The organism is Pelobacter seleniigenes DSM 18267, assembly GCF_000711225.1.
Classification (GTDB): Bacteria; Desulfobacterota; Desulfuromonadia; order Desulfuromonadales; family Geopsychrobacteraceae; genus Seleniibacterium; species Seleniibacterium seleniigenes.
In genome coordinates this window covers 1222155-1278637 of sequence record NZ_JOMG01000002.1, presented here as the reverse complement: position 1 = coordinate 1278637, position 56483 = coordinate 1222155, and the positions used below count along the sequence as shown (strand labels likewise).

Annotated in this window: 56 protein-coding genes (2 of these 56 cut by a window edge); 32 read left to right on the top strand and 24 right to left on the bottom strand. The window is 56.0% G+C overall.

Annotated elements, in window-relative coordinates; all coding sequences use genetic code 11:
* Window positions 1-234, top strand: the final stretch of a protein-coding gene (locus N909_RS0108535; protein ID WP_051689619.1) for a carbonic anhydrase. 459 nt of this gene lie to the left of the window's left edge; only the last 234 of its 693 coding nucleotides appear in the window; the start codon falls outside the window, past its left edge; its stop codon occupies window positions 232-234.
* A 68-nt stretch (window positions 235-302) separates the two neighbouring features.
* Here N909_RS0108535 and N909_RS0108530 read toward each other — a convergent pair whose 3' ends face one another.
* From N909_RS0108530 to N909_RS0108455, 17 genes are all read right to left on the bottom strand, one after another.
* Window positions 303-2168 carry a penicillin-binding protein activator gene (locus tag N909_RS0108530; RefSeq protein ID WP_029914067.1) on the bottom strand — a complete coding sequence of 622 codons (1866 nt, stop codon included), beginning with the start codon at window positions 2166-2168 and terminating at the stop codon, window positions 303-305.
* A 37-nt stretch (window positions 2169-2205) separates the two neighbouring features.
* Window positions 2206-3327 (bottom strand): molecular chaperone DnaJ, encoded by a 1122-nt coding sequence (gene dnaJ, locus N909_RS0108525; RefSeq protein WP_211253980.1) that lies wholly within the window; start codon window positions 3325-3327, stop codon window positions 2206-2208.
* Window positions 3328-3394: 67 nt separating this feature from the next.
* Entirely contained in the window at window positions 3395-5299 is a 1905-nt protein-coding gene (gene dnaK, locus N909_RS0108520) for a molecular chaperone DnaK (RefSeq protein WP_029914063.1), read from the bottom strand.
* A 38-nt stretch (window positions 5300-5337) separates the two neighbouring features.
* Window positions 5338-5952, bottom strand: coding sequence for a nucleotide exchange factor GrpE (gene grpE, locus N909_RS0108515; RefSeq protein ID WP_063336389.1), 615 nt, complete (start codon window positions 5950-5952; stop codon window positions 5338-5340).
* 24 nt (window positions 5953-5976) lie between these two features.
* Complete coding sequence (gene hrcA, locus N909_RS0108510; protein WP_029914060.1) at window positions 5977-7017, bottom strand: heat-inducible transcriptional repressor HrcA; 1041 nt, start codon at window positions 7015-7017, stop codon at window positions 5977-5979.
* Between the two features lie 288 nt (window positions 7018-7305).
* Entirely contained in the window at window positions 7306-8439 is a 1134-nt protein-coding gene (hemW, locus tag N909_RS0108505; protein WP_029914058.1) for a radical SAM family heme chaperone HemW, read from the bottom strand.
* 40 nt (window positions 8440-8479) lie between these two features.
* Entirely contained in the window at window positions 8480-10249 is a 1770-nt protein-coding gene (locus N909_RS0108500; RefSeq protein WP_036683016.1) for a Na(+)/H(+) antiporter subunit D, read from the bottom strand.
* Window positions 10239-10505 (bottom strand): hypothetical protein, encoded by a 267-nt coding sequence (locus tag N909_RS0108495; protein WP_029914054.1) that lies wholly within the window; start codon window positions 10503-10505, stop codon window positions 10239-10241. The genes N909_RS0108500 and N909_RS0108495 overlap by 11 nt, the downstream gene beginning before the upstream one ends.
* A 13-nt stretch (window positions 10506-10518) precedes the next feature.
* A complete protein-coding gene (locus N909_RS0108490) occupies window positions 10519-11991 on the bottom strand; it encodes a monovalent cation/H+ antiporter subunit D family protein (protein WP_029914052.1) in 1473 nt (490 codons plus the stop codon).
* Window positions 11992-12064: 73 nt separating this feature from the next.
* The gene (locus N909_RS0108485) at window positions 12065-13549 is read right to left on the bottom strand and encodes a proton-conducting transporter transmembrane domain-containing protein (RefSeq protein WP_029914050.1); all 1485 of its coding nucleotides are present in this window, start codon (window positions 13547-13549) and stop codon (window positions 12065-12067) included.
* Window positions 13546-13935, bottom strand: a complete 390-nt coding sequence (locus tag N909_RS0108480; RefSeq protein ID WP_029914048.1) for a cation:proton antiporter subunit C — start codon at window positions 13933-13935, stop codon at window positions 13546-13548. Before N909_RS0108480 ends, N909_RS0108485 begins: the two co-directional genes overlap by 4 nt.
* 3 nt (window positions 13936-13938) lie before the next feature.
* Entirely contained in the window at window positions 13939-14418 is a 480-nt protein-coding gene (locus N909_RS26040; protein ID WP_211253938.1) for an MnhB domain-containing protein, read from the bottom strand.
* 15 nt (window positions 14419-14433) lie between these two features.
* Complete coding sequence (gene mbhE, locus N909_RS26035) at window positions 14434-14712, bottom strand: hydrogen gas-evolving membrane-bound hydrogenase subunit E (protein WP_211253937.1); 279 nt, start codon at window positions 14710-14712, stop codon at window positions 14434-14436.
* On the bottom strand, window positions 14709-14954 hold the full coding sequence (locus N909_RS0108470) for a Na(+)/H(+) antiporter subunit B (protein ID WP_029914047.1): 246 nt from the start codon (window positions 14952-14954) through the stop codon (window positions 14709-14711). The genes mbhE and N909_RS0108470 overlap by 4 nt, the downstream gene beginning before the upstream one ends.
* 3 nt (window positions 14955-14957) lie before the next feature.
* Window positions 14958-15275, bottom strand: coding sequence for a monovalent cation/H(+) antiporter subunit G (mnhG, locus tag N909_RS0108465; protein WP_029914044.1), 318 nt, complete (start codon window positions 15273-15275; stop codon window positions 14958-14960).
* Window positions 15272-15622 carry an MrpF/PhaF family protein gene (locus N909_RS0108460; RefSeq protein ID WP_063336388.1) on the bottom strand — a complete coding sequence of 117 codons (351 nt, stop codon included), beginning with the start codon at window positions 15620-15622 and terminating at the stop codon, window positions 15272-15274. The genes mnhG and N909_RS0108460 overlap by 4 nt, the downstream gene beginning before the upstream one ends.
* A complete protein-coding gene (locus tag N909_RS0108455; RefSeq protein ID WP_029914040.1) occupies window positions 15623-16144 on the bottom strand; it encodes a Na+/H+ antiporter subunit E in 522 nt (173 codons plus the stop codon). It lies immediately after the preceding gene.
* Window positions 16145-16866: 722 nt separating this feature from the next.
* Here N909_RS0108455 and N909_RS0108450 point away from each other — a divergent pair.
* Window positions 16867-17652 (top strand): carbon-nitrogen family hydrolase, encoded by a 786-nt coding sequence (locus tag N909_RS0108450; protein WP_029914038.1) that lies wholly within the window; start codon window positions 16867-16869, stop codon window positions 17650-17652.
* A gap of 178 nt (window positions 17653-17830) precedes the next feature.
* Here the strand turns inward: N909_RS0108450 and N909_RS0108445 are convergent, their stop codons facing one another.
* A complete protein-coding gene (locus N909_RS0108445) occupies window positions 17831-18178 on the bottom strand; it encodes a hypothetical protein (RefSeq protein ID WP_029914037.1) in 348 nt (115 codons plus the stop codon).
* A gap of 285 nt (window positions 18179-18463) precedes the next feature.
* Between N909_RS0108445 and trxB the strand changes: the two genes are divergently transcribed.
* Together trxB and N909_RS0108435 are read left to right on the top strand one after the other, a co-directional pair.
* Window positions 18464-19417 carry a thioredoxin-disulfide reductase gene (trxB, locus tag N909_RS0108440; protein WP_029914035.1) on the top strand — a complete coding sequence of 318 codons (954 nt, stop codon included), beginning with the start codon at window positions 18464-18466 and terminating at the stop codon, window positions 19415-19417.
* Window positions 19418-19499: 82 nt separating this feature from the next.
* Entirely contained in the window at window positions 19500-21029 is a 1530-nt protein-coding gene (locus N909_RS0108435; RefSeq protein WP_029914033.1) for a YifB family Mg chelatase-like AAA ATPase, read from the top strand.
* 81 nt (window positions 21030-21110) lie between these two features.
* On the opposite strand, the gene N909_RS0108430 is transcribed toward N909_RS0108435, so the two are convergent.
* The gene (locus tag N909_RS0108430; RefSeq protein ID WP_029914031.1) at window positions 21111-21338 is read right to left on the bottom strand and encodes a NifU family protein; all 228 of its coding nucleotides are present in this window, start codon (window positions 21336-21338) and stop codon (window positions 21111-21113) included.
* Window positions 21339-21526: 188 nt separating this feature from the next.
* Between N909_RS0108430 and moaC the strand changes: the two genes are divergently transcribed.
* From moaC to N909_RS0108400, 6 genes are all read left to right on the top strand, one after another.
* Entirely contained in the window at window positions 21527-22009 is a 483-nt protein-coding gene (gene moaC, locus N909_RS0108425) for a cyclic pyranopterin monophosphate synthase MoaC (RefSeq protein ID WP_029914029.1), read from the top strand.
* Entirely contained in the window at window positions 22006-22512 is a 507-nt protein-coding gene (locus tag N909_RS0108420) for a MogA/MoaB family molybdenum cofactor biosynthesis protein (protein WP_029914027.1), read from the top strand. The genes moaC and N909_RS0108420 overlap by 4 nt, the downstream gene beginning before the upstream one ends.
* Before the next feature lie 296 nt (window positions 22513-22808).
* Window positions 22809-23984, top strand: coding sequence for a (Fe-S)-binding protein (locus tag N909_RS23760; RefSeq protein WP_084167607.1), 1176 nt, complete (start codon window positions 22809-22811; stop codon window positions 23982-23984).
* A 54-nt stretch (window positions 23985-24038) separates the two neighbouring features.
* The gene (locus N909_RS0108410; RefSeq protein WP_051689617.1) at window positions 24039-26294 is read left to right on the top strand and encodes a molybdopterin-dependent oxidoreductase; all 2256 of its coding nucleotides are present in this window, start codon (window positions 24039-24041) and stop codon (window positions 26292-26294) included.
* A 13-nt stretch (window positions 26295-26307) separates the two neighbouring features.
* A complete protein-coding gene (locus N909_RS0108405; RefSeq protein WP_029914023.1) occupies window positions 26308-27147 on the top strand; it encodes a TIGR04282 family arsenosugar biosynthesis glycosyltransferase in 840 nt (279 codons plus the stop codon).
* Window positions 27140-28126, top strand: coding sequence for a DUF169 domain-containing protein (locus N909_RS0108400; RefSeq protein WP_051689616.1), 987 nt, complete (start codon window positions 27140-27142; stop codon window positions 28124-28126). The genes N909_RS0108405 and N909_RS0108400 overlap by 8 nt, the downstream gene beginning before the upstream one ends.
* 155 nt (window positions 28127-28281) lie before the next feature.
* On the opposite strand, the gene N909_RS0108395 is transcribed toward N909_RS0108400, so the two are convergent.
* Together N909_RS0108395 and N909_RS24525 are read right to left on the bottom strand one after the other, a co-directional pair.
* Window positions 28282-29028 carry a Rossmann-like domain-containing protein gene (locus N909_RS0108395; protein WP_029914019.1) on the bottom strand — a complete coding sequence of 249 codons (747 nt, stop codon included), beginning with the start codon at window positions 29026-29028 and terminating at the stop codon, window positions 28282-28284.
* A gap of 406 nt (window positions 29029-29434) precedes the next feature.
* On the bottom strand, window positions 29435-31006 hold the full coding sequence (locus tag N909_RS24525; protein WP_051689615.1) for a sensor domain-containing diguanylate cyclase: 1572 nt from the start codon (window positions 31004-31006) through the stop codon (window positions 29435-29437).
* Window positions 31007-31598: 592 nt separating this feature from the next.
* Here N909_RS24525 and N909_RS0108380 point away from each other — a divergent pair.
* From N909_RS0108380 to N909_RS0108320, 12 genes are all read left to right on the top strand, one after another.
* Window positions 31599-32834, top strand: a complete 1236-nt coding sequence (locus N909_RS0108380) for an aminotransferase-like domain-containing protein (RefSeq protein ID WP_029914013.1) — start codon at window positions 31599-31601, stop codon at window positions 32832-32834.
* Window positions 32835-32930: 96 nt separating this feature from the next.
* Window positions 32931-33860 (top strand): ModD protein, encoded by a 930-nt coding sequence (gene modD / locus N909_RS0108375; RefSeq protein ID WP_063336387.1) that lies wholly within the window; start codon window positions 32931-32933, stop codon window positions 33858-33860.
* 209 nt (window positions 33861-34069) lie between these two features.
* A complete protein-coding gene (locus N909_RS0108365) occupies window positions 34070-34786 on the top strand; it encodes a molybdate ABC transporter substrate-binding protein (RefSeq protein ID WP_051689614.1) in 717 nt (238 codons plus the stop codon).
* Window positions 34783-35487, top strand: a complete 705-nt coding sequence (locus N909_RS0108360; protein WP_029914006.1) for a molybdate ABC transporter permease subunit — start codon at window positions 34783-34785, stop codon at window positions 35485-35487. Before N909_RS0108365 ends, N909_RS0108360 begins: the two co-directional genes overlap by 4 nt.
* Before the next feature lie 6 nt (window positions 35488-35493).
* A complete protein-coding gene (locus tag N909_RS0108355) occupies window positions 35494-36426 on the top strand; it encodes a DUF364 domain-containing protein (RefSeq protein ID WP_051689613.1) in 933 nt (310 codons plus the stop codon).
* 80 nt (window positions 36427-36506) lie between these two features.
* Entirely contained in the window at window positions 36507-37091 is a 585-nt protein-coding gene (locus N909_RS0108350) for an FmdE family protein (RefSeq protein ID WP_036683010.1), read from the top strand.
* Window positions 37092-37117: 26 nt separating this feature from the next.
* On the top strand, window positions 37118-37756 hold the full coding sequence (locus tag N909_RS0108345) for a class I SAM-dependent methyltransferase (RefSeq protein ID WP_029913999.1): 639 nt from the start codon (window positions 37118-37120) through the stop codon (window positions 37754-37756).
* A gap of 13 nt (window positions 37757-37769) precedes the next feature.
* The gene (locus N909_RS0108340; RefSeq protein WP_029913996.1) at window positions 37770-38762 is read left to right on the top strand and encodes a radical SAM protein; all 993 of its coding nucleotides are present in this window, start codon (window positions 37770-37772) and stop codon (window positions 38760-38762) included.
* Entirely contained in the window at window positions 38746-39912 is a 1167-nt protein-coding gene (locus N909_RS0108335) for a hypothetical protein (protein ID WP_029913994.1), read from the top strand. The genes N909_RS0108340 and N909_RS0108335 overlap by 17 nt, the downstream gene beginning before the upstream one ends.
* A 28-nt stretch (window positions 39913-39940) precedes the next feature.
* Complete coding sequence (locus tag N909_RS0108330) at window positions 39941-40612, top strand: class I SAM-dependent methyltransferase (RefSeq protein ID WP_029913993.1); 672 nt, start codon at window positions 39941-39943, stop codon at window positions 40610-40612.
* 113 nt (window positions 40613-40725) lie between these two features.
* Entirely contained in the window at window positions 40726-41544 is an 819-nt protein-coding gene (locus tag N909_RS0108325) for a class I SAM-dependent methyltransferase (RefSeq protein WP_036683007.1), read from the top strand.
* A gap of 406 nt (window positions 41545-41950) precedes the next feature.
* Window positions 41951-42775: a radical SAM protein gene (locus tag N909_RS0108320; protein ID WP_029913989.1), complete on the top strand. Its 825-nt coding sequence runs from the start codon at window positions 41951-41953 to the stop codon at window positions 42773-42775.
* Here the strand turns inward: N909_RS0108320 and N909_RS0108315 are convergent.
* The 3 genes from N909_RS0108315 to N909_RS0108305 form a co-directional block, all read right to left on the bottom strand.
* Window positions 42728-43351: a LysE family translocator gene (locus tag N909_RS0108315; protein ID WP_029913987.1), complete on the bottom strand. Its 624-nt coding sequence runs from the start codon at window positions 43349-43351 to the stop codon at window positions 42728-42730. The genes N909_RS0108320 and N909_RS0108315 overlap by 48 nt on opposite strands.
* Window positions 43352-43417: 66 nt before the next feature.
* Window positions 43418-44221, bottom strand: a complete 804-nt coding sequence (locus tag N909_RS0108310) for an AraC family transcriptional regulator (protein ID WP_063336416.1) — start codon at window positions 44219-44221, stop codon at window positions 43418-43420.
* 79 nt (window positions 44222-44300) lie between these two features.
* The gene (locus tag N909_RS0108305; RefSeq protein ID WP_029913983.1) at window positions 44301-46325 is read right to left on the bottom strand and encodes a TonB-dependent receptor plug domain-containing protein; all 2025 of its coding nucleotides are present in this window, start codon (window positions 46323-46325) and stop codon (window positions 44301-44303) included.
* A gap of 413 nt (window positions 46326-46738) precedes the next feature.
* Here N909_RS0108305 and N909_RS0108300 point away from each other — a divergent pair, with 413 nt between their 5' ends.
* The 10 genes from N909_RS0108300 to N909_RS0108255 form a co-directional block, all read left to right on the top strand.
* Window positions 46739-47764, top strand: a complete 1026-nt coding sequence (locus N909_RS0108300) for an ABC transporter substrate-binding protein (protein WP_029913980.1) — start codon at window positions 46739-46741, stop codon at window positions 47762-47764.
* On the top strand, window positions 47761-48780 hold the full coding sequence (locus N909_RS0108295; RefSeq protein WP_029913977.1) for a FecCD family ABC transporter permease: 1020 nt from the start codon (window positions 47761-47763) through the stop codon (window positions 48778-48780). Before N909_RS0108300 ends, N909_RS0108295 begins: the two co-directional genes overlap by 4 nt.
* Before the next feature lie 4 nt (window positions 48781-48784).
* Window positions 48785-50659 (top strand): TonB-dependent receptor plug domain-containing protein, encoded by a 1875-nt coding sequence (locus N909_RS0108290; protein ID WP_029913975.1) that lies wholly within the window; start codon window positions 48785-48787, stop codon window positions 50657-50659.
* Window positions 50660-50699: 40 nt separating this feature from the next.
* Window positions 50700-51548: an ABC transporter ATP-binding protein gene (locus N909_RS0108285; RefSeq protein WP_063336386.1), complete on the top strand. Its 849-nt coding sequence runs from the start codon at window positions 50700-50702 to the stop codon at window positions 51546-51548.
* A 55-nt stretch (window positions 51549-51603) separates the two neighbouring features.
* A complete protein-coding gene (locus N909_RS0108280; protein ID WP_162179116.1) occupies window positions 51604-52380 on the top strand; it encodes a DUF3450 domain-containing protein in 777 nt (258 codons plus the stop codon).
* Window positions 52377-53807, top strand: a complete 1431-nt coding sequence (locus N909_RS0108275) for a MotA/TolQ/ExbB proton channel family protein (protein WP_029913969.1) — start codon at window positions 52377-52379, stop codon at window positions 53805-53807. Before N909_RS0108280 ends, N909_RS0108275 begins: the two co-directional genes overlap by 4 nt.
* A gap of 5 nt (window positions 53808-53812) precedes the next feature.
* The gene (locus tag N909_RS0108270; protein ID WP_029913967.1) at window positions 53813-54424 is read left to right on the top strand and encodes a MotA/TolQ/ExbB proton channel family protein; all 612 of its coding nucleotides are present in this window, start codon (window positions 53813-53815) and stop codon (window positions 54422-54424) included.
* 13 nt (window positions 54425-54437) lie between these two features.
* A complete protein-coding gene (locus N909_RS0108265) occupies window positions 54438-54851 on the top strand; it encodes an ExbD/TolR family protein (protein ID WP_029913965.1) in 414 nt (137 codons plus the stop codon).
* A gap of 21 nt (window positions 54852-54872) precedes the next feature.
* Window positions 54873-55592 (top strand): energy transducer TonB, encoded by a 720-nt coding sequence (locus N909_RS0108260; RefSeq protein ID WP_029913963.1) that lies wholly within the window; start codon window positions 54873-54875, stop codon window positions 55590-55592.
* A 68-nt stretch (window positions 55593-55660) separates the two neighbouring features.
* A protein-coding gene (locus N909_RS0108255; protein WP_029913961.1) for a tetratricopeptide repeat protein crosses the window boundary here: on the top strand, window positions 55661-56483 show its 5' portion. 500 nt of this gene lie beyond the right edge of the window; only the first 823 of its 1323 coding nucleotides appear in the window; it begins with the start codon at window positions 55661-55663; its stop codon lies off the right edge, out of view.

The window sequence follows — 56483 nt, the reverse complement described above, 5'->3', positions numbered from 1 at the left end:
GCCTGTGAGCAGGAGGCCATTCTGGTTTCGCTGAAGAATCTGATGACCTTTCCCTGGGTCAGGGATCGAGTGGCGCAGGGGCGGTTGAGTCTGCACGGCTGGTATTTCGATATCGGCAACGGGCGGCTGAAATACTACAATCAGGTAACTGGAGAGTACGATGTCCTGGTTGACCGTTATGCTCCGCCTGATCTGCTCGCCAGCGAAAAAGCTGACGGGGAAGGCCCCAATTAATCAAATTCAGCCGTCCCCCGAATCTTCCGGATAGAAGCAGTCAGGGGACGGTCATGCCTACTGACGGGTCAATCGTTCTTTTCGACAATCCGCCCGTTCCTGAATTTAAGCAGATAGAGGTTCTTGAGGGATTCGCCAAAGGAGTCGAACCCGTAGGTGCCGGTCACCCCCTGGAAATTCTGCAGGCCGAGCACTTTCTTGCGCAGGTCGTCACGATTGTTGAGGGTTGGATCGTCCATGGCCTGGAGCAGGATGGTGGCCACATCAAATGCCTGGGCTTCCAGAATGGAGGGATCGTCCCCGTAGGCCTGCCGGTAAAGTTCTTCAAAGCGCTTGACCTCGGGGCGTTTGCTGTCGGCAAAGAAGGCGTCAACAAACACCGCGTCTTTGAGGAAGCGGCTGGCTCGCTTGGCCAGGTCCGCTGAATTCCAGCCGTTGATGCCGAGCAGGGTGACATCCTTGATGCCGTAAAAAACCAGCTGCGGCGCAATCAGGCTGATCCGGTCAGCGTAATCCGGAATGAACAGAGCGTGAAAGGGGGGCAGCGGATATTCCAATTCCGGCGGCTCTTCCCCTTCCTGCAGAGGAATCGGGACTTGCCGGTCGAGCCAGAGCAGTTGCTCGATGGGTTTTTTGAAGTCCGTGCTGTCGTCTGGGTAGCCGATGACATCGACGATCTCGCCCCCGGCCCGCTGTACCTCATCGACAAACAGTTTGGTCATCTGTTCGCCGAGGCGGTTTTGCGGATGGAGAACGGAAAAGGAGATGTGCCCGGTTGCCATGGCATAGGCAACCAGCTTTTTCACCTGATGATCGGCGGTCAGCGTGTCGCGAAAGATAAAATCACCGATTTCCGGCAGCCCCTCCCCCTGGGACAAGGACAGGAGCGGCACCATTTCCTGTTGGGCTCGGCGCGCTGCCTCGTTGGCGGTGGTCGCCAACAATGGCCCGATGATAGCCATGACCCGGTCGTCGTCGGTCAGTCCGCTGACCAGTTGTGCCGGGGTCACCCCTTGAGTGGCGGTATCCCGATAGATAAAGCGGACCGGCAGGCTGGTCTTGTTATGCTCCTGCAAGGCCAGCTCAAGGCCTTTTTTGACCAGTTCGCCGTAAGATGCGTAGCGGCCGCTCAATGGCAGCATGACCCCGATACTGTCGCGGCTGAGCCAATTGTCGTCACTGGTTCTTTTCAGCAGGGCTTCGGCTTCCTGCCAGTAGGGAAAAGTCACCGAAGAAGCAAAAATCCGCTGCAATTGCTGCCGAGCCTGTTCCGGTTGTTGTTTGACCAGGGCGCGACGGGCAAGTTGCAGGCGTGCATCCTGGCCGATGGCCGTCCCCTGCCACATGAAAGCGGCTTCGCTGAGATCTGTTTCGCTGAGCTTGTTTTGCAGCAGCTGGTGAGCCTGGGCCAGAACTGTGGCCGGCTGTTCCGTAAAAGGCAACTGCTGGTGGAGGAAAAACAGGGCCTGGAGGCTGTCGCCGCGAGCGGCGGAAGCCGTGGCCAGGGTGCTGAACAGGGTCTTTCGGTCGGCAGTACTGAGCGGTTCGCTGATCAGCGGGCGCAGGCGTTGCAGCCCGGCATCGAACTTATCCGTTTCAACCAGACATTGGCCCATGAGCAGTTCGATTTCAGGGCTGTGGAGGATGTCCGGGATGCGCTGCAGATAAAGCAGGGCATCGACATAATTGTTGCGGGCGATGAAGATCCTGGCGATCAGCGCATAACCCCGGGCGGTTTCCGGGGTGAAGGGTTCTTGCTGGATAAAATTGCGCAGAACGGCTAGGGCCTGGTTATAGCTGCCGGCTTGATAGAGCTGCCGCCCCTGTTCCAGCTGCTCCAGCCGTGGTGCGGCTGCGACAGAGGCAGGAACAGACCAGCTAAGCAGTGGAATGATAAGTATCCAGAACAGAATCAGGGCGATGACGTGCTTCATGCCGGCTCCATTTCGAAATCAAGTGCGGGAATTCGGATCAGTCAAACAGTTCCTTGACTTTATCAAAAAATCCCTTGCCCTGGGGATGAATATCTTCACCGCTTTCGCGGGCAAATTCTTCCAGCAGTTCCCGCTGGCGGCTGTTCAGTTTGGTTGGAACCTCAACTTTAAGGACCACCAGCTGGTCGCCACGGCCGTAGCCCTGCAGTGAAACGATCCCCTTGCCGGAGAGTTTGAGCACTTTTCCGCTCTGGGTTCCGGCCGGAACCTTCATGTTGACTTTGCCTTCCAGGGTGGGCACCTCAAGGTCGCAGCCCAGAGTAGCCTGAACAAATGAAATGGGAATTTCACAGATGACGTTTTGGCCGTCGCGCTGAAAGATCGGGTGTTCTTCCACGCTGATGACGACATAAAGGTCCCCGGGAGGACCGCCCTGCGACCCGGCTTCGCCCTCTCCGTTCAATTTGAGACGTGTCCCGTTTTCCACTCCGGCTGGAACCCGGAGGGAGAGGGAGCGCTTTTTCCTGACCTGGCCGGTCCCGCGGCAGTCCGGGCAGGGATCTTTGATGATCTTGCCTTCACCGCGACAGTCCGGACAGGGGCGGGTCATGGTAAAGAAGCCCTGCTGGTAGCGAACCTGGCCGGCTCCGCGGCAGGTTGAACAGGTTTGAGCGTCTGTTCCCGGCCGGGCTCCTGAACCATGGCAGGTTTCACAGTTCTGTTTGCGGGGCAGCTGAAGTTTCTTTTCTGTCCCGAAGGCCGCTTCCTCAAAACTGATGGTCAGGTTGTAACGAAGATCGTCGCCCCGTTGCCCGCGACTGCCGCGTCTTGACCCTCCGCCGAAAATATCACCGAAAATATCGCCGAAAATATCTTCGAAAGGAGCGCCGCCAAAATCGAAACCACCACCGGAAAAACCGCCGCCGCCGTTAACCCCGGCATGGCCGAATTGATCGTAAGTGGCGCGTTTTTGGGAATCGGACAGAACGGCGTAAGCTTCAGAAAGCTCTTTGAATTTATCTTCGGCAGTTTTATCGCCGGGGTTTTTATCCGGATGGTATTGAATCGCCAGCCGACGATAGGCCTTTTTGATTTCGGTTTCGCTGGCGTTCCGGTTGACTCCCAGAATTTCGTAGTAATCGCGTTTAGACAAAATAATCTATCCTGATCAGAAAACAGACGGACGTCGGCCCGCAATTGTCAGGCCGACGTCCGTTCTTATGAGGTTATTTCTTTTCGTCGACGTCTTCGAATTCTGCGTCGACAACGTCGTCGCTGCCGGCTTGGTCGGCAGCACCGGCGGCGTCAGCAGCCGCACCGTCGTTCTGAGCCTGAGCGTACATCATCTCCGCAAGTTTGTGGGAGGCCTGGGCCAGGGTTTCGCTCTTCTTCTTGATCTCTTCGGGATTGTCGCCGGCAATCGCTTTCTTCAAATCGTCCAGTGCGTCCTGGATCTGTTTTTTGGTGGCGCTGTCGAGTTTTTCACCATGTTCGCTGAGCGATTTTTCAGTGGTGTAGGCAAGTCCGTCGGCCTGGTTTCGGGCTTCGATCAGTTCCCGTTTCTTCTTGTCTTCGCCGGCATGGGATTCAGCGTCTTTGACCATCCGGTTGATCTCTTCCTCGGAGAGACCGCTGGATGCGGTGATCTGGATCGACTGCTCTTTGCCGGTGCCGAGGTCTTTAGCGGAAACATGAAGAATTCCGTTGGCATCGATGTCGAAGGTGACTTCGATCTGCGGGACTCCGCGCGGGGCAGCGGGGATGCCGACCAGCTCAAAGTTACCAATGGTTTTATTGTCATTGGCCATTTCCCGCTCACCCTGCAGGACATGAACCGAAACTGCCGGCTGGTTGTCTGCCGCGGTCGAGAAGACCTGGCTTTTTTTACAGGGAACGGTGGTGTTTTTCTCGATCAGCTTGGTCATGACGCCGCCGAGGGTCTCAATGCCGAGAGACAGCGGGGTAACGTCCAGCAGCAGCACGTCCTTGACGTCCCCGGTCAGCACGCCACCCTGAATGGCAGCGCCGATGGCGACAACCTCATCCGGGTTAACCCCTTTGCTGGGGGTTTTGCCGAAGATTTCCTTAACCCGGTCCTGCACTGCCGGCATCCGGGTCATCCCGCCGACCAGAATAACCTCATTGATTTCGCTGGCGGAAAGGCCGGCATCTTTCAACGCGGTCTGGCAGGGAGCGACCAGTTTGGCCAGCAGTTCGCTGCAGATGCTTTCCAGTTTGGAACGGGACAGCTTGATGTTCAAGTGTTTCGGGCCGGACTGGTCGGCCGTAATGAACGGCAGATTGATGTCGGTTTCCATGGAGGAAGAGAGTTCGCATTTGGCTTTTTCGGCAGCTTCCTTCAGCCGTTGCAGCGCCATTTTGTCGCCGCGCAGGTCGATGCCCTGATCCTTTTTGAACTCATCGGCCACATAGTCGATGATGCGCTGGTCAAAGTCTTCGCCACCGAGGAAGGTGTCCCCGTTGGTCGATTTAACTTCAAACACCCCGTCGCCAAGATCCAGAATGGAGACGTCGAAGGTTCCGCCGCCCAGGTCGAAGACCGCAATGGTCATCTCTTCTTTTTTATCGAGGCCGTAAGCCAGTGAAGCAGCGGTTGGCTCGTTGATGATCCGCATGACGTTGAGACCGGCGATTTTGCCGGCATCCTTGGTGGCCTGGCGCTGGGAATCATTGAAGTAGGCCGGGACGGTAATAACCGCGTCGGTGACTTTTTCACCAAGGTAGTCTTCCGCGGTCTGCTTCATTTTCTGCAGCACCATTGCGGAAATTTCCGGTGCGCTGTACTGTTTGCCGCGACATTCGACCCAGGCATCGCCGTTGTCGGCTTCGACAATTTTGAAGGGGCTGATTTTAACGTCTTTTTGAACGGCTTCGGCAGTGAATTTGCGGCCGATCAGCCGTTTAATGGCGAACAGCGTGTTTTCCGGGTTGGTCACGGCCTGGCGTTTGGCCTGCTGGCCGACCAGGCGCTCGCCGCTTTCCGTGAATGCAACCATTGACGGAGTGGTCCGCGACCCTTCAGAGTTGGCAATGACAACCGGCTCTCCGCCTTCCATAACGGCCACGCAGGAGTTGGTTGTCCCAAGATCGATACCGATAACTTTACCCATGATTTATGTCCTCCCTTAAGTATTCTTAAACGTACGATCTACTCGTCGTTGTCTGATTCTTCCTGTTGTTTGGTTTCAGCTTCTGCCGGTGCGGTCGGCGCTTTTGCCACCATGACAAAAGCCGGCCGTAACAGACGGTCGTTGAGTTGATAACCCTTCTGCATCTGCTGGACAACGGTATTGACCGGCTGATCAGCGGATTCGAGCTGCCCCATGGCTTGGTGCAGGGCCGGATCAAACGGCTGCCCCATGGCTTCGATGGGAGCGACTCCGAACCTGCTGAGGACCTGACTGAACTGATTCAAGGTCATCTGGACCCCTTCCAACAGGCCGTCGCTGGTGTTGCCCTGATCGGCGTGTTCCACCGCTCTTTCAAGATTATCAATAACAGGTAGAATTTCGCGTAAGATGTTTTCGTTGGCAAATTTAGCCAGGTCCTCTTTTTCCCGCTGAGTCCTTTTGCGCAGGTTTTCCATATCAGCGAGGGTCCGTAAATATTGTTCCTGGTGCGCCTTGGTTTCTTCCAGCGCCTGCGAGAGTTCGTTGCGCAACTGTTCTTCCAGCGACAGTTCCTCAGCGGCTCCAGGGGTTTCTTCTTGCTCCGGAGCTTCCTGAATGTTCTCCGGCTCCTGCTGTTCGGTATTCTTGCCCACCTTTGTTACTCCTTTATATTTAATTTATTCAATTTCCCGTTCCAACATGCGACTGACCAGCTGAGCGGTGAAATCGACAATTGGAATCACTTGTGAATAATCCATGCGCACCGGTCCGATGACACCCAGGGTACCGATCGCGCCTTTCTGACTGGAAAAGTTCGATGAAATCAAGCTATAGCCGTCCAGGTTGATATTGGTGTTTTCACTGCCGATAAAAATCTGTACCCCCTGGGCGGACTGGCTGCGATCAAGGAGTTCGATAAGCAGCTTTTTACTCTCCAGGGTCTGGATCAGCCGTTTCATCTGTTGCGGTGATGCAAATTCCGGCTGCTCCAGCATCAGCGAAGCTCCGGAAACAAAAATCTGATTCTCGACTTCATCCTGCAGTGCCGCACAGGACAGGCTCAGGGCTTGCTTCTTCAGCTGATCATAGAGAATCCGGTCTTCTTTGAGCTCCTGACTCAACTTGGCGCGGACCTCCTGGATGGAGAGGCCGTTCAGTTCCCGGTTCAGGTAATTGCCGATCTGTTCGAGATGCCGGTCGGTCAGGGTCGGATCCGCATCGATGACCTTGTTCTGCACCAGGCCCGACTCGGAAACATAAATCACCAGCAGCCGGCCCTTGGAGAGCCGGACGAATTCGATCTGCCGAAAAACCGTCGAGGAAAACTTGGGCGCCATGACCAGCCCGGTATATTTGGAAAGGCCGGACAGAACCCTGCCGACCTCCTGCATGATATCTTCCAGCTTCATGCCGCTGAAGCGATAGCTTTTGCGAAGTTTGGATTTCTCCTGCTGGGAGAGGTCACGAACCTGGAGCAGAGTATCGATATAGTATTGGAATCCTTTGGCTGTGGGGATTCGGCCCGCCGAGGTATGGGGAGAGCAGAGCAGGCCCATCTCTTCGAGATCGGCCATGACATTACGCACAGATGCCGGCGACAGGTTAAAACTGTGGCGGCGGGTTATCGCCCGGCTGCCAACCGGCTCAGCCGAGGCAATGTAATCCTCAACAATTGCTTCCAGGATATTCTGGCTGCGTTCATTCAGCTCATCAGCCATTGCAAACTCCATACACTCTTCCGGTTTTCACCATGCACGCCCCTGACTTCGATCCGCTGTGTCGGGCGTCTTTTTTGGACTCCGGGTGAAAACTGCAGCATGTCCATCCGGCAGCTTCGGTGGACGCTCTGCAAATAAGGGATCAACCTGTTTCTACGGTGTTAGCACTCTATTGGGTCGAGTGCTAACACCGCAGCCTATCAATGACTTCGGGATTTGTCAAGGTTTATGGCGGCGGAAAAACGCTGCTTTTGGCCTGCTGGAAATGGTTGAAAGGAAAAGGTTCACCTAAAGAAAATGGCTGATCAGATGGTCGTAGATCAGCCACCCGGCAAGGTCAAAGCGCCAGGCCCCGTCCTGGTTGAGCAAGTAGGGTTGGCAGCTGTTGAGTGCGGCGGAAAATACCTCTTCCGGCAGGCAGGAGAAGCGCTGGGCAAAATCATCCCGCGCCAGGCCGTCAGCGGTGCGCAGAGCCAGGTAGGCATACTCCTTCATGGCTGTCTGGCGATCGAAATCTTCCAGCAATCGGGCCGGATTGTGGCCAGTGGCAAGTTGAGACCGATAACTGGCCAGGTCGCTCGGGATCAGCCAGCGTTCCCCCCAGCCGGTCTCATAAAAGCTATGGCCGCCGCAGCCGACAGCCAGGCAGGAGCGTCGCTTCCAGTAAGCCAGATTGTGGGCACAACGGCGACCGGGACGGGCAAAGTTGGAAATTTCGTAATGCTCGAAACCGGCTGCAGTTAAACGTTGGTGGATCAGGCGATACTGATCGCTGTAGGTATCTTCGTCACAGGGGGTGAACTCTCCGGCCGCCAGCCGTGCAGCCAACGGAGTCTCCTCTTCGATGGTCAGGCCGTACAGGGAGATGTGCTCTGAATGCAGTTCCAGCAAGGCGCTCAGATCACGTTCGAGGTCGGGCAGGCCTTGGCCGGGCAGAGCGAACATCAGATCGACGCTGATATTGTCAAAGCCGGCCTGGCGGGCTGCAGCAAAGGCTTGCCTGGCTTCCGTGCCGGAATGAATCCGGCCGAGAAAGGCCAGTTGCCGATCGTCGAAAGACTGGATGCCCAAAGAAAGGCGATTAACCCCGGCCTGACGATAGCCCTGTAACCGGGCCAGATCCAGGGTCCCCGGATTGGCCTCTATGCTGATCTCCGCCGTTGCAGCAACCCCGAAAGTCTGCCGCAGCGTGGCAAGGAGTGCGTTGAGCTGTTGCGGGCTCAGCAACGAGGGGGTACCACCGCCGAAAAAGATCGTGGTCAACGGGGACTGCTGGGGAAGTTCTTTTTTCAGCAGGGTGATGTTCTGCTGCAACAGCTCGACATATTCGGCGATCTCCGCTGCGGAGCCAACGCCGGAATAGAAATCACAATACTGGCATTTGCTGGAGCAGAAGGGAATATGGAGATAAAGGGAACTCATCGGCTATCGGCCTCCCCGATTTGCCGGGGAGGCCTGCTGCTCAGGTGAAATAAATGATCGACATGACCGCAAGAAAGAATACGGCCAAAAAAACGCCGCCGCCAACCGGGTAGGCGCTGAAACGGGTCCGGTAGTCAACCTTGTCTTTGTTGCGTTCGAGATTACTGTTGTCGCCGCTCGCTTCAGCTCCCAATTGAATCAGGTGACGCTGGACGTTGCGGGCCGGATCGCTGAAAAAACGCGCGAAGATAGCAGGAATCTGCTGCATGAAGATCCGGTCGCCAAAGCTATTGAGACCGTTGAAGGTCTTATCGCAGCCGGCTACAAACAGGCGTGCTCCCTTGCGGTAGAACCAGTCAGTATCCAGGGAAATGGTCCGGGTCCTTTTCAATAGGGGTAACAGCAAGAAGAAGGCCAGTGCCGAGAACATCAGCAACTGAAACTGGTGCAGGGTATGGTCGAAGGTGTAGGCATGGAACTCGACCGGATAGGGCAAAATGTTATAGAGCGGCTGCGGGTAGACGCCCAGGAAAATACACAGGAATGATAAAAAGGCCATAGCCAGCAGCATGTGTTTGGGTGGCTCGCCCGGACGCAGGCCATTGTCTTTGGCAAAGAAAACAAAATAGGGAAATTTGATCCCCGCATGGAGAAAAACCCCGGCCGAGGCGATTTCGAGGATCAGCCAGACCCAGAAAAAGCCCTGGTGAACGCCGGCCTCGATGATCATCGGCTTACTGGTATAGCCGGACAAAAACGGGAAACTGGAGATGGCCAGGGCGCCGATGGTGCCGAAAATCAGGGTCAGTGGCATGGTTTTGTAGAGTCCGCCCAGATCGGTACACTTGCTTTTGCCGGTCATGTACAGAACCGATCCGGCGCTCATCCACAGCAAGGCTTTGTAGATGATATGGCAGAAGGCGTGGGCGACGGCTCCGCTGATGGCCAGGGACGTGCCAATGCCAACACCGCAGATCATGAAGCCGACCTGATTCATAATCGAATAGGCCAGAATCCGCCGCATGTCGTTTTCCAGGATGGCCCAGATAATCCCGTAGATCGCCATAACGCAGCCGACCACCAGCAGGATTTCCCAGCCAGCGAAGCCGCGAATCAGGGTGTAGACCGCAGTTTTGGTGGTGTAGGCGGTCATGATGACGCCACCGGTTACGGTTGCTTCAGGATAGGCGTCTGACAACCAGGCGTTAAGCGGTGGCGCCGCTGCGTTGGCCAGAAAGCCGATCAGGATCAGGTAAGTCGGCAGCCCGTGGACGGAAAACCCGGTAAAGGCGACGGAACCGCTCGCATTGATTTGCAGCAGGATTCCCGCCAGCAGACAGAGGCCACCGAAAATATGCACCATGACGTAGCGAAATGCCGCTCCGTAGGCGCGCTCGGTTTTTCTGGCCAGGACCAGAAAGGTGGAGGTGACCGCCATGATTTCCCAGAACAGGTAGAGGGAGACCAGATCCGCGGCAAAAACCGCCCCCAGGGCGGCGCCGATATAGGCCAGTGCTGCGGTATGCTCGTAGCGCGATTTCAGGTGCAGGGCGAACAGGAAGCAGGCGAAGGCATTGATGGTAAAGACGTAACCGAACGCTTTGCTGAGTTTATCGACTCGCAACAGGCTGAGGTCGAAACCGAACAGGTGGTAATTAAAGTAGGTTCCCGGAGCAAGTTGGGTAATGACCAGAAAGGCGGCCGCGGGCACCAGCAGAATCAGGATTCGGCGGCCGAGCAACGGCAACAGCCACAGGAGCAGGGCTCCGACAAAAAACAGCAGTGACGGATGCAGCAGACTAGCGGTCATAGTAATCCTCTTTTTTCTTCAAGGCGAAACCGAGCAATTTCGACACCAGAATAATGACCACGCAGGAGACGAAACCGAAGAACGCATAAAAGCCAGGCCAGGTTTCAGCCGAGAAAAACAGGGCATGTTTGTGCATGAAAAAATCCGGAACCACCAGCAGAACCAAGACGATATAGAAAACCGTCTTCAGGCGTTTGATATTCTGCGGCTGGTCGAACCAGGTACAAACTTCCGGCTTGTTATTTTCAGAATCCATAAGTGACCTCAACTCAGGGGAATAGTGCCAAATGGGCGAGGCGAAGGAAAATATCCGGGTAAAAAAACAGTGCCACCGATGCGCAAGCGGTCAGGGACAGGGGGACCAGACACAACATGGGCGCTTCCTTGACCCCGTCGTCGAAGACCGGATCCGCCGCTTTAGCAAAGTAGCCGCGATAAACGATAGGGAGAAAATACGCGGCATTAAGCAGGGAACTGGTCAGCAGCACAACCAGCAACAACATCTGATGGCTGTTGACTGCGCCGATGACAAGATTCCATTTACTGATGAAGCCACCCAGCGGTGGCATGCCGATGATGCTCAGTGAGCCCAGGAAAAAGGCCAGGTAGGTGATCGGCATTCGCCGCCCCAGACCGTCCATCTGACTGATATATTTTTTTCCGGCCGCAACGTAAATCGCTCCGGCGCAGAAGAACAGCGTGATCTTGCCAAAGGCGTGCATGGCAATATGCAGCAATCCGCCGGTCATCCCCGCTGCGGAGAGCATCCCTGCGCCCAAGACCATATAGGAGAGTTGGCCGATGGTGGAATAGGCCAGCCGCCGTTTCAGGTTGTCCTGGGTCAGGGCCACCAGGGACGCGACCAGGATGGTGACTGAGGCGATGGAGGTGATGATCCAGCCGAAATGAAGGGAGAGCAGTTCCTCCGGCCCGAAGATGAAGAAAATAACACGCAGAATCGAAAAGACCCCGACCTTGACCACCGCAACGCCGTGCAAAAAAGAGCTGACCGGGGTCGGTGCCACCATTGCTGCCGGCAACCAGCCATGAAACGGCATCAGGGCGGCTTTGGCAAAACCATACAGAAACAGCACCAGGACCAAGGCCAGTAATTGCGGAGAGGTGCCGGTACCGGTCAGGATGCCGCCGGATTTAAAGTCAAGGGTACCGGCCACGGAGTAAACAATGATCATCGCCGGCAGGGCCAGGCCAATGGAGGTCCCGAGGATATAGGTCAGGTATTTGCGCCCCGACTGTTTTGCTTCGGCATTCTGCTCATGGGTGACCAGCGGATAGGTCGACAGGGACAGAATCTCGTAAAACATGTACAGGGTGAGCAGGTTGGCGGAAAAGGCCACCCCCAGGGTCGCTGAAATGGCAACCGCAAAGGAGGCATAATAGCGGGTCTGGGCGTGCTCGTTCAGGGTCCGCATATAGCCGATGGAATACAGGGAAGTGAAAAACCAGAGGATCGACGCCACCAGGGCAAAGAACATCCCCATGGCATCCACTCGCAGCGCCAGCGCGACCCCGGGCAGCACCCGGGCAATGGTGAATTCATAGCCGCCACCGGCCAGCACGGCGGGCAGCAGAGACGCGACAATAATGATTTTGCCAAGGGCAATCAGCAGGGTCCAGCTTTCCCTTAAGTTCGGGCTGCGGCCGGACAGCATGATTGGGATTGATCCAATCAGGGAGATTAATATGGCTGCTAGCGGCCAGATCGAGATGTGATAGCTCATAGTCAAAATTGCCCTGTCCTTAAATCATTCCAGTGGATAAAATCACTGCTCATGTGCAAAAAAACACAAAACATCAAAAAACAAGCGGTGCGGCCCATTGGCGGATGGTGTCGACCAGTGGTCCCGAGTTGAGGCCGATGATAACCAGAAGTGCTGCTGCGACAATGAGCGGAATTTGCATGCTAAGGGGTGCTTCGGCGATTTTTTCCGTCGGATGGTGCTGGCCCGGCCGTAAGAAATAACCGATCTCAATAATGCGGAAAAACAAAACGGCATTGACCAGCGAGCTGAACAGCAGCGCAACCACGTACTGCCATTGGCCTGCTTCGATCCCGCCGAGGATCAGATACCATTTGCTGAAAAAGCCTGCTGTCGGGGGCACCCCGATCATGGAGAATGCGCCAACGGTAAAAGCGGCCATGGTGACCGGCATCTTGCGGTAAACGCCTCTGAGATTGTCGAATTCGAGATCGCCGAGCTTGTAGAGCAGCGCTGCCGCCGCCAGGAACAGGCAGAGCGTCATCATGGCGTCATTGATAATGTGCAGGATCGCTCCGGTCAGCCCGATTTTATTGGCCAGCCAGACCCCGCCAACCATATAGCCGACTTCAGCGACGATAATATAGGTCAGCATTCGTTTCAGATTGCTTTGCGCCAGGGCCATGGCCGAACCGCAGATAATGGCGATGGTCGCCAGCCAGACGACGCCCTGGTGAACCAGTGGATTATGTAAAAACAGGTAATCGATGGAAAACACCGAAAACATGATCCTGATCATCAGGTAGATGGTGACTTTGGTCATCAGCGGCGCAGAGATCATGGCGGTGCCGGTCGGGGCCAGGGAATAGCCGTTGGGCAGCCAGCCGTGGAGTGGAAAAAAGGCCATCTTGACCCAGAGTCCGACCAGAATGAAGGCCACCGCGGTGGCCACCGCAGCGCTGCCGCCGGTGGTGGTCTTGAGGATGTTGGCAATATCGGCCATATTCAGGCTGCCGGTCATCAGGTACAGGTATCCGACGCCGAGCAGATAGAAGCAGGCGCCGATGGAACCCATGATGATGTAGTTGAAACTTGCCAGAGGCGCCCTGCCCGGCCCCATGGCGATCAGTCCATAGGTGGTGATGGAGGTGATCTCCAGCAGGACGTAGAGGTTGAAAGCATCACCGGTCAGGACCAGACCGAACAGCCCGGCAATGAAAATCAGGTACAGGGTAAAGAACATGTATTCTTTGTCCGGCAATTCCTGAAAGACTGATTTCAGGGCCGAAATTGTTGCCAGTAGGGCGACACTGGAGATCACCACCAGCATCAGCGCTGACAGGCGATCGACGACCAGCTCTATGCCGTAGGGTGGTTGCCAGCTGCCGACCGTATAGGTGTAACCCCCGCCAACCATCACCTGCCCCAACACAATAACCGCCAGAATCGTTGAAACGGACAGGCAACCGATGGCCAGCGGCGCAATCCAGGATTTGGACAGGCGGCCGAACAGGTTGACAAGGAATGCCGTCAGCAGCGGCGCGGCGAGGACAAAAAGGGGAAGATTTGACGCACTCATTTGCCGAGTTTCTCCAGGATTTCTCCCTCTTCGAGGGTTCCGTATTCACGATAGATGCGCTGTAAAATCGCCAGCGCAACTCCGGTGACACTGACAGACACGACAATCGCCGTCAGCATGAGGACATGAGGAAGCGGATTGACAATGGTGGCAATGTCGATGCCGTGCTCCAGGACCTCATGTTTGTTGAGAATAGGAATTCTGGCTCCCTGCTTAACCCCGGCAGAGACAAACATCAGGATGATGGCGGTCTGAAAGATGTTCATCCCGATCAGCTTTTTGACTAGGTTACCTTTGCCGATCATGGCATAGAAGCCGATCATCATCAGGATGACATAGATCCAGTAGTTATATTTCGAGACGACCAATTCAAGAAACTGTTCCATGATTTAAAGACCCTCGTCCATTTCGCCTTTTGATCCCAGGACCCAGAAGAGCGCGGTCATGATACTCATGACCGCCAGGCCGACGCCGACCTCGACGATGAAGATTCCCAGGGACCGCCATTCGATGGGGCCGAGGGGGAGCAGCTTGTCCAGGGCGCTGTAGTCAAGGAACATCCCACCCATGATGGCGCACAGGGCCGCGGTTCCGGTATAAATCAGGGCACCGATATTGCCAAAGATGCCGTTGGTTTTTTCAGACATGTAGTGCATGGAAAATTTCTGGTCAAAGGCCAGAGACAGAACGACAAAGGAGGCGCCGAGAATAACCCCGCCCTGAAAACCGCCGCCGGGGCTGTAATGGCCGTGAACAATGACATAAAGACCGAACAGCTGGATGAATGGGACCAGCATGCGGACTGCGGTCTGTATGATGAGACTTTCTCCAAGTTTTTGTCTGGCTGTTCTTTCCTGCAGTAGTTTCATGGTGTCTCCGCCTGATCAGTCCTGTTTTTTCTTTTTGCGCAAGATCCCCATGACCGCAAGGCCGGCGCAATAGATAACCACGGTTTCGAACATGGTATCGTAACCGCGGTAATCACCGAGGACGGCGGTCACGACGTTGGGTACGTGGGTTTCGGGGACAGCGTTTTTAATGAAGTAGGCCGACAAGTGCTGTGCGGCAGGGGAATTGGGGTCACCAAACGCCGGAAAATCCATGGTCCCGTACAGCAGCACGGCACCGGTGACAAGGGTTGTCAGCAGAGCGAGAACTTTCAATCCTTACTCCTTCTTGTCGTATTCAGGATAGCTGCAATAAACAGTACAGTACTGATTCCTGCGCCAACTGTTGCTTCGGTAAAGGCGACATCAACTGCGCCCATTTCCGCCCACAGCAGGCACATGAGAAAACTGTACACACCGAACACAATCGTCGCGCTGAGCAGGTCTTTGACGGTAATGGCTGCAATCGCACAGACCACAACGAGCAGAAGAATCAGTAAATCAAGAGCCCAGATCATTGATTATCTCTTCTTTTTGGCCCAGGGAACCACTCCGATCACCAGGGCCGTTTTGGTGATGGCATGGGTTGCAGTCGGACTGGCAACATAGATGAACACCGCGATCAGCATGATTTTGATCGCCACCAGGATATTGCCCAGGGTGAAATCCTGTAATTGATACAGGGCCACGCCGATAACAATCAGCACCGCGGCCAGGGAGTCGGATTTGCCCGCCGCGTGAAGGCGACTGTAAAAATCCGGAAAGCGCAGGACGCCGATAACGCCGATGGTAAAAAAGAACAGGCCGGTCAGCAGAAAGAAGATAATCAGCGCACTCATTCGGCATCTCCTTTCGCCGTCGCGGTGGATTCATTGACAATGGGCGCTTCGCGATCGAGAAAATCCCCCAGGGTGTCGTCTGAATTCTTTTTGCGCAGAAAATACCTGGTTGCTCCCAAGGTTGCGATAAAATTAAGCAATGCATAGGCAATGGCAATATCGACAAACATGGCCAGGTCGCCGTAAAGAATGCCGATGAGAAGCAACAGAGTGGTCGTTTTGGTCCCGATGATATTTCCGCCGAGAATGCGATCCAGTATGGTAGGCCCACCGATCAGGCGGATCATACTGAGCAGCATCAGCAGAAGCAGCGCAATGGCTGTAAACAGGACAACGTTGTCGATCATTTAGTGACTCTCCAAGGCTTTTGCAACCTGGCGCTCCATCTCTCCGGGCAGGCCGGCGGCTGCTTTTTTGGTCAAAGCGTAGACAGCAATCTGGTTTTCAAAAATATTGACGGTAATGGTACCGGGGGTCAGAGTAATGGATTGCGCCATGGCGACTTTGGAGATCGGCCGCTTCAGGGATGTTTCGAAACGGAACAGGTGCGGGTCGATCTTATCCATCATGCGCGGATGAAGAACAATATAAGTGATTTCCAGGTTCGCCAGGACAATTTGCCAGAGCAGATATGGCAGATAGCGAATCATGCCGAAAAATTCTCTGATCCAGGGCTGGTCCTCTTCCGGAAACAGCAGGCTGCTGCTCAGACAGGAAACAATCAGACAGGAAACAATTCCTAACGAGAAATGAAAGGGGTCAAACATGCCGGACATGATGATCCAGAAAATCAACATGATGAAAAAAGTCGCAATCTTGGCCTTCATGACATAAAACTCCAGCAGCGCAATCAGACGACTGCCGGGCATGCAGAGACATCGTCCGGCAGTCTTGGAAAAGCGGCGGAAAAATTCATCCCGGGGACCGATGAATATAAAGTCCGGGGCAGAATCGTAGCGTGTTTTATCGTTAACAAAAAAGCAAATGGTATTGAACTGGAAGCAACACCCTGTAAAATTTGTTTTTCTGTATTTTAAAAAGTCATGAGGCGGGCCGTAAAATTTGTTTTCGGCAACCGTTAGTCATTTCAGCAAGTTTTAAGCATATCTAACATGAGAAAAAAGCATGGTCAACAAAATCCCATATCTCGTGTTTCAGAACCTCTAGATAGGACGTGCTGGGAAAAAAGATCTATCTGTCGGGATTTTATCTGGCTCCATTCTGTTACGAATAACAATAAAAATTTTCGATATCAACTCCTGTTACATGATTACCAGCATTATTGAGCGAGCACAAAATGTGCCAAGCGCAGAAAAATCCGGCTCTTAAAACCGACCAGGCTCAAGGAGAACCGAGTGGCCTTGCCCCGATCATGACTAAATTCTTATAATCTTTTTGTTTTTCTGGCATCATTGGGCTTGGTTCGGACGGTGGACAGAAAGCGCTTAAGCTTGCTTTGCCGGGATTGCCCGGGACTGTCCGCTGCAAAAATGAATCAGGCTGCTCATTTTTGAATCACTTGCGTATGGAGTGACTTGTGCCACAATGTCAAAAAAGGAAGACTATATTTGTGACAGGGAGATGAGATTCAATGAAACAACTGGTCTGTTCATCAATACAGTTCAATATCGCCCTGGGTGATATTGATGCCAATCTTGATAAAGCCGGAGCGGCTTTGCGCCGGGTCGCCGACCGCGGCGCTCGCCTGGCGGTTTTGCCCGAGATGTGGAGCTGTGGCTATGATTACAGCCGCATCAAACAATTGGCCGGAGAGACACCCAGGGTTCTGGCCGAAATGCAGGAAATCGGCGACAAGCTGGAGCTGGTCACGGTCGGCAGTCTGCCGGAACTGGACGACGGTAAGATCTATAATACGGCTTACGTGATCGACCGCGGCCGGGTGGTCGGTCGTTACCGCAAATTACATCTGTTCTCGGCCATGCGCGAGGATCTGTTCCTGGCTGCCGGAAACGACAGCCTGGTCGTGGATACCTCGGTCGGTCGGCTGGGCATCGCGATCTGCTATGACCTGCGCTTCCCCGAGCTGTTTCGTAAATTGGCCCTGGCCGGAGCTGAAATCATCTGCCTTCCCGCCGAATGGCCGAAACCGCGGCTTGAGCACTGGCAGACCCTGGTCCAGGCCCGGGCCATTGAAAACCAGCTGTTTGTGGTGGCCACCAATTGTCAGGGGGTGCAGGGAAAACTGGACTTTTTCGGCGCCAGCCGGATCGTTTCCCCCCTCGGACACCTGCTCCAGGTTGCCGGGGAAGAGGACACTGAACTGGTGGCAACCTGTGACTTTGCCGAGATGGAAAAATACCGTCAGCAGATCAGGATCCTGGAAGATCGGCGTGCCGACATCTATGGGACCCCCTGATAAGCGGCATTAGCTAGTTTTCATCTGGAAACGGCCCTTTTCCGCCGTGACGGTGTCAATCTGCGGGCTTATTTGTGCGGCGTAAAGAACTACCCCTCCGCATAAGCCCTTGATTCCTTGCCACAACGAAAAATTGCTCGTTTCCAATCTGAAAACTAACTAACTGCAGCAGCCGCGATCATTCGGCCATGGGCTGCGCGGAATCACGATAACGGGCGGGAACCTGTTGCAGGCTGTCGGCAAACTGCAGGTTCCCGTCAGCATCGACATACAGGTAACGCCGACTGGCTTGCTTGGTTTTTGGGGGATGGGTTTTGGCACTGATCACGGTGTTGATGGGATCGGCCGGAGCAGCTATCGAGCCGTTCAACAGGCCGATCAGGCGACTGCGGAAATCGACATAGAACTCCTGGGTCTGCTTTAACCCCGGGGCAGGCAGGGGCAGTTGCACCATCAACTGGTCGAAGCCCAGAGACAGGGCCAGAATGACCACCAGCCACAGGAAATATTTGATCAGTTTCAACATCTGGGGACTCCTGAATAATCGCGCCATATTACCTGCTAATGGGGGGAAAGACAAGCTGCGGCGATTTTTCCGGGATGCTGCTGAAATCTGGTCGACTGAGTTCCTGGTCTGCGATTGAAATTGAATGAATAATTGATTTTGCATGACGGTCGGTATGAGTGGGCTTTTGCTGTGCCGGCAAAGGTTTGCGGCCTGACTTTTCCCGCCCGAGCCTAGGGAGTTCCATTTTCCCCCGGGATATGCAAGAATGCGCATTTGTTTGTTGCCATGCAAGGAGTTCTCACCATGAGTGAAACACAATATGATGTGATTATCATAGGCGGCGGTCCGGCCGGAATGACGGCGGGTCTGTACGCATCTCGTGCCTGCCTGAAAACCCTGATGCTGGAGAAGATGATCCTGGGGGGGCAGATGATGACGACCACCCTGGTTGAAAACTGGCCGGGGTATCCCGGCGGCATCGAAGGACCCGAACTGATGATGCGTTTTCAGGAGCATTGCACCGAATTCGGACTGGAAACCGGTTACGGCAGTGTCGACAAGATCATTGATAACGGAGCGACGAAAACCCTTGTTGTCGATGGCAAGGAAATGACCTGTAAAGCGGTTATCATTGCCACCGGAGTGGTGCCGAAAAAACTTGGGGTCGAGGGGGAAGCGGCTCTGGTCGGCAAAGGGGTCTCCTATTGCGCGACCTGTGACGGTGCTTTCTTTCGGAATGTGCCCATCGCGGTGGTCGGCGGCGGAGATACTGCAGTTGAAGAGGCCCTTTATCTGACCCGCTTTGCCAGCAAGGTGACCCTGATCCATCGTCGTGATCAGCTGCGGGCAACCAAGATTCTGCAGGACCGGGCGTTGGCCAATGAGAAGATCGAGGTGGCCTGGAACTCGGTTGTCGACAGTTTGGAGTCGGATAAAAGTGGATTGACCGGCGCCGTTCTGCGCGATACTCAGAGTGGGGCGACTCGCAGCATCGAGCTGCAGGGGATCTTCGTCGCTGTCGGGGTTACCCCGACGACGGCTTTTGTTGCCGATCTGTTGGAAACCAACAAAGAAGGTTATATTATCGCCGGCGAGGATACCCTGACTTCGGTTCCCGGAATTTTTGCTGCCGGAGATTGCCGGACCACAGTGCTGAAACAGGTTTCCACAGCGGTCGGTGACGGGGCTGTGGCCGCGATTATGGCTGAAAAATATATTGACGAGTTGGAGCATCTGGAAACACATCCGGAAGGTTGATTTAGCCGGGTTCATGCAATAAGACCAGCCGGGCATTGGTTGGTGTGTCAAACCGGATGCCCGGGATCATCAGGGGGGGGGAATGCTAGCCAAGGTCTGTTCAGGGGCCTTGATCGGGATAGATGCCTATCCGGTCGAGGTCGAAGTCGATATTGCCCAGGGATTACCGCAATTTTCCACGGTCGGGCTGCCCGAGGGGGCGGTCAAGGAAAGCAAGGATCGGGTCAAGTCGGCCATTAAAAATTCCGGCTATGATTTTCCAGCCCGCCGGATCACCATCAATCTTGCCCCGGCTGATATCCGTAAGGATGGCGCTGCCTTTGACCTGCCCATTGCCATCGGTTTGCTCTGTGCAACCGGGATTGTCGATAAAGAGAAGCTGGACCGTTTCATTCTGCTCGGCGAACTGTCCCTGGACGGGCGGATCAAACCGGTCCGCGGAGTCCTGCCGATTGCCGTGGCCGCCAGGAAATGGGGCGATTATGCCCTGATCCTGCCGGCGGACAATGCCGAAGAGGGGGCCGTGGTTGCCGGGCCGGATATCTTTGCCGTGCGCGACCTTGGTGAAGCGGTCTCGCTGATCAACGGGACCACGGTCATCGAGCCGTTTCGCTCTTCCGTGGTTCGCCCGGAGCAGGCGGTGCTCGTTGAAGGGGAAGATTTTTCAGAGGTGCGCGGTCAGGAGCATGTCAAGCGGGCGCTGGAAGTTGCTGCGGCCGCAGCGCACAATATTTTGATGAGCGGTCCGCCCGGCAGCGGCAAAACCATGCTGGCCCGGCGTCTGCCGACCATCTTGCCCGATTTCTCCTTTGAAGAAGCCCTTGAGACCACCAAGATCCATTCGGTGGCCGGACTGCTTTCGCACAATCATTCCTTGCTCGAGCAGCGACCGTTCCGTTCCCCTCATCACACCATCTCCGATGCCGGACTGATCGGTGGAGGCAGCTATCCGCGCCCCGGCGAGGTTTCCCTGGCCCATCGCGGAATCCTCTTCCTTGATGAATTTCCCGAGTTCAAAAAAAATGTTCTGGAGATGCTGCGGCAGCCCCTTGAGGACGGCCAGGTTTCCATCAGTCGGGCAGCCCTGAGTCTGACTTATCCGGCCGATTTCATGCTGGTGGCGGCAATGAACCCCTGCCCCTGTGGCTTTTTCGGAGATTTGCAGCATGATTGCAGCTGCACCCCGGCGATGATTCAACGTTACCGCAGTCGGCTGTCCGGGCCGCTGCTCGACCGGATCGACCTGCATGTCGAGGTGCCGCGGGTTCCCCATAAGGATCTGACCGATATCCGGCCGGCGGAAACCAGCGCGACGATCCGCGCGCGGGTCAATCAAGCACGGAGCATTCAGCGCGAACGGCTGGCGCCTTTCGGCCTGCTGACCAACAGCCAGATGCAAGCCCGCCATATCCGGCGTTTCTGCCAGCTCGACAGCGCCGGGGAGCGGCTCCTTGAGCAGGTCACCGATCGGCTCGGGTTGTCGGCGCGCAGCTTTACCCGGATTCTCAAACTGGCCAGAACCATTGCCGATCTCGCCGGAGCCGAGCAGATCGATACCAGTCACTTAAGTGAAGCCATTCAGTATCGGGGGCTGGATCGCAAGACCGTCTAGCCGGCTGCCGAAACCGTCCCGGCGCAGACTTGGCCGCCTCAGCGTTTTGGCCGGGAACAGCCTGAGTGCCGACCAGGGCACTCAGGACACCAGCTGGACTTCGATTTTTGCTTCCGGGAACTCTTTTTTAATAGCCCTTTCAACGCGCAACCGGTGGGTCCAGACCGTCGCCAGGCAGCTGGCGCAGTCTTCCCTCTGTTCCAGGCAGATGGTGCCGTCTGTCTGGACTCCGGTCAGTTCGATTTTTCCGCCCTCCCCCTCAATGCCCGCTTTTAATCCTGCGATGATCTCCTTGATTTCATTCTCCATCGTTTCCTCCTTTAGCTTGCTGACGTAAAAAATTCAGTCCGGGTCGGGTGTCTGTCTGCTGTTGGCCGATCCTTGGCACTTTGTGTGCAAAGTTGTTCCGAAAAGATTCATTAAGTAAACGATTTGCCATAAATGTGCCAAACCGAACAAGGGCGGCGACATCACCACAGAACAGGGGAGGAACTGGTATGAATTTCAATCACTTCGATGAACGGGGAAACGCCGTGATGGTGGATGTAAGTGCCAAAAATAAAACCTTGCGAACGGCTACGGCTGAGGCCGTGGTGGTGATGCCACCGGCGGTGCTTGAAGCAATTCAAGACGGTGGCATCGCAAAAGGGGACGTGCTGGGTACCGCGCGACTAGCCGGGATCATGGCAGCGAAGAAAACCCCGGATTTAATCCCCTTGTCCCATCCGTTGGCGCTTCACTCCGTCAGCGTTGATTTCGCCCAGGAACTTGCTGATGGCGTGGTCAGGGTGAGCTGTACGGTCCGGGCATTCGAGCGAACCGGGGTGGAAATGGAAGCAATGACCGGAGCAGCGCTGGCTGCTTTGACCATTTATGACATGTGTAAGGGGAGCGACAAGTCGATCAGTCTCAAAGAGGTCAAACTGATTTACAAAGAAGGTGGAAAAAGCGGTGTCTATCGAAGGGAGGAGCGGGGATGAAACGATTCAAGGCAGCCATATTGACGTTAAGCGACAAGGGTGCGCGCGGGGAGCGGATCGATGAAAGCGGGCCGGCGCTTGCCGCCTGGCTGGCCGGCAATGGGGTCAAGACGGTCAGAACCCTGATTCTGCCGGATCAGTTTGATCTGATTACCGAAGTTCTGGTCGATTGGTCCAATCGTGCCCTGGCCGAGTTGATCCTGACCACTGGCGGCACTGGGTTATCGCCTAGGGATGTCACCCCGGAAGCGACCGAAAGCGTGGTCGAGCGGCTGGTGCCGGGTCTAGCCGAGCTGATGCGGCTGTGCAGCCTGGACAAAACCCCCATGGCCGCACTGTCGCGAGCCGTAGTCGGAATTCGGCGGAATTCACTAATTGTCAACCTGCCGGGAAGCCCTAAGGCGGCCCTGGAAAATATTGCCGCGATCTGGCCGGCGATAGACCATGGAATTGCCAAGATGTGTGGCGATCCGGAAGATTGCGCACGGCAGTTCAGCTGGTAGTTCGAGGCTTGTCTCAAAATGAGACAGGTGCCTGAGAGCGTCCCAAAATAGATCCTTAGACAATGGGAATGGGCCGAACTCTCACGGCCGATCAAGGAGAGGTCGGGGAAAAGCGAACCGGCTGGCGGCATTTGCCGGGGTAGCATCAGTGGCATGATCTTTGCCTCTTCATCCCAGGCAGAGGTTGTCGGCAGGGGTGGCTCTTGAGCCTCGGTGATAGAAAATTCTTGGATGTTCAACGTTGAGCAAAGCCGCTGCCGAACAAGCATTGTTCAAGTCGGCAAGGATGGTCGCAGATGACAGCAGTAACCGACAGGAGTCGTTCTGTTCTGGAGCGTTTTCGTACTGATTGTACAGGGTGCGGTCTCTGTTCCCGATCCTGTGAAATATTGATGCAATTAGCAGTGCCCCCGGCCGAGTTGGCGGAACAGTTGGTCGCCGGGGCCAGGCTGGCAGAGTCGATGGAAAGCGCCGTTCAGCACTGTGCTCTGTGCGGTCTGTGCAGTCAGAGCTGCCCTTTGGACCTGAATCCGGGCGACCTCTTTCAGGCGGCGCGCGAGGTGTTGATGGAGCAGGAGCGCATCGACCCGCTTGCTTACCGCCCCATGCTGGTCGATCAGCAAGCGCACTTTTTTTCCCTTTATCGGCAATCCTGGGAAATTGATTTCAGTGATCTGGAAAAGTTGACCGGACCGACCCTGTTCTGGCCTGGTTGCAGCCTGGCCAGCTTTGCCCCGGAGTTGACCCGGGCAGCCCATCGGTGGCTGCAGCAGCAAGGGTTTGAGGTCGGTTTCAGTGCGGACTGTTGCGGACTGCCGTTGCACAATATCGGCCTGGGACAGCGGGGCGAACAATACCTTGCCCGGCTGGCGAAACAGTTTGCCGCCAAAGGGGTCAAGCAACTGATTACCGCCTGCCCGAATTGTTACTATCACTTCCAAAATTCTCTGACCGATATCAAGGTCAGTTCCCTGTTTACGCTGATGGTCGAAGCCGACCTGCGGCTTGCCGGCCAGTCAGGTGTGACCGTTCATGATTCCTGCCCTGATCGCGCCAGCGGGCAGATCGGTCAGGCGCTGCGGACCCTGTTGCAGGGCGCGGAGATCGTGGAAATGACCCACCACGGCAGTGAGACTCTCTGCTGCGGGGCCGGCGGAATCGTCTCCATGGTCAATCCGGAGCTGAGTCAGGCCAGGGCCGAACGCCGGGCGGCCGAAATCGCCCAGACCGGGACCGAAACCTGCGTCAGTGCCTGTATGGCCTGTGTCAAGCGTTTGCAGGGGACAGCCAACCTCAGCGCCGTGCAGGCGCAGCAGTGTTCGGAACCGGCTCGGGTTGTGCATATCCTCGAATTGATATTCGGCATCGAGATAGATCACGACCGCTTGCAACAACAGCTGGAACTGATGTGGCAGGGTGAACTGGGGCAACGCAATCTGGCGCTGTTGAACGGCGCAGGTCAAGAAGAGTGACGTGACGTGCGCGGTGCCGCTATGCCGCTGGCATGCTGAGAGAGGACAGGAGAGATGAGTTCTGAACCCGGAAAGAATCGTTTTATCGCTCGCAGACGGCGCAAGGCGAACTGCCGACTCTGCAGTTATCTCTGCGGAATCGAGGTGTTCAGCGAAGGCAATAAAATAGTTAAAATAAAGCCTGACCCTGAAAGATATCCATATAATGAGGGTATTGTTAATGGTTGCCGGCGTTTCCATAGCAATGTGGAATTCTTGTATCATCCGGAACGGATCAATTATCCGCTGAAGCGCAAAGGGGAGCGCGGCAGCGGCCAGTGGCAACAGATCAGCTGGGAAGATGCCCTCGACGAGATCGCTGAACGCCTGCTGGAGTTGAAAGCGCAATTCGGCGGCGAAACCCTGGCCACCTCCATCGGTGGACCGCATACCACCTTCTGGCCCCTGCATCGCTTCCTGAACCTGTTCGGCAGTCCGAATAATATGGGGATCGGTCAGATCTGCTGGAATCCCTCGATCTGGGTCAACAGCCTGACCTTCGGCTGGCCCCTCGAAAACGAAATCGACCCGGAGACCACCGAATGTCTGATTCTCTGGGGCGTCAATCCGGCTGAATCGGACAATTCCCTGTTCTGGCGCACGGTCCTTGCCTACAGCAGAACCGGCAAACCGCTGATCGTCGTCGATCCACGCCGCACCCGAACCGCTGCCTTGGCCACCCAGTGGTTGGCCCCGCGCCCGGGCAGCGACGCGGCCCTGGCCCTCGGTTTACTGCAGGTGATTATTAACGAGCAGTTGATCGACGCGGCTTTTATCGAACAATGGTGTCATGGTTTCAGCCAGCTGCGCGACCGGGTGCGGGCTTATACCCCGACCCATACCGCCGAGCTGACCGGAATTCCCGCCGCACAGATCATTGCCGCTGCCCGCAGTTATGGCCAGGCCCGGCCGGCCTCGATTTTTCACGGTCGAGGCATCGACCAGATCGGCGCCAACAGCATGCAGGTTCACCGCGGCATCGCCTGCCTCAAGGGGGTGACCGGCAATGTCGACCGGCGCGGAGCCTCGCTGGTCTCGGAACGGCCCGATTATATCCCGGAAATCGATCTGGAATTGACCGAACGGCTCAGCGCAGAGCAGCGCAGCAAGCAGCTCGGGCGGGAGCGGATTCTCCTGCAGAGTTATGCCGGTTACGAGCGATTGACGCAGGAAACCATGAAACACGGCAAGCGGTTGCCGGCCCGCTATCTGACCTCGGCCCAGCCGAACCTGGTCTGGCGGGCCATGCTGAACGGTGTGCCGTATCCGATCCGGGCCATGATCGTCAGTGGTAGCAACCCGCTATTGTCCCAGGCGGACAGCCGGCTGATCGAGCGCGCGCTGCGCAACCTTGAGCTGAGTGTCTCCCTTGAGCTGTTTCACAACCCGGTCACCGCCCTCAGCGATTATGTCCTGCCCATGGCCGGCAGCCTGGAAAGACCGGTGTTGCAGACCAATGCCGGTGTTGCCAACCTCGCCTATGGCGGACCGGCAGCAATCGAACCGCTGTTCGAGCGGCGCACCGATTTCGCCTTCTGGCGAGACCTCGGGATTCGCTGCGGTCAGAACCGGGAGTGGCCTTGGCAAACCTTTACCGACAGCCTTGAGGATATCGTCGCCCCTCTGGGTATGGATTGGGCCGGTTTCTGCCAGACCGGACTCTATTGTCCACCGCCCAGCTACGGCAAGCATGAACAGCTGCAGCAAGCAGGACAGCCTGGCTTTGCAACGGTCAGCGGAAAAGTCGAACTGTATTCCGAACTGCTTGCCGAACTCGGTGCCGAACCGCTGCCGCAGCATCAGGCCTGTGCCAAACCAACCGCGGAATTTCCCCTGACCCTGATCAGTGGCGGGCGCAAGCAGCCCTACTGGGCTTCGTCCTTCCGCCAGCTGCAGACGCTGAAAAAGAATAATCAACAGCCGGAAGCTGAAATCAGTCTGGAAACCGCAAGTGATCTGGGTTTTGTCGACGGCCAGGAGGTGTATGTGGAAACCGCTCGCGGCCGGGCAAAATTCACCTTGAAAATCTGTGCCATGAAAGAACAGGTGGTGAACGTGGACTACGGCTGGTGGTTCCCGGACCAGGACCTGACCGAACCACACCTGGGCGGCCTGTTCGAGGCCAATGCCAACCTGCTGACCCAGGCTGATATTGAGGACGCCGATCCCCTCCTCGGCCAGTGGAAATATAATGATATCCCGTGCCGGATCTATCCGGTTGACAGTGAAAAATCGGACCTTTCTGAGAACTGTAGCCTGTCCGAAGCCTAAAGGAGCACTAATTATGAGCAGTCAAAAGCACGCGCTGATTTTTTTCACCAAAGTCCCGACCCCCGGGCTGACCAAAACCCGCCTGACCAAAGAGGCCGGTGGTATTTTTACACCGGAAGAGGCCGCCGATCTTTATCGGGCGGTGATGCTCGACACGGCCGAGGTCGGGTTCCGGGCTCTTGAACTGTTGCAGAGTGAAGTCAGCAACGGGCAGGACAGCTATGATTTCTTTGTCTGTGCCACCCCTGCCGCTGATCATCCCCGCCTTAAAGAGATTTTTGCCGAAATTGAAAGCGATGTACCCCTTCACTTCATTGCCGACCAGGGGAGCAACTTCAACGAACATTTCAACGATTCGTTTCAGCAACTCTGGGCGCGTGGTTATGCCAGTGCTGTGGCCATCGGCGGTGACCAGCCGCAGATGACCACCAACAATATCATGCAGGCTTTTCGCTGGTTGAGACGTTTTGGGGCCGAGGAGTCAGGGCTGGGGCTGGTGCATTGCCCCTGCCAGGCATGTGGTGTCTCTCTGGTCGGGATGACCAGTAAAACGCCGATGGATTTCGAAGGGGTCTTTTACAATACTGACGGCGTCTCCGCCCTGGATGCGATCATCAACATCTGTGAAGCAGGCAATATCCCGGTGGCCGCCCTGGAGACGGTAGCTGATATCGACAATACCGAGGACCTGGCCCATGCGTTGAGCCTGGCCCATTCGCAGCAATATACCAGCCGTTTTCAACCCGAGGTGGTGGTTCCCCAACGGTTCCTGGCCTGGGCTGCAGAAGTCGGGCTGGCGGTTTGTACCCCCCCCAACAGCGACCATGATCCGCGGGAGTTGATCGATGCCTGAAGTCCGGGTTAACCAGCAACGCTGCACCGGCTGTGGGATGTGCGTCAATTTCTGTCCGGTGGATGTTTTCGAATTACAGCAGATCGCGGCTGACCAGCACAAAATTGCCAGCCCGGTGCGGGAGACGGAGTGCTGGGCCTGCGACACCTGTGTCGGCCAATGTCCGGTCAATGCCATTGAGATTATAGAGAATCACGCCGAGGCCGAGCTCCGGAAGCAACAGGTTCAGCCGAGCGCTCCTCCGTTGCCGGATGAAGAACGCGAGCTGTATCGGGAGTGGCACCAAGTCCTCTTCGATACCCTGCGTTTGCGCTGGAACCCAGTGGCGATTTCACTGATTCGTCAGGATCAAGCGCTTCCCGATGTGGCCATTCCAAGGGTCAAGCTTCGCTTTTGTCAATCCCTGATGATGGCTCGGCGCGGCAAATCCCTGCTCATGCCGGCCCAATGTCATGCCTGTCCGGATGGCACCCATATCCTTGGTTTGACGGAAATCCCGCCCAAACTGGCCAGCGGCGAAATGTATATCCATTTCCGCAAGCTGGATTCCATGGAGGCGGCCCGGCAGATGATCAAGGAACGGCCGCGCCTGCCGGAACGCTCCACCAAGGCGACCCTGGTGACACCGCTGCACAACGCGGCGGCCACCCCCGACGTGATCGCCATTATCGCCAATCCGGAACAGATCATGTGGCTCTGCATGAGCGCCGCCTATTACACCGGGCATCGTTTCGATTTCCACGCCAGCGGCTACAATGCCCAGTGTGTGGAGACCACCCTGCTCCCCTATACCAGCCAGAAGTTCAATATTTCCTTCGGCTGTTACGGTTGTCGGGCCAGTTCGGACGTCAGCGATGACCTGATGTTCATGGGCGTCCCGCGGGCACAGATGTCGGAACTGATCAAGGGGTTGCAGAAGCTCGGCCAGAAGGCGATTACGGATTCGCGGAACAAGATCTACTTGCCGCCCAATATCTGAGTTGTGGGGCGGCTATTGCCGACTGCCACCGGGTATCTAACATCCGCGAAATAGAACTCTCAAAATAGCTTGAAAAAAAGACAGTGCCGATTCCGTTAAGGGATCGGCACTGTCCATATCCGGGTCATGATCCGGTCCTGCCAGGCTGTTGAAGCCTAGGCTGCCTGGAGACAGAGTCTGTTCAAGTTGAGCAGTGCCGCGGCTGCAGCGATGGTTGTGCCGAAAAAATAAAGAGGCTTGTGATAGGTTTCCGCATGGCTGAGCAGTTGCGGAAGAGAATTGTTGACGATGGTTGAGCCGGTCGCCAGCAGAACGTCACAGGCCTGGAAAATCTCTTCTCCCCGGCTGGCTCCGTCCCAGATCTGCACGCCGTATTTTTCCTTGCCGATATTATCCTGATCAAGATCCGTCACCCTGACCTTTTCTGGGCCAAGGAGTTGACAGAAATTATCGATGATGGCCGGTTGAAAACCGATAATCCCAACCCTGACACCGCTGCCGTGCTGTTCAAGAACCTTTGCGGCAATTTCCCGGGCACAGAGCTCCGGTTCCTGGTTTTTGCAGTGTACGGTTCTGTCTGCCTTACCCAGATAACGCATCACCGCATTCAGGGTCGCGATAAACAAGGCTCTTTCCCCATTGTGACGGAGTTCCAGGTTGAGAATAGCGCTGATTTTGCCTGTGAAATTCATCGGCATATCCGTAAAAGACTGCCCCAGCGCGCCTTTGAATTCCGCTTGGATCAAACTCTCTTTCCCCTGCAGCAGAGGAAAGTCCCGGCGCTCGGTCTCGCCAATGGCTTCGACGGTACTCAATTTTTTGGCGGTGATGTTGATGTCGCTTTCGAGCAGGCCGTTTTCACGGGCTATTTCGGTAAATGAAGATTTCAGCTGATGAAACATGACAAGTCCCTCTCAGAGTGTTCAGCAAGTGGTTGTGGTGGATGAACAAGGGCGAGAGAAAATAATAGCCCCTGGTGGTAAGAATGCCAAGGGGGGAAGGGAGAAGATAACGATTAAGATGTGTATTATGGCAGGAGCTTATTTTGGCGGATATTTTTACTCCATACAAGGCAGGCCGGTCTTGTCATTGAGTTAGGGTTTGAAATTGACAGAGAGTCCTGAAGTTTTCTGAAATAAGGGAATCGTTTGCAGCCATCGTCCAAAATTGCAGGGGCAGAATCAGGTGCGGCCCCTATGGTTTCTCGTGAACAGGTTTAATAACGACAGCGATGTTAAGGCTTAGTGATTACCTTGCATACGTCCTATAGCTCTCAACACTTTGGTAAAAGCTTTAAAAGGAGGGTGGTTAAAATTTTCTTTTTAGATGTTTGACGTTGTACATTTTCTTGTCAGCTGCACTCAAAAGTTCCTCTTCGGTGTTCCCGTGCTCGGGGTATAGCGCACAACCAACACTGGCGCTGCTCTGCACTTTCAGAGAACCGAACTGAAAGGGGGGTCGCAGTGACTCGTCGATTCGTGACATCAGGATATCAACGCCTGACCGGCCGTTTATCTGGGGAAGCAGAAGAACAAACTCGTCACCGCCCATACGCGCCAGAGTATCTGAATCCCGCATCAGTGTCTGCAACCGGTCTGCAACGCCCTTAAGCAGCATGTCTCCCACATCATGACCGTGGGTGTCATTAACCTGCTTGAAACCGTTCAGATCCATAAAGAGCAGGGCCAGGGGCTGTTTGGTTCGACGGGCCATAGAGAGAGCCCTTTCAAGGCGTTCCTGTAACAGATAGCGGTTGGGCAAACCCGTCAGATTATCGTGAAGAGCCATAAACCGCACCTTCTCTTCTGCAGCCTTGCGTTCGCTGATATCAGAAACGATGTTCAGGGTTGCCGGGCTTCCATTCCAGCTGATCAGCACACCTGTGAGCTCAATCGGATAGATGGTGCCATCACGTTTAAGAAAGAGACTTTCGTATCGATTTGGTGCGGCTTCACCGCCGAGTCGCTTCAGATAATTGGTCATCATAGTCTCTCTTGCTTCGGCAGCGATGAGAGGCAAAAAGGATTCCAGATTCAGGAGTGAGTCCTTATCGTAGCCGGTCATTTCACACATGCGCGGATTTAAGTATACGAGCCGCTTGTTCTGTACGACCGCGATTCCTTCAACTGCGTTATCAGTCAGATTGCGGAAGGATTCTTTGCTCTGCTGCAGTTTCAGGTTGGCCTTCTCCAGATTAAGGGTCGTTACATGAAGTTTATTCCTGCTTTGCTGCCCGGGAAGAGAGATTAATCCGATGGTCAATGAAACATATCCACCGATAAGGATGAACATCATGATGACTGTGACGACGTTTGGGGACAGAAATGACTGGGCTTGGGGAGTTCCGATGTCAAAGAAGGTCAAAACAGTTCTGATAAGGAAGAAAATAGCGAGAAACAAGCTGGCGTATCCGACTGAAATACTCCTCATTTTCAGACCGGTTTCGGACCTATCTAGCAGCAGGTAAAAACAGCGAAAAGATGCAATACACAGCAGGATCGAAAAGATCCATATTCTGATGGCTAGATCAGGATGCGCATAGGTGTAATACAGAAACGAACCGATCAAAACCAGAACAGGGGCTATCTCCCAGGCGAGCCCTTTTTTTAGGAGAAAGAATTTTCGTAATCCTGTGCAGAACAAAGACCAGCCCAAAATGAACAGAGTGTTGGCAAGGACAATTGAAATGAAAGACGGCAAAAAACCTTGAAATGCGAGCAGAAAAGAGCCACATGTTGTTGTCAACATGGCCAGAGCCCACCAGCCAGCACCTTTTTCTTCACGGTTGTAAAACCAAAACATTGACAGATTAAATGTAAGGACAGAGCAGAGAACAGACCAGACCGCGAACAGGGTCCTGATATCAAGTAGTTGAATCATGAAACAGCATCTAGGGAAAAGTAATCGGATAGCAAGTGCCGGGCAAAATTGAAATTCGATATTATCAGCTGTTCGAAAGGATGCAACAGTAAACGGGCTTCTGTGAAACAACCGGGCATGACAGTAGGAGCAAGGGGGCGTTCATTAAATGGAGCTGTTTTGACTGATCCAGCAGAGAGGGGACATCGATTATGGCTAGACCGTTACGCATCCAATATCCAATGCTTTTTATCACGTCACGGCACGTGGGAACGAACAGCAGGAGATTTACGAGCTGTTAAAGGATGACGCTTTGCGTGTGAAAAAGGGGACGTTGTTGATATTTTGATATTCTGAGTAAGGTTGAATTTATGCCACGCCATGCACGCATAGATCTGCCTGGATTATTACAACATGTCATAGTCCGTGGTATCGAACGCCGCAAGATCTGAGGGTGTCAGTGTCCGTTGACGAACTTTTAGTAGCTCCCAGAATAAATTCTGTGCAATGGCAAAAAACCACTTTTCCAAATTCTTTCCGCGTGATATCCAAATAAATACAGGTTTCCAAATTGAAATCAGCTGATGAGGCTGTCGCAGGAGAATAATCAATCATGGACTATGAGTCTTTGCTTGCCGACCGCACCACTGGAATGTCGGCAAGTGCCATCCGCGAAATTCTTAAAGTTGTGTCCCAACCCGGGATGATCTCCCTGGCCGGAGGGATTCCGGCTCCGCAAAGCTTTCCCATGGATCTCATCGAGGAACTGACCGCGGTGGTCCTGAAGAAATACGGTGCATTGGCATTTCAGTACGACCTGACCGAAGGCTTTCTGCCACTTCGCTCGGCTCTGGCCGAGTATTTGAAGCAGAAGGGAATTTTCCTGACCCGGGAGGAGATTATTATTTCCAGCGGTTCCCAGGGTGGTCTGGATGCCATCGGCAAAATATTGATCGGCAAGGGGAGCAAGGTTGCGGTCGAAGCGCCGACCTACCTGGGCGCGCTGCAGGCCTTCAATCCTTATCAGCCCGAATATGTCCGCCTGGAAACCGATGATGACGGGGTGATGCCCGAGTCTTTGGAGGAGGTCCTGCGTTGCCACAAGGTGAAATTCATCTATCTGGTGCCGACCTTTCAGAACCCCACCGGCCGGACCCTGCCCCTGGCGCGGCGGGTCCAGATTGCCGAGATTCTGCAGCGCCATGGCGCGCTGCTGTTTGAAGACGATCCCTATAGTGATCTCCGTTATCAGGGTACGCAGATTCCTACAATCAAAAGCCTGGCCCCTGATAACGTTATTTATGCAGGGACTTTGTCGAAAATCTTCGCGCCGGGTTTGCGGATCGGCTACCTGGCCGCTCCGGCCCCGATTCAGCGTTGGCTGGTCTTGAGCAAGCAGGGCGTTGATCTCCACACCAGTACCTTCAACCAGGCGCTGGCCGCCGAGTACCTGAACGGCGGTTACCTCAAGGAGCACCTGCCCAAGATCATCGACCTGTACCGGCCGCGCCAGCAGGCGATGCTGGCGGCTCTGGATCGTTATTTCCCCAAACAATTCCGTTGGACTCGACCGCAAGGTGGGATGTTCCTCTGGGCCGAGGGGCCGGAGGGATTTGATCTGGACCAGGCTTACCAGGAAGCGATCCGGCGCAATGTCGCGTTTGTGCCCGGGCGCTATTTCTATTCCCATGTCGGGGAAGGGCTGGCGACCATGCGGTTGAATTTCACCATGTTTGATGAAACCGTACTGACCAAGGCGATCAAGATTCTTGGCGAGGTCCTGGCAGAACAGCTGGCGGCCCAGGCTGGTGCTGCGACTCGAGAAAAATTGAAAATAGCCGGCCGCTGAAAAACAGCTTGGTGAGCCCATGGCCGGGCTTGAAAAAGGCCGAGGATGGGCTTTTTCACTGACCTGATAGTGCCGCTATCCTGACAGGAGTAGTTGATGTTTATCCCGGATTCGACCATTGAACGCTGGATTGAAGAGGACGTGCCCGGGCTTGATCTGACCTCCCATCTGCTGGAGGTGGATCGGGCTGCCGCGCGGATCAGTTTTACCGCGCGCAACCAGACCGTACTGAGCGGTGTTGCCGAAGCGGCGGCGGTCTTTGCCAAACTCGGTGCCGAGATCGAGAGCCTGAGCAGCGAAGGGAGCCTGCTGCAGCCAGGTGACCCGATCCTGCGGGCGCGGGGGAACGGCGGCATGATCCATTCCGGCTGGCGGGTGGCCCTGAATATTCTTGAATATGCCTCGGGGATCGCCACCCGGACCGCGCAGTTGGTTGGCCAGGCCCGCCAGCACGGGGATGTGTTGGTCTGCGGGACCCGGAAAGCTTTTCCCGGCGGGCGCAGATTGTCGCAACAGGCGCTGCTGGCCGGGGGCGGGGTTCCGCATCGCCTGGGGTTGGGGGAGACGGTGCTGATTTTCCCCCATCATTACAACCTGATCGGCCTGGAGCAGTTTCTCGGTCGGCTACCGGCCATTAAGCGGGCGGCCCGCGAAAAGAAGATCGGGGTCGAGGTTGAATGCCTGGAACAGGCCGAACTGATGGCGGCCCATGGCGCGGATATCATCCAGTTGGACAAATGTTCACCGGCAACCGCGCAGCAGGTGGTCAGCGCCCTGCGGGATCGCTTCCCGGCGCTGGTGATCGGTGCGGCCGGCGGGATCAATGCCGATAATGCGGCGGCCTATGCCGCCACCGGCGTGGATATGCTGGTGACCTCGTGGATGTATTTTGGCAAGCCGGCCGATATCTCCGCCCTTATTGAGCCGGAGGATCAGCCCTTATCGATGTGCTCACCAAGGCACGATTTTGCGACCCTTATCAAGCCCAGCAGCGCGTTGTTACTGGGCTTGATTTGCCTGTCTTAAGCTTGCTTCATCGATTGACCAGCCAACCATAACCACCTGCTCCCAGGTGGTTTTTTTATTCAACTTGGTCCTTTTCCTGGTTTGCAAAGAGCCGGTCGCGGTGTCCTGTTGCCACCGGCTGGAGATGCTTCTTTGTGCTTGACAACAAGCAAAATTCGTTATACCAAACGTTATTCAATAAAATAATATCGAGATAGGGGAGGACGCTGATGAAAAGAATCATCCCGGCATTAATCTGCTTCTTGTTGTTGTTTTGCTCAACTCTTCAGGCCGAGGTTCTGAGGACCGCAGCCGGGGCCGGCTATAAAAAATTCGTCGAGGGTTGGGCAACCCTCTACCAGGACCAATCCGGACAAAAGATTGAGCGCATCTATGGCAACATGGGGCAGGTGACCGCCCAGATCAAACAGGGGGGCGGGATCTGTGTCGTGGTCGGCGACAAAGCGTATCTTGCCAGTCACGGTCTGCCCATCGGTTCTTTCCTCGCCATTGGCCAGGGGCGCCCGGTGCTGGTCACCCGAAAGGGGTTGACGCTGACCGGCCTGGATGATCTGAAAAAGGCCGAGTTCGCCAGGATCGCGACCCCGGATGGCAGTAAAGCCATTTATGGGCGGGCGGCCCGGCAGATCCTCAGCCAGCCTCAGTATCAGCAGGTTCTCTCCAAAGTGATGACCGTCGGTACGGTGCCACGCAGCGGGGCCTATGCGATCAGCGGTGAGGTCGATGCGGCCTTCGTCAATATGAGTTTCGCCCTGGCTAACCGGGACAAGTTCGGCTCAATGCTGGAATTGACCAGCGGGTTCGAGCCGATCGAGATCGTGGCCGGGATCATCACCGGCTGCGAGGAAAAAACAGAAGTCGGGGTATTCACCCACCTGCTGCAGAGCGAGGCCATGCAGGCGAACAAGTTGGCCGCAGGGCTATGAGCGAGTTCGTCACCAATTGGTGGCAGGTTTACAGTTCCGAGCCGGTTTTGTTCTCGCTGGGACTGACCGCAAAAATTTGCCTCTATGCCCTGGCCCTGCAGCTGCTGGCCGGTATTCCCCTGGCCTGCTATTTGGCCGGGGCACAAACGCCCGGCCGCGCGATCACCGAGAGCCTGGTCACCTTTCCGCTGATCTTCCCGCCCATTGCCACCGGTTATCTGCTGCTGGTGGTGCTGGGGCGGATGAGCCCCCTGGGCGGTTTTTTGAATGATCAGCTGGGGATAGAAATCGTCTTCTCCTTCCCGGGCATCGTCATTGCGGCTTTCATCGCCGGGTTACCCCTGGTGGTCAAACCGGTTCAGGCTGCCATCAAAACCTTTGGCAATGATCTGGTTGAGGCCTCTTATACTCTGGGGCGCGGCCGTTTGCTGACCTTCTGCCATGTCACCCTCCCCGGTATCAAAAAAAGCATCTTTTCAGGGCTGGCCCTTGGCCTGGGGCGCTCCCTGGGGGAAGTTGGCATCACCCTGATGCTGGGGGGCAATATCATCGGCAAGACCAACACCCTCTCCCTGGAAGTGTTTAACGCTGTCTACGATGGCGATTTTGAGCGGGCGACCGCCCTCTGTCTACTGCTGTTTGGCTTTTCCCTGCTGCTATTTGCCAGTATCAGAAAGCTTTCCAGCGATACGCCGGGATAAGCGGTTATGGGCGAGCCTCAATATCATCCATGCCGCAAAGGGGGTTTGCCGGCGACCAAGACCACCAGCGAGACGTTAGCGGATTGCGCGACACCGGGCATCATCGCTGAAACTGTGACCCTGTTGCAGCAGCTGCAACCCCAACTGGCCGGGTGGACTGTCGCAAAGTTAACGGTCGGGGTTTTTTTTACCGGCATCAAACTGTCCAACGGCTGCGGAGGAATCGCTTATACCCCGCCGGAGCTGATCGACCGGGCCAGCCAGCACATCCTCAAAGAACCCATGACGCGCTATCAGGGCGCTGCGGTCGCCGATATCCTGCTGAATCAGATGATATCGCCGTTTGCCGAGGTTATCCGGCTGGCCACATTGAATGCCCTGTCGGTTCCGTTATTGACCGGCGGTTGCTACCAGGTGAGTCCCGATGCCGACTTGTCGGCATTTGAGGCCCTGTTCACCGGGCGCAAGATCTGCCTGGTCGGCGCCATTATTCCGCTGCTCAAGCATATCAAGCAACTTAATCCCGGCGCGGTTGCCATTATCGATAAGAAAGCAGCGACGCAGCAGGAGGCCGAGGCCGGTTGGGGAACCTTTTATTCTTCGGCGCAGCTGCCGGAGCAACTGGCCAAGTGCGAAACAGCGGTCTTTACCGGGGCTGCCGTGGCGAATGGTTCGATTGCCGAATTACTTGCGCTGACCCCGCCAAGCGTTGCGGTGGTGGTGGTTGGGCCGAGTGCCGGGTTTATTCCGGATGCCTTGTTCGCCCGCAATGTTGCTGCCGTGGGTACTGCGGTGGTGACGGCTCCACAGCGGGCCTTGGACGTCCTTGGCGAAGGGGGCGGCGGCTATCACTTGCTTGGCAGCTGTATGAAAAAACTGAATGTTTTCAACCCGTCCAGATTGGCTCAGCTGGGTCTGCAGCCGGTTCGTGGAAATTAATTCGTTGGCATCCGGAAACTCCGGAGGCCAACGAATTAGTTTCCAGATGACAACTAACTGACTGTTAAAGGATGTGCGCGATGGAACAGTACAAGGAGCACTGTAACGATTATCAGGCCTTGCTCAAAATTGCCGGGGCCTTTCATGGTGATATCTGTGCCGGGATCGAAATCGGTACCCGGATGACCATGTGCGGTCTGAGCCGGATCGGCATCAGCGATCCCACCGGAGCGGACCGCAAAAAGCTTATGGTCTATGTCGAGATCGATCGTTGTGCAACGGATGCCATTATGGCTCTGACCGGCTGCCGCCCGGGTAAGCGGACGATGAAGATTCGTGATTACGGCAAGATGGCTGCGACCTTTATCAACCTGGAGTCCGGGCGCTCCGTCCGGGTCGCGACCGATATGGCCAAGCGTTCCGACGCCGAGCCGCTGCCTGATTTTAGCAGTGTCGCTGACCAGGAGCTGTTTTCTATTCATGAGGTCACGGTCGCGCTACGGCCCGAAGATCTGCCGGGCAAACCCTTGCGCCGAGTGCCCTGCGCCCGCTGCGGAGAAGGAGTGATGGATGGCCGGGATATTGAGCAGGATGGGGAAACCCTGTGCCGCGGCTGTTTCGAACAGCGTGATTATTATCAGCTTCTTGATCTGGAAACCTGCTAGCACGGCCGGTTGACGGGGGTATTTCAATGCTCATGGATGCGCAGACCTATGATGATGAAGCCATCAACGTGAATGCCCCGGTTTATGCCTATTACGCGGTCAGGATTCTGGAAAAAACCGGCATTTACCGGGGAGTGTGCCTAGATGTCGGCTGCGGCGGCGGGTATCTGGGACTGGCTCTGGCCCCGATAAGCGAGCTCAGCTTTATTTTTCTCGACCAGTCGGCTGACATGCTCGGCTGTGCAGAAAAGAACATTGCCCGCTTCGCGCTGAGGGATCGTGCTCAGATCGTTCAGGCTCCGGTCCAGAATATTCCTCTGGCGGACAGCTCTGTGGAGCTGATTGTCAGTCGCGGGTCGGTCCCGTTCTGGGACAAGCTGGAAACCGCTTTTGCGGAACTGCATCGGGTTTTGAAACCGGGCGGGCGGGCCTATATTGGCGGCGGCATGGGACCACCCGGGCTCTGGGACAGCTTGCAGCAAAAGGCTCGCCACTTTGAACCTCGGCGGGGGTATCGCAAGCCGGCCATCCCACGGCGTGAACGCGGGGTTTATGAACAGGCTTTAGGCACTGCGGGAATTCGAGGTTTTAGCGTCAGTCACAGTGACGACGGAACCTGGATTGAGTTCGGCAAGGCTGTGGGCAGTGCCGGCCATAACAGATGATCGGATAAACGAAATGCGATGTTCTTATTGCGAATGGCGCTGCGAGCTTGGTGTGGAGCACTATGGTCGCTGCCGGATGTATTATGCCGAGGATGGGGTCGTTCAGGAGCGTTTTCCGGATCGTTGGAGCACTTATGAAACGGTCAGGATTGAGTCGACCCTGTTCTACCATGTCCAGCCGGGCAGCCAGTGCCTGGTGATCGGCACCAGCAGCTGTAATTTCCGCTGCAACTACTGCTCGAATGCCTTTGTCGCCAAGCAGGACCCGGCTTGCCAGCAGGACAAAATGTATCAGCTTAGCGCACAGCGGCTGGTGACGCTAGCCCGCAAGCTGAAATGCACCAGCATCGTTTTTGATGTCAACGAACCAACCGTGTCTTTACCGAGTCTGCAGCGGCTGGCCGCCGAGGCCCATGCTGCCGGGATCGCACTGGGCTGTTTGACCAACGGTTACAGCACGCCCGAAGCGACCGAACTGCTGGCGAGGGTGTTCTCTTTTTTCAATATCAGTCTGAAGGGGCTCAATGATGAATTTCATCGCCGTTATATCGGTATCCCCTCTGTGAAACCGATTCTGCGCAACATTAAAGCCCTGGCGGCTCATCGCCATGTCGAGATCACCACCCCGGTCATCCAGGGATTAAACGATCATGAACTGGACGAGATCGTTGCGTTTATCGCCGGGGTTGACCCGGAGATTCCCTGGCATGTCTTGCGTCTGCTGCCCGAAGACGGGATGAAGGGGGCCGCCTACCCCAATATTGACAAGATCAATGGCGAGTTGGAGAAGGCGCGCCGGGTTCTGCCCTATCTGTATTTTCACAATTTTGTCGGCTCAGAGTGGGTCAACACCCTCTGCCCGGATTGCGGTATCCCGGTCATTGAGCGCTTCAGCCTCGGTTGTGGCGGCGACCAACTGCAACAGGCGAAACTTGCAGATGGTCGCTGTCCGCAATGCCGGCGGCCGATCAGGCTTTATAGGAGAGATCATGGCAGCAACGTCTGAAAGCAGTGACAGCGTCGCCATTATTGACGCCCGGCAGTGGCAGAATCAGTTTGAGCTGCGGACTGGGGCCAAATCGACCGCGGATAATGCAGCGCTCAGGCTGTTGCGCAGGATTCTGGCCGACCATCCCTATCCGGGGGACCTGGATGGCGGCAGCAATCGCTGGGTGACCGAGACCGCCCTTGCGCTGGTCCGGGGGTATCATCCCGGATTTGTCTTGCTGACCTATGCCGAGCAGTATTTTGCAACCCGGATTGCCAGTCTGAGCGGTGCAGAAAAAAAGCGGATCATGGCCGAGTTGCGTCGTGAAGTTGAGAGCTTTCTTGAGCAAACGGGGATGACGGCAGTGATCATCGGCCGGGGTGGGGTGATGCCGACGCAGGGTTTTATTGATATCAGCAGGCTGGACGGGATCGGGGTCTCACCCCATTGGTCGGCCCGCTATGGCGGAGTTCACGAGCCGAGTGAGCATGATCTGGCCTGGCTGCGACGGCATCCACATATTCAGCGGGTGGTTGCCAGGACGGCGTACCAGCAGCTGTTTGCCGAACCCTGTCCCGAGCCGGAATTGCTTTCCGATTATCTGCTCGTGGCGGAACCCGGCTATGCCTTCAAGGGGCTGGGATGCACCATGCGCAAACCGGCCATGGTGCCGCTGGCAGCTCCTGAACTGCCCTGCTACAGCCCGCAACCGGTCACTGAGCTCACCGGGTTGCGACAGGTTATAGATGACGGTTTGCAGCAGGGGCGGCCTATGGCGCTGATTATTCTGGAAGGGGTTGGCGAAGACGATTTCCCCTGGCCGTACACTCCCTGCGCCAATACCCTGGATTGGTTCAGTTACGAACCCAGCGATGCGCAGTTGCTGGCCATCACCTCGGGTCGCCATCGGTTGCATGAATATCCGCCGGGGTATCTGTTTCATCTGCGCGAACTGAAAACCAATCGCTACCCGCTGTCCGGATATTTCAAAGCTCTGCCCGGCGGGACCATCGGTGACGACTATCCCGGCCGCAGTATCGCCGTTGGCAATAAAAGTATGGCCATGCACATGGTCGCGGGTGCCGATCTGTGCATCGAATGTTTTTCACGCAATCATTACAATCAGGGCACCTTGGGCGTTGTTCACCGGTCTGGGAAGATCCAATAATTGCCGGGAGTGAAAGGATCTGAGCAGCATGAAAATTGACGGCAATAAGTTCAGCAAAATCGAAAAAGAGGTTTTTGCTCCGTTATATCCCCTGCTTGCCGAGCAGATCATTGCCGCGACCGGTAAAACCACCGGAACCTGCATCGACCTCGGTTGCGGAACCGGAGCCTTGGGTTGTGCCCTGTTGCAGAAGACCCGGCTGCAGATGCTCTTCTACGATGAGTATCCACAGATGCTTGAGCTGGCTGCGGAGAAAATGGCGGAACAACAGCTGGCCGGGCGTTTCAGCCTGCAATGCGGAGATGTCGCCAATATCGATCTGGCGGATGGAGCCGTCGACCTGGCCGTCAGCCGGGGGTCGATCTTTTTCTGGGAACATCTGGAAAAATCCCTGCAGGAAATCGAACGTATTCTCGCTCCCGGCGGGTGGGCCTATATCGGCGGTGGCTTTGGCTCCCAGCAGGTCATGGACGAGATCATTGCCAGGATGGAAGCAAAACCGACCGAGGGAAAAGAGTCGTTTTCCGCGAAAATTCGACGCAACCTGGGACCGGAAATGCAGGCCCGTTTCGCCTCTGCCCTGAGCCGTGCCGGAATCAGAAATTACACCGTCTTGCGTAATGATGAGATCGGTTTGTGGATCATCATCAGGAAATGTGACAACGGCTTACCTGCGGAAGGTTTACAGGCATCAAGGTAAATTCAGCATCCTGCCGGGAAGCGGCAACATGGGAAAAAGCGTTGTTTCTCTCTTCTAAAGGGCTCGAACAACGCAGGTCAGTTAGAACATCATCAACTGAAGGATCGCATCGTATGAATACTGCCGTCACGCATTGGGCCGAGCAGTGGGCTCGCTCGCAAAGAAAAAATGCCGTACGAAACACCCCTTCCTTTTGGGACAAACGCGCACCCGAATTCAGAAAACACCAGGTGGCCAAGACAGAATACGCAGAAGATTTCATTCGCTTCATGCAACTGCAACCTCATTGGAGTGTTCTTGATGTGGGTTGCGGTTGCGGGAACCTGGCCTTGCCATTGGCAAAGCAAGTCGCTTTGATCACTGCCCTCGATTTCTCCCCAACCATGCTCGAACTGTTGCAGCAGGGCTGTGTTGAACAGGGGGTGGACAATATCACCACGATTCACGGCCGCTGGGAGGATGACTGGGACTCCCTTGGGGTCGGCCGTCACGACGTGGCCATTGCCTCGCGTTCGCTGGCGGTCAGTGACCTTCCCGCGGCGCTCAGTAAACTGAACCAAGCGGCCCGGCGACAAGTCTATGTGACCGCCATGGTCGGCGATGGCCCCCATGACAAGCGCGTCTACCAGGCTATCGGGCGTCCGCTCGCCAACGGCCCCGATTATATCTATCTCTATAATATTCTTCATGAAATGGGAATTTATGCTAACGTCTCTTTTATCACCAATACGGTCTGGAACAGTTATGACGATCTCGATGAAGCCATAGCGGTCACGGCGGCCAAGATTGGGGAATTGACGGCGGATGAGAGAACGCGGCTGCAGGAATATTTAATGACCGAACTGGTTTCTTACCAGGGCAAGTTGCGGCTGCCAGAGCCCAGGGTTATTCGCTGGGCAATCATTTACTGGGACAAAGGGGAATGGCGCTAGTTTAAGAGCAGATGGCAGCAAAACCGGGACTGTCCCCGCACGGGGGCTGTCCCAGGTCTTTGCGGTGCGAACCGCTACAGCTTCATGGCTCGCAAACTTTTGGGACAAAGGGTGCTGACTGTGCGTTGTTGATTTTTTTTCTGTGGCTGGACTTTTTGCGTTTGGAACGACCCCCTGCAGCAGGGTTTTTGCTGCCCTGTTATTGGAGTCGCGCCTTCGGAGTAGCCGAAGGCCCTGGGCCGATACTGAGGATCCGGTCTATTCTTTATATATTCAGAATGAGGGGTGCCGGTCGGGCTTAAAGAGCGCGCGCTTTTCGGATTGACTTCCCGGTTAGCCCTATTCAATGATTCCTGACAGGGTCAACAAGGGGAATTATGAGATTGGGACTGGCCGGGAAGCAGCGATGGAAAGCAACCGAAAATTTTTGATTTCATTGCAGGATGGTCTGCAGGTGGAAGCGGTCTGGTATGGCAGCGGCACGCTCTGCCTGTCCAGTCAGGCCGGCTGTGCCATGGCCTGCCCGTTCTGTGCATCCGGGCGGCATGGTTTGCGCCGCAACCTGACTTGCGAAGAATTATTTTTACAGCTCGATACCTGTCGCCGGGCCGGAATTGAGCCGCAGCGGCTGACCATTTCCGGAATTGGCGAACCGCTGCAGAACCTGGCCAACGTCAGCCGGTTCATCACTGCCTGCGGGCAGCAACGGCTACCGGTGTCCCTGACCACCACCGGTATGCCTTTAACAGGGATTGCCGAGCTGTTGCGCCTGCCCCACAACGGGGTCATGTTTTCCCTGCATGCCGGCCGCGCGGCAACCTATCAGAGGCTGCTCCCCAAAGGTCCCGGCCTTGCCCCGTTGCGGGAGTGCCTGGCGCAGTGCTGGCCCCATTTGAGCGGTCGCCAGCGCCGCCGACTGGGGGTGAACTATCTGCTGCTGGCGGGGGTGAACGATCAGCCGGCCGAGCTGGAAGCTCTGTGCGGCTGGCTGTACCCCTTTCCGGAGCTGACCCTGCACCTGCTTTTTTGTAATCCGGTGCCGGGATCTTCTTTTTACAGCCCGGCCCCTGACCAGGCCGATCATATCCATACCCTGCTGCGTCAGCGCGGTATCCATGTCCGCCGCGCCAATCGCTGGCGGCAACAGCTTGAGGGCGGCTGCGGAACGTTGCTGCTGGGGTCCTCACTTGAGAATGATAAACCCGCCCACCACCATCAGCACCAGGCCTGAGCCCCGCTCGATCTGCCAACTGTAGGCCGCCAGGCCCTTGCGGACGGCGGGATTGCCAATACTCCAGGACACCAGCACATCCCAGCACAGGACCGCACCGACCATCCACAGCCCGTACAACAGCTGGTTGCTGACCGGCGTTTGCTGGGAGACGATCAGGGCCATCAGGCTCAAATAGAAAATGGCATTTTTAGGATTGAGGATCGCAGACATGAACCCCCGCCCCAACATGCGGGTAAAACCGATCTTCACAATACCGACCCCGCTGCCGTTATAATCGATCGTGCCCGCCGTTGATTTGATCAGCAACGCTCCCAGGTAGAACAGGTAACCGGCTGCGGCCAGTTTCATGACCCAAAAAAGCAGCAGGTTTTCCCTGAGTATACTGAACCCGCCGATGGCGAGCAGGATGTAAACCCCGTTGGCCAAGGCGATCCCCAGACAGGCCGCAAAGGTTTGCCGACAGCCGTATTTAAACGAGCTGCCCATGATTAAAATGAAATCCGGCCCGGGGCTGAGCAGGGCAACGAAATGAGCCAGAGCAAGGGTACTGAATTCAACCAGATCGATGGACATAGACACTCCTTTGACCGGGAGTGTAGCGGCTAACCACGAACAGATATTGTATCGAATTGACTTTTTTCAGGAGCGCAGCTGGTACTGCCGCGGGGTAGCCGCGACGAACTGGCGGAAGGTGCGATGAAAATGACTCTGATCGACGAAGCCGGTCTCCGCGGCGACCGCGGCCGGGGCCAGGCCGTCCCGGAGCAGCTCCTTGGCTTTGGCGATGCGCAGATTGAGCAGGTATTCGTGCGGGGTCAGGCCGACATTCTTTTTGAAACAGCGCAGCAGGGTGTAGGGGTTATAACCAACCCGGTCGGCCAGCTGTTGCAGGGTCAGGTTGTGCTCCAGGGAACGGCTCAGATAGGTCTTGGTCGCGTTGATGACCTGCGGCGGCTCGGCCTGTTCCGGGTGCTGTCGGCACGTTGCTGCAACGAGTAAATCCCCGCCAAACTGGGTCCACTGTTCCGAAGTCTGCAAGGCAAAGTTGGCTTTCTCCAGCCCCTCGACCAACCCGGTCAGGCGCGTAAACAGTTCGGCATCCTTGATCACATGCCAGTCGGGCAAGCGGAGGTCTTGCGCAGTCCCGCCCAACTCGCGCAACAAGGCGTGGCACCAAGCGTCGGCAAAGTAGACCATCAGATACGACCTAGGTCCGCTGTGCGGATTGCAGCTGTGCACGGCGTGTGGCGCGATGATCACCAGCGAGTCGTTGCTGAGCAGTTCTTCCCGGCCCCGGACTTTCAACCGGGTGCTGCCGTGGGTCACCGCCCCGACCGAGAGTTCCGGGTGGGAATGGTCCTTGTAGCTCGCCTCGCTGTGCTCGGTCCGGCGGACCTCGACCCAGGGGACGGCCGGGTTGGATATGAAACGGTTTTGTACCATGCTGGAAATATAACCAGTCCGGTGCCCCTTGACAAGATCTGCCTTGCCCGGCGCTGCACCAGCGCCGGGCAAGTTGTGCTCAATAGCGGAAATTCAGGCCGGCGATGACGGTCCGACCAGCGGTTAATTCCCCGTCTTCGACATAGTATTTATCGGTCAGGTTCTGCCCGGCCACATAGATTCTGCCTTCAACTCCCCAGATGCGGCCGAGTTCCTGTTCGAGGCGCGCGCTGAGCAGGAAATAGTTGGTTGCCCGGGTTCGCGCATAGGTGGTCTGGTGTTCATAGAACTGCCGGGCGACATAGGAGCCCTGGGCACTGGTACTCAGGCCGAACGGGAAACGATAGCGCAGGTCAAGGTTGGCCCGATGGCGCGGGCGGTTGTACAGCTCCTTGCCGGTGCTGTCATCCTTGGTGTTCATATAGGTGTAATTGACCCCGCTGGAAAAGTTCCGGGTCACGGCAAAATCGAGGGCCAGCTCCAGCCCCTGAATGGTCGCGTCATTGATATTGACATAATATTTGTTGCCCTCAGAGTCAGTAGTGGTGTCGATCAGATCGCTGATATCATTATAGAAGTAGGCGATCGATCCGTTCAGGCGATCAGTGAAGCGCTGGTCGGCGCCGATTTCATAAGCGATGGTTTGCTGCGGATCAAGCCCGGGGTTGCCGGTGACGATACTTGAGGTATAGAGTTCCTTCAGATGCGGAAAACGGGTTTTTTTGCCGATGGATGCATGCAGCGTGGTTTTTTCACTTAAAGTGACGACGGCACCGATCTGCGGATTGACGCTGTCGGCATGGTCGGTTGCGATCTCGCCGTCTTCGTCCGGGGAGTCCTTGACTTCAGGTTTGAAATAGTCATAGCTGGCGCCAACGACAATGGAGAGCCATTTGTTGACGCTGATTTCGTCCTCTGCCGAAATAGAATAGGTCTGAGCCTCGAAGGTGCCGGTATCTTCCCAGCTGCTCGAGCCGATGGGGATCTCTTTTTGTTCATGGTGGTCGAGGGTGAAGTTCAGGCCCAACTTGATATAGTTGTGTTGTCCCGCGTTGATAAAGGCCTGAACTTCGGAACCGGCAGTGTAGTTGTCATAGGACGAATCGTAGAACTGATGATATTTTTTGCCGAGCAGGCCGGAAGCCGCGGTGGCTGTCTCGTGGATGGTGTCTGCAAAATCCATGTAATAGACCCGGCCTTTGAGTTTCAGCCAATCGGTAGCGCGGGTTTCGCCGACCAGTCCCAGGGTCCATTGCTCCCAGTCGCTGAAGGTCCAGGTCCGAACCGGTATCCCCTTGGCATTGTTGTGGTAGTCAAAGGTCAGAAAGACACTGGTCTCGTCAGTCGGTTCCCAGCCCAGCTTGGCGTTGATCATCCTTCTGATATAGCCGCTGTCATCACGGCTGCCGCCATCTTCCTGAAAATGTGTCCCGTTGACAGTATGGGTGCCGTTGAACCCGTCGGCCGGATCGAAATCGTCCGCAAGGTTATAGGCATCTGACTGGCTGAAGTTATAGGTCAACCAGTAGCTGAAATCTCCGGATTTGGCGCCGGTGTTGAGGGTGTAACTTTGCGTGCCGTAATCACCCCACTCGGTGTCCACTTCGTAGGTCGGTTTGGCGCCGGCTTTTTTGGTGATGATGTTGATGACGCCGCCCATCGTGTTGGCTCCGTACAAAACGGATGAAGCTCCTTTGGTGACGGTGATTTTTGAGATGGCCGCGACCGGAAACTGAGCCAGGTCCAGATCGCGGAAGTACTGTTCGTACACCGGAATGCCGTCGATCAGGACTTTCAGATCGCCCTGATCAAAACCACGCACCCTGACGTACGATTGGCCTTTTCCCCCCTTTTCAACGTCAACCCCGGGTAACATCTCCAGCGCATCGGCAACGGTCTGGGCGCTCCGGGCCTTGATATCCTCGGCCGTGATTTCGGTCACGGTCGTGGCCAGGTCGACAGCCTGCTTCTCTTCGCTGACGATGACTTCTCCCAGGGTAAACACATCGCCATTGGTCGGCGATTCCGCGGCCGCAGCAGGCAAAACCGAACCCGCAACCATCATCATGAACAGACCCAGAATTGAAACAATCCCTTTGCTCATTGAAACAACCTCCTTAACAGACAGATGACAAAAGCCACTGCGGCCTGTTCGCTCTGACAGGCGGGCAATGGCGTAACGGCGAGTTGGTGTGGCAGTACCTCTGTGACGGCAAGACAGTTGTCAACCCTGCACGGAGTTGATCAGCGGTGAAAAAACACCCGGAAGCAAGCGCTGTGGCAGAGGCCGTAAAGGGAGACAGTTCATTATTTTTTATGGAATAGCAAAAAGAATATCGAAAGACAAGCAGAATCACTCGGGCTTGGTTGGTTTTGATAACTGCCTTTATTCTTGGACTATTTGAGCAGTTTCCTGCTTGACGACAGGAGCCGATTTGGTATATCAATCGTTATATCTAATAAGTATAACGATTTGAATATCGATGTTTTCCATGAACACATGAGAGGGATGAGGCCATGAGACGGGGTTACTTTTTTTTGGTTCTGGTTGTGTTGCTGGGTTGCTGCGGCCAGGCAGAAGCTCGTCAGCTGGTCGATATGTTCAATCGTCGGCTGGAGGTGCCCGAGCAGATCAAAAGCATCTACGGAACTTCGCCGATAGCGACCTACCTGGCCTATTCGCTGAGTCCTGAGCTGGTCGCGGGGCTCAACACGCTGCCATCGGCCAATGAGAAGCCTTATCTGAAAAAAAGTTATCTGGACAAGCCGATCCTGGGCGGCTGGTTTGGGCAGGGGAATGTCTCCAATCTTGAGGTTCTGCTGCGGGTCAAGCCCGATATTATCCTGAACTGTTCCTGGGGTCCTTCGGCAACCAATGAGAAAATCGAAAAGGCTCTGGGGCCGTTGCATATACCGGTGGTTTACGTCTTTGTCGAAAAATTATCCGATTACCCGGCCGCTTATCGTTTTTTGGGCCGCTTGTTCGGGCTTGAAGAACGGGGCGAGATGCTGGCCCGCTATACGGAGCGGATGCTGGCCGAAGCGGCGGCGGTTCGCAACGGGCAGGTCGGGACCAGACTGCGGGTTTATTATGCGGAAGGTCCGCAAGGTCTGCAGACGGAATGCGACAGTTCCATTCATGCGCAGTTGATCCCCCTGAGCGGTGCGGTGAATGTTCATCATTGCACGGATAAAAGCAATCGCGGCCAGGTGACGGTGTCGCTGGAGCAGGTGCTGCAATATGCGCCGCAGATTATCCTCACCCATGATGATGAATTTTACCGGACGGTCAGGACCGATCCACGCTGGAGCAGTATTAAAGCGGTCCAGGATGGGCGGATTTACAAAATTCCCAAACAACCCTTCAACTGGTTTGATCGGCCCCCCTCTTTTATGCGTCTGCTCGGCTTGAAATGGTTGCAGGGTGTGCTTTTTCAGCAGCCTGATAACGCTGCCCTGGTGGTTGAAGTCCAGAATTTTTATCAGGCATTTCTGGATGTCACGCTGTCCGCGGGCCAGGCCAGACAGTTGCTGCAACCATGAAGGCCCCGACGGTTCTGGTCGTGATGCTGGTTGTGCTGGTGGCGACCGTTTTGCTGTCGATGCTGCTGGGACGTTATCCTCTTTCGCTGGCCGATCTGCAGCTGTACTTCAGCACTCATCTGCTTGGCCAGCAGAGTGCGGATATCGATATAAGCCGGATGCAGGTGCTCGAGAATATTCTTATGGATATCCGCCTGCCGCGGATTGTCGCTGCGCTTCTAATCGGCGCTTCATTATCCGTGGCCGGGGTGGTTTTCCAGTCGATGTTTATCAATCCGCTGGTCTCTCCCGGGGTCCTCGGGGTTTTGTCCGGAGCCTCCTTTGGTGCGGCGGTCGGCATGATTGCCGGCAAAAGCTGGCTGATCGTGCAATTGGGCGCTTTCTCCTGCGGCTTGCTGGCCGTAACGATCGCCCTGAGCCTGGCCTTGATCAATCGTGGTGATCGTCTGCTGATGCTGATATTGGGCGGTATTATCAGCGGCGCCATGTTTACGGCTTTGCTTTCTGTGGTCAAATATCTGGCCGATCCTTACGAGCAATTGCCGGCGATCGTCTATTGGCTGATGGGCGGACTGTCCGCAACCGATGCCCGGACCGTGCTGACGGTCAGCCTGCCGATGGTGGCGGGAATTTTGCTTCTGCTGGCCCTGTCCGGGTATCTCAACGTCATGAGTATGGGCGATGAAGAAGCACGCTCCCTGGGGGTCAATGTGACCCTGCTGCGCCTGATCTTCATTTTTCTGGCCACCATTATCAGTGCGCTGACCGTTATTCTGGGCGGGATCATCGGCTGGGTCGGCCTGTTGATTCCCCACATCGCGCGCATGATGGTTGGCCCGGACAACCGGTTGCTGCTGCCCGCAGCGGCCCTGGTCGGTGCCACTTACCTGGTGATTGCCGACGATATCGCCCGGCTGTTGTTTTCTGTTGAGATTCCTATTGGCATTCTGACGTCTTTAATCGGCATACCATTTTTTGCCTTTGTCCTGGCCAGGACACGAAAGGGATGGGGTTAATTTTATGAATATTCGATGTTTTGCCACTCTTCTCGGGGGGCTGCTGTTGGTCGCCCCGGTAACCGCAAATGCCAGTGATCCTCAGCAGCTGGCGCCACTGGTGGTGACCGCAACCATGACCGAACAGCCGCTTAACAGCGCGACCGGCACAATCCAGGTGATCACTCATGAACAGATTGTCCAACTGGCGGCCGAAGACGTTGCCGATGTGCTGCAGCATGCCGCCGGGATCAATGTCATGACCGGTACCGGGAGAAGCCGGGAAGCATCCATCCGGGGCATGGGCGGCGGGCATACCCTGATCCTGCTGGATGGGCGCAGGATCACCGGCGGCTACAACGCCATCGTTGATCTTAAACAAATTCCGGTGCTGCTGATCGACCATATCGAAATCGTCCGCGGTCCGGGATCGGCCCTGTACGGCAGCGAAGCGGCCGGCGGGGTGATCAATATCATCACCAGCCAGCCACCGCGGCAGACCGAAGCGGCTGTTGATGCCCGCGGCGGGGTTGGCTTGGCTGCGGAGCAGTCACTCCAGGGGCAGGTGGGTACTGCCGCAGGTCCGTTGCGGGCCACCATTGCGGCGGCCCATGGCAAGCAGGATGGTTGGGATGACGCCGCTGAGCCCGGTCAGGAGGTGGATGACACCCAGCTTGATACGGTCTATACCCGGGCGGCAGTTGATCTGGCTTCGGGCCAGGTCCTGTCGCTGGGTGGCGAATGGGGCGAATTCCAGCGTGATGGGCAGCGCTATTATATGAATGCCGAACGGAAGCGCGCCGGGGATGAAAAACGGATTGGCGGTTACCTGCAGTACGAATTGGCTGCAGATACCCCGTACCGCGCCATGGTCAGGGTTTACGGCAACCAGAGCAAGGGTTCGTATCAGTTTTCGCCGACTGCTCCTTCGGGTAATGCCGATGAAAACCAACGCGAACTGCTGCAGTTGGAAACCCGGGGTTCTTATCAGGTGGTGAACGGTCTGACCCTGACCGCCGGAGGTGAACTGCGTTGGGAAACCTTGGAAGGGGATCAGCTCTCCAGTTATGACGACGATCACAAATCCGACCAGATCAAAGCCATGTACGGTCAGTTTGACTGGTCCCCGAACGCCTGGCTGAATCTGGTCGGCAGCTTGCGCTTTGATGACTATGCAAACTCCGGCTCTCAGGTGACTCCGCGGCTTGTTGCCAGCGTATTTATCCCCTCGGGTAAGCTCTGGGCCGGTTACGGCCAGGGCTTTCGGGCTGCGACTCTTGATGAGCTGTACGGGCAGGTGTACCGCCGCCAGGGCAAGGACCTTTACCTGGGCAATGAGGATCTCGATCCGGAAACCTCGGACAGTTTTGAAGCCGGTGCGGAGTTGCATAATCAGCGCGTGCGCGGCCAGCTGGTCTACTTCCATAACCGTGTCGAAGACCTGATCGACCTGGTCCAGGTCGGTGCCTCCGGCAGCAGCCGGACCTATGAATACCAGAATGTCAACAAGGCGACGACCTATGGCCTGGAGCTGGAAACCGGCCTGACCCTGAGCCGCCGGCTTGACCTTTCCGTCCAGGGCACCTGGCTGCAGTCTGAAAATAAAGACACCGGCAAGGACCTGGCCGGCGAGCCGGAATGGAAAGGGGAAGTGGCTGTGACCTGGCAGGTGCCATTGGTCGACATCGAAAGTCAGCTCCGCTATCTCTATTTCGGCAATTGTGAGGACGGTTCCGGGGGCAAGCTGGATGGCTATGACCTGGTGAGCCTGTACCTCAGCAAACAGCTGACGGACAGCCTGAAGGTCTATGCCGGTTCGGACAATCTGTTTCAGGAAGAGAACGACTATTTTATTCAGGACCCCCTGCAGGTTTATGCCGGAATCAACTATCGCTTCTGATGGCCAGCGGTTTTCCCTGCGACACGGGTAAGGAGGGCGCATGTCCCTGATAGAGATCGATCAGTTAAGTTTTGGCTACACCGACCAACCGGTTCTTGACGATATCTCCATGCGGGTTGAAAGCGGTGAGGTCGTGGCCTTGCTGGGGCCGAACGGCAGCGGCAAAACCACCCTGCTTAAACTGCTGCTCGGACTGTTCAAGCCCCTCCGGGGGCAGGTCCGGTTGAACGGCCGCCGGATTGACGCTTTCAGCGCCAAACAATTGGCCAGGAACGTTGCCTACGTGCCGCAGGTGCACCGGATGGCTTTTGGCTACAGCGTTCTTGACATCGTCTTGATGGGGCGCATGTCGCACAAAGGGATGTTTTTCAGCTACAGCAAAAGCGACGAAAAAATCGCTCGCGAAGCTTTGGAACGGATGGGCATCGCCCATCTTGGGGAACGGCCCTACACGGAGATCAGCGGTGGCGAACGCCAGCTGACCCTGATTGCGCGGGCATTGACCCAGGGTGCGGAAATTTTCGTGATGGACGAACCGGTCAACGGGCTTGATTACGGTCATCAGATCCGTTTGCTCAGCCGGATAGCCGAACTGGCGGCCAGTGGTTACACCTTTATTAAAACCACCCATTACCCGGATCACGCCCTCTGGATCTCGGACCGGGTGGTGATGCTGAAAGAAGGGAAAATTCTGGCCGACGGCCCGGCACACAAGGTTGTCTGCCGGCAGAACCTGTCTGCGCTTTATAACGCTCAGGTTGATGTCTGCGCGGTTGCCGGCGGCGTGGTCTGCATTCCGGAGGCCCTGCAGCGGGGGAACTCTTTGGCGGGTACCCTTACTCGGTCGCGGAACCCGGCGAGCCCGTTACGACGGGTCGTGGGGGAATAACCCGGTTAAGTTGCTTGCGCTCGAGAGCAGGAAACGTGTTTTGACGGAGGATGTTTTGCGGATATTCAGGGGCATAGCCTTGGGATTGTTCCTGGCGGGGCTGCTGAGTCCAAGGGCTGTACAGGCGCTGGATGATTCGGTCGGCAGGAAGATCGAAAAACCGGTGGAACAGGCGATCGACATTCGCCAGGGGGTGCAGAAACAGGAAGAGCAATGGCGGCAGGAAAAACAGCAACAACTGGCCCGTTATGAACAGGTGCAGAAGGAGTTGCAGGCTTTGCAGGAGCATTATCAGCAACTGCAGCAGGAACATGGCGCTTTGCAGGACAAGGTTGCGGAGAAGAGCGCAGAGTTGGAACAGATTGCTCAGATCACTGCCCAGCTGGAGCCTTTGCTGCAGGATATCCTGGTGCGGCTGCGGGCTTTCTATCAGGGGGATCTACCGTTTCTGGCCACAGAGCGGAATCAGCGACTGGAGCGGCTGGGGCAGATTCTGGACGATGGAGCGACCCCGCTCAATGAAAAACTGCGGAAGACCATGGAAACCCTGCTGGTTGAGGTCGACTATGGCCGCACCATTGAGGTGACACGGGATACCATTGCCCTGTCTGGCCAGCCGACCCTGGTGAATATCTTCCGCCTCGGCCGGCTGGCCCTCTATTACCAGACCCTGGATGAGCAGAGTTGTGGTTTTTTCAATCTTGCCGAACAGCAGTGGCAGCCATTGCCGGCGACTTACACCAGCAGTATCCGGACTGTTTTCGAAATCGGCGCAAAACGGCGGGCGGTTGAGTTGGTCAGCCTGCCGCTGGGGCGTTTGGTGCGGCCATGAGGCGAGGACTGCTTATCCTGATCGCCGTTCTTGCCGTTTCTGCCGTGCTGCCTGCGCCGCGAGGGCTTGCCGAGGAGATGAGAGCGCTGCAACGTCAGGTTCTTGAGCAGCGCCGCCAGTTGGAGGAGCAGGCTGCGGCCGACCGGCAGGCTGCCCAGCTGGAGGAACAGCAGAGTCGGGAACAGATCAGCGGCGACAGAGCAACGCTGACCAAAGCCATGGAGGATCTGCAGCAGCAGCTCCAGCAGTTGCAACAAAGGACTCGGACACTGGATAAGCAGAACCGTGATCTGGCTGAACAGGAGCAACGGCTGAGTTCCCAGCTGGCCACTGCCGACAGCATGGTCCGCGAAGCCGTCGGGGTGATCCGTCTGAACGCCAAGGATGTCACGGCCCTGGTCCGCGACAATCTGCAGAGCGGGGTCGCTCATCCGGATCTCTCTTTGCTGGAACAAATCGCGGGGCAGACTCATTTTCCGGGGATGACGGATATCCGCCAACTGGTCGAGCTGATCTTCACCCAGCTGAGCAGCAGCGGCGAAGTTGCCCTGACGCAGGCCGGGATTGTCGATCGCTCCGGTCATGAGGCACAGGTTCAGGTTTTGACTCTCGGCCCCTTCACTGCCATTTATCAGCATGATGGTGAAGTCGGGTTCCTCAACTATTCTGCCGCCGGGAGTCATCTTTATGCTTTGTCGCGCCTGCCGAACAGTCGTCAGCAACGCCAGATCCGGGACTATCTGCAAGGCGAAAGCGTTGCCGTTCCCGTTGATGTGGCGCGCGGTGCGGCGCTGCAGCAGCTCACGCACAGGCTCAGTCTGTGGCAGCAGATCCAGCGTGGGGGCCTGCTGGTCTGGCCAATTCTGGCGATCCTGGTTGTGGGCATCGTGCTGAGTGGCGAACGGGTGTTGTTTCTGGTGCGTAAGCGGTGCAATGGCGACATCCTGATCCGGCAGCTGGAAGACCTGGTGGCACAGCGGGACTGGCCGGCCTGCAAAGATCTGTGTACCCCGTTGCTGAACAAGCCGGTCGCCCGGGTTCTGCAAGCCGGGCTCAACAGCCATACGGCGTCCCGGGAGGATATGGAAGATGTCCTCCAGGAGGCGATCCTCAAGGAAATCCCGCCCCTGGAACGCTTCCTGGCAACCTTGGGCATGCTGGCGGCAATCGCTCCCTTGTTGGGGTTGCTCGGGACGGTGACCGGCATGATTGACACGTTTCAGATCATGACCCAATTCGGTACTGGTGATCCCCGGATGATGTCGGGCGGGATCTCGGTCGCCCTGGTGACGACCATGCTCGGGCTCTCCGTCGCCATCCCCATAATGCTGGCGCATACCCTGCTGGGGCGGGCCGTTGACAACTCAATCGCGCAATTGGAGGAAAAAGCTGTGGCTCTGGTCAACATCGTACAGAAAAATCGGTGACCTTCATGTCGGCCTGGTTCACTGAAACCCTGCTACCGTTGGAGAACTACCTGGCGAGCGGGGGGATAACCATGATTCCTCTGCTCGCGGTGTGTCTGTTGATGTGGTTTCTGATTATCGATCGGGTGCTGTTTTTCCGTCGTCTGCAACGGCGCAAAATGCCCTTGGCTGAGGCTCTTGTGCACATTCGTGAAAATCGGTTGCCCACTGTTCGCGACGGCCAGGGGCTCAGCGCGGTTCTGGTGGGGGAATTTATCACCCGCCGGAAAAATCCCGCTGAGGATGGTCCGTTGCTTGATGCCCTGGTGGCCAAGCACAGTCGCCGGGTGACCGCCTGTCTGCCTTTAATCGGGGTTTTGGCAACGGTTGCCCCGCTGCTGGGACTGCTGGGAACGGTCACCGGGATGATGACGACCTTTGATGTGCTGGCCCTGTTCGGCACCGGCAATGCCCGAGCTTTGGCCAGTGGAATCTCGGAGGCCCTGATCACCACCCAGAGCGGCTTGCTGATAGCCATCCCCGGGCTGTACATGAAAGGTTTTCTGGAGCGGCGGGCCGGAACTCTGCAACAGCGTCTGACCCTGTTTGGCTATTGTCTTAAGCGGCATCTGCATTGAGAACGGAAGAGCAATGATCGATATTGCCGGACAAAGAAGAGGAAAGCGCGCTCAGGCGGATCTGAACATGGCGCCGCTTATCGATATGGTGTTTATTCTGCTGATTTTTTTTCTGGTCACAACCTCCTTTGTCAAAGAAACAGGAGTCGAGGTCAACCGGCCGTCTGCCGCCAGCGCAGTCAGTCAGAATAAAACCAACATTCTGCTCGCGATCACCCCGCAGAACCGGATTTACATGGATCATCGGGAAATCGATCTCCGCGCGGTGCGGGCCAATGTCGAACGCGCCCTGGCGGAAAATCCCGACGGCAGCGTGGTCGTGGTGGCTGATCGTGACAGCAATACGGGAATTGCCATCCAGGTGATGGACGGCTGTCGCCAGGCCGGAGCCAGAAATGTCGCGTTGGCCGCGCAGCAACCCCACTGATGATCTTGCAGGAGAATTCCGATGCCGGGCAATGATCGGCGACTTGAGTTGGTTCACGCCTGTCGGAATAGAGCGCTGCTGCAACTGTGCTGTAGCAAACTGGAAGCGGGGGCTGTTGCCATTGGCATGACCTTTCTGCTGTTTGCCGTGCTGCCGCTTGCTCTGCATCCGGGCTCTGCACCGATTCTGTCGCCTCAGGTTGTGGAACCAATCGCCGTGATCCGTTTGTCGCCGCCGCCATCACCGCCAGAACGCCAGCAGCGACCCAAGCCTGAGAGCAGCAGGTCTGAAGCGGTCAAGGCGCTTCCGAAGCGAGCTTTTCAACCATTGCAGGCGCAGTCATTGACGCTTCCTTTGGCACTGAACCCGCAGCTTACGGATCTGCCCATGGTTCCCGACTTGCCAGCGGCAACATTCCCCGAATCAGTTGGGGATTTTGCTGTTCCGGAGGTGTTCGACGTCGGCGATCTGGATCAACCTCTGATGGCTTTGGCTCGGCAACAACCCCTTTATCCGTTTTATGCCAAGCAACGTCGTATCGAAGGCGCAGTCCGGGTCAGGTTTATTGTCAATAAGGAAGGCCGGGTCGAAAACATCAGCATTGTCGACGCCAAGCCAGCGGAGGTGTTCGAGGAGAGTGTCATCCACTGTGTTTCCAGCTGGCGTTTTCGCCCCGGCACCATTGACGGGGTCGCTGTCAGCAGCTGGGCGGAAACAACGATCCGTTTTGTCCTCAAGTAGTTGCGGGATCCCGGGTGTAACAAGCCGTCCGGCGCGCGGTGCGGACGCAAAGTATGGAAGGAGGCACCATGAAAAAAATAATTCTGCTAACGGCTCTGGCCACCTTTCTGCCCTTGGTGCAGGGGCCCATGGTGTATGCGGAAGACCCTTTTGATGCCATTCCGGTGCGGGTGCGGCTGGTCCTGGCAAAAGTCTCCAAGCTGATGGAGCGTCAGGATTATTCCCGGGCTATTGCGCTGCTGGAAAATTTCCAGCAGCAGGGGACAACTCCTGCCGATCAGCCTAAAAAACTCTCTTCTCGCGGTTATGATCATCCGTTGATCGATTATTCCCTGGGCAACTGTTATCTGCTGCAACAGCAATACCGGCAGGCCGCCCGGGCCTATGAGCAGGCATTGAAAAAAAACAGTGCTTTTGTCGCGGACTGGCAAAACCTGGCCAAAAGTTATTACGAACTGCACCAGTATGATGATGCGGCGCGCTGTTTTCTGGCTGTGGCCGGACGGGATGGTGATCATGCTGCGGATAATCGCTATTATGCCGCGGTTTCCCTGCTCCTGGCCAAACGCTATGAGGATGCGGTACGCCAGTTCGACCAGTTGTTTGAGCAGCAGACGCAGCAGCTCCCGCTGGCCTGGCAAGAGCACTATGTTCAGGCTCTGCTGGCGGCCGGGCAGGGCCGCCGGGCGCTGCCTTTTTTGCAGGATCTGGTCACGGCAACCTCCGGTGAGGCCAGAATGAAGTGGCAGGAAGTTCTGCTTTGTCAGTATCTGCAGCTTGGCATGCAAAGCGAAGCCCGGAGCTATGCCAAAAGACTCACCCATGAAAACTGCACCTGCGCAAAATGGTGGAAGACCCTGAGCCAAATCGAACTGGCCGGAGACAATGATG

Excerpts from the sequence above, each read along its gene's own strand:
- N909_RS0108530 (WP_029914067.1), bottom strand. The coding sequence starts at position 2,168 with ATGAAGCACGTCATCGCCCTGATTCTGTTCTGGATACTTATCATTCCA.
- dnaK (WP_029914063.1), bottom strand. The coding sequence starts at position 5,299 with ATGGGTAAAGTTATCGGTATCGATCTTGGGACAACCAACTCCTGCGTG.
- hrcA (WP_029914060.1), bottom strand. The coding sequence starts at position 7,017 with ATGGCTGATGAGCTGAATGAACGCAGCCAGAATATCCTGGAAGCAATT.
- hemW (WP_029914058.1), bottom strand. The coding sequence starts at position 8,439 with ATGAGTTCCCTTTATCTCCATATTCCCTTCTGCTCCAGCAAATGCCAG.
- N909_RS0108500 (WP_036683016.1), bottom strand. The coding sequence starts at position 10,249 with ATGACCGCTAGTCTGCTGCATCCGTCACTGCTGTTTTTTGTCGGAGCC.
- N909_RS0108495 (WP_029914054.1), bottom strand. The coding sequence starts at position 10,505 with ATGGATTCTGAAAATAACAAGCCGGAAGTTTGTACCTGGTTCGACCAG.
- N909_RS0108490 (WP_029914052.1), bottom strand. The coding sequence starts at position 11,991 with ATGAGCTATCACATCTCGATCTGGCCGCTAGCAGCCATATTAATCTCC.
- N909_RS0108485 (WP_029914050.1), bottom strand. The coding sequence starts at position 13,549 with ATGAGTGCGTCAAATCTTCCCCTTTTTGTCCTCGCCGCGCCGCTGCTG.
- N909_RS0108480 (WP_029914048.1), bottom strand. The coding sequence starts at position 13,935 with ATGGAACAGTTTCTTGAATTGGTCGTCTCGAAATATAACTACTGGATC.
- N909_RS26040 (WP_211253938.1), bottom strand. The coding sequence starts at position 14,418 with ATGAAACTACTGCAGGAAAGAACAGCCAGACAAAAACTTGGAGAAAGT.
- N909_RS0108470 (WP_029914047.1), bottom strand. The coding sequence starts at position 14,954 with ATGATCTGGGCTCTTGATTTACTGATTCTTCTGCTCGTTGTGGTCTGT.
- mnhG (WP_029914044.1), bottom strand. The coding sequence starts at position 15,275 with ATGAGTGCGCTGATTATCTTCTTTCTGCTGACCGGCCTGTTCTTTTTT.
- N909_RS0108460 (WP_063336388.1), bottom strand. The coding sequence starts at position 15,622 with ATGATCGACAACGTTGTCCTGTTTACAGCCATTGCGCTGCTTCTGCTG.
- N909_RS0108455 (WP_029914040.1), bottom strand. The coding sequence starts at position 16,144 with ATGCCCGGCAGTCGTCTGATTGCGCTGCTGGAGTTTTATGTCATGAAG.
- N909_RS0108450 (WP_029914038.1), top strand. The coding sequence starts at position 16,867 with ATGAAACAACTGGTCTGTTCATCAATACAGTTCAATATCGCCCTGGGT.
- N909_RS0108445 (WP_029914037.1), bottom strand. The coding sequence starts at position 18,178 with ATGTTGAAACTGATCAAATATTTCCTGTGGCTGGTGGTCATTCTGGCC.
- trxB (WP_029914035.1), top strand. The coding sequence starts at position 18,464 with ATGAGTGAAACACAATATGATGTGATTATCATAGGCGGCGGTCCGGCC.
- N909_RS0108435 (WP_029914033.1), top strand. The coding sequence starts at position 19,500 with ATGCTAGCCAAGGTCTGTTCAGGGGCCTTGATCGGGATAGATGCCTAT.
- N909_RS0108430 (WP_029914031.1), bottom strand. The coding sequence starts at position 21,338 with ATGGAGAATGAAATCAAGGAGATCATCGCAGGATTAAAAGCGGGCATT.
- moaC (WP_029914029.1), top strand. The coding sequence starts at position 21,527 with ATGAATTTCAATCACTTCGATGAACGGGGAAACGCCGTGATGGTGGAT.
- N909_RS0108420 (WP_029914027.1), top strand. The coding sequence starts at position 22,006 with ATGAAACGATTCAAGGCAGCCATATTGACGTTAAGCGACAAGGGTGCG.
- N909_RS23760 (WP_084167607.1), top strand. The coding sequence starts at position 22,809 with ATGACAGCAGTAACCGACAGGAGTCGTTCTGTTCTGGAGCGTTTTCGT.
- N909_RS0108410 (WP_051689617.1), top strand. The coding sequence starts at position 24,039 with ATGAGTTCTGAACCCGGAAAGAATCGTTTTATCGCTCGCAGACGGCGC.
- N909_RS0108405 (WP_029914023.1), top strand. The coding sequence starts at position 26,308 with ATGAGCAGTCAAAAGCACGCGCTGATTTTTTTCACCAAAGTCCCGACC.
- N909_RS0108400 (WP_051689616.1), top strand. The coding sequence starts at position 27,140 with ATGCCTGAAGTCCGGGTTAACCAGCAACGCTGCACCGGCTGTGGGATG.
- N909_RS0108395 (WP_029914019.1), bottom strand. The coding sequence starts at position 29,028 with ATGTTTCATCAGCTGAAATCTTCATTTACCGAAATAGCCCGTGAAAAC.
- N909_RS24525 (WP_051689615.1), bottom strand. The coding sequence starts at position 31,006 with ATGATTCAACTACTTGATATCAGGACCCTGTTCGCGGTCTGGTCTGTT.
- N909_RS0108380 (WP_029914013.1), top strand. The coding sequence starts at position 31,599 with ATGGACTATGAGTCTTTGCTTGCCGACCGCACCACTGGAATGTCGGCA.
- modD (WP_063336387.1), top strand. The coding sequence starts at position 32,931 with ATGTTTATCCCGGATTCGACCATTGAACGCTGGATTGAAGAGGACGTG.
- N909_RS0108365 (WP_051689614.1), top strand. The coding sequence starts at position 34,070 with ATGAAAAGAATCATCCCGGCATTAATCTGCTTCTTGTTGTTGTTTTGC.
- N909_RS0108360 (WP_029914006.1), top strand. The coding sequence starts at position 34,783 with ATGAGCGAGTTCGTCACCAATTGGTGGCAGGTTTACAGTTCCGAGCCG.
- N909_RS0108355 (WP_051689613.1), top strand. The coding sequence starts at position 35,494 with ATGGGCGAGCCTCAATATCATCCATGCCGCAAAGGGGGTTTGCCGGCG.
- N909_RS0108350 (WP_036683010.1), top strand. The coding sequence starts at position 36,507 with ATGGAACAGTACAAGGAGCACTGTAACGATTATCAGGCCTTGCTCAAA.
- N909_RS0108345 (WP_029913999.1), top strand. The coding sequence starts at position 37,118 with ATGCTCATGGATGCGCAGACCTATGATGATGAAGCCATCAACGTGAAT.
- N909_RS0108340 (WP_029913996.1), top strand. The coding sequence starts at position 37,770 with ATGCGATGTTCTTATTGCGAATGGCGCTGCGAGCTTGGTGTGGAGCAC.
- N909_RS0108335 (WP_029913994.1), top strand. The coding sequence starts at position 38,746 with ATGGCAGCAACGTCTGAAAGCAGTGACAGCGTCGCCATTATTGACGCC.
- N909_RS0108330 (WP_029913993.1), top strand. The coding sequence starts at position 39,941 with ATGAAAATTGACGGCAATAAGTTCAGCAAAATCGAAAAAGAGGTTTTT.
- N909_RS0108325 (WP_036683007.1), top strand. The coding sequence starts at position 40,726 with ATGAATACTGCCGTCACGCATTGGGCCGAGCAGTGGGCTCGCTCGCAA.
- N909_RS0108320 (WP_029913989.1), top strand. The coding sequence starts at position 41,951 with ATGGAAAGCAACCGAAAATTTTTGATTTCATTGCAGGATGGTCTGCAG.
- N909_RS0108315 (WP_029913987.1), bottom strand. The coding sequence starts at position 43,351 with ATGTCCATCGATCTGGTTGAATTCAGTACCCTTGCTCTGGCTCATTTC.
- N909_RS0108310 (WP_063336416.1), bottom strand. The coding sequence starts at position 44,221 with ATGGTACAAAACCGTTTCATATCCAACCCGGCCGTCCCCTGGGTCGAG.
- N909_RS0108305 (WP_029913983.1), bottom strand. The coding sequence starts at position 46,325 with ATGAGCAAAGGGATTGTTTCAATTCTGGGTCTGTTCATGATGATGGTT.
- N909_RS0108300 (WP_029913980.1), top strand. The coding sequence starts at position 46,739 with ATGAGACGGGGTTACTTTTTTTTGGTTCTGGTTGTGTTGCTGGGTTGC.
- N909_RS0108295 (WP_029913977.1), top strand. The coding sequence starts at position 47,761 with ATGAAGGCCCCGACGGTTCTGGTCGTGATGCTGGTTGTGCTGGTGGCG.
- N909_RS0108290 (WP_029913975.1), top strand. The coding sequence starts at position 48,785 with ATGAATATTCGATGTTTTGCCACTCTTCTCGGGGGGCTGCTGTTGGTC.
- N909_RS0108285 (WP_063336386.1), top strand. The coding sequence starts at position 50,700 with ATGTCCCTGATAGAGATCGATCAGTTAAGTTTTGGCTACACCGACCAA.
- N909_RS0108275 (WP_029913969.1), top strand. The coding sequence starts at position 52,377 with ATGAGGCGAGGACTGCTTATCCTGATCGCCGTTCTTGCCGTTTCTGCC.
- N909_RS0108270 (WP_029913967.1), top strand. The coding sequence starts at position 53,813 with ATGTCGGCCTGGTTCACTGAAACCCTGCTACCGTTGGAGAACTACCTG.
- N909_RS0108265 (WP_029913965.1), top strand. The coding sequence starts at position 54,438 with ATGATCGATATTGCCGGACAAAGAAGAGGAAAGCGCGCTCAGGCGGAT.
- N909_RS0108260 (WP_029913963.1), top strand. The coding sequence starts at position 54,873 with ATGCCGGGCAATGATCGGCGACTTGAGTTGGTTCACGCCTGTCGGAAT.